This is a genomic window from Amycolatopsis sp. NPDC058986 (genome assembly GCF_042741125.1).
Taxonomy (GTDB): Bacteria; Actinomycetota; Actinomycetes; order Mycobacteriales; family Pseudonocardiaceae; genus Amycolatopsis.
The window spans coordinates 1-55,958 of record NZ_JBHYJW010000023.1; the positions used below are offsets into that span (position 1 = coordinate 1).

General features: G+C 69.9%; 56 protein-coding genes (1 of these 56 running past the window's edge). 27 read left to right on the top strand and 29 right to left on the bottom strand.

What is annotated here, in order from left to right; all coding sequences use genetic code 11:
• Window positions 1-326 precede the first annotated feature (326 nt).
• Both tyrS and ACFW0G_RS20920 read right to left on the bottom strand, forming a co-directional pair.
• Window positions 327-1,601 (bottom strand): tyrosine--tRNA ligase, encoded by a 1,275-nt coding sequence (gene tyrS, locus ACFW0G_RS20915; RefSeq protein WP_378327007.1) that lies wholly within the window; start codon window positions 1,599-1,601, stop codon window positions 327-329.
• Between the two features lie 56 nt (window positions 1,602-1,657).
• Window positions 1,658-2,296 (bottom strand): DNA-3-methyladenine glycosylase, encoded by a 639-nt coding sequence (locus ACFW0G_RS20920; protein ID WP_378327116.1) that lies wholly within the window; start codon window positions 2,294-2,296, stop codon window positions 1,658-1,660.
• A 113-nt stretch (window positions 2,297-2,409) separates the two neighbouring features.
• Between ACFW0G_RS20920 and ACFW0G_RS20925 the strand changes: the two genes are divergently transcribed.
• Window positions 2,410-3,069, top strand: coding sequence for a TetR/AcrR family transcriptional regulator (locus ACFW0G_RS20925; RefSeq protein ID WP_378327008.1), 660 nt, complete (start codon window positions 2,410-2,412; stop codon window positions 3,067-3,069).
• Window positions 3,070-3,089: 20 nt separating this feature from the next.
• Here the strand turns inward: ACFW0G_RS20925 and argH are convergent, their stop codons facing one another.
• The 8 genes from argH to argC all read right to left on the bottom strand — a co-directional run bounded on the left by argH (window position 3,090) and on the right by argC (window position 11,537).
• Entirely contained in the window at window positions 3,090-4,505 is a 1,416-nt protein-coding gene (gene argH, locus ACFW0G_RS20930) for an argininosuccinate lyase (RefSeq protein ID WP_378327009.1), read from the bottom strand.
• Between the two features lie 22 nt (window positions 4,506-4,527).
• Entirely contained in the window at window positions 4,528-5,727 is a 1,200-nt protein-coding gene (locus ACFW0G_RS20935) for an argininosuccinate synthase (RefSeq protein WP_378327010.1), read from the bottom strand.
• Window positions 5,724-6,242 carry an arginine repressor gene (locus tag ACFW0G_RS20940; protein ID WP_378327011.1) on the bottom strand — a complete coding sequence of 173 codons (519 nt, stop codon included), beginning with the start codon at window positions 6,240-6,242 and terminating at the stop codon, window positions 5,724-5,726. The genes ACFW0G_RS20935 and ACFW0G_RS20940 overlap by 4 nt, the downstream gene beginning before the upstream one ends.
• Before the next feature lie 73 nt (window positions 6,243-6,315).
• The gene (gene argF, locus ACFW0G_RS20945; protein ID WP_378327012.1) at window positions 6,316-7,242 is read right to left on the bottom strand and encodes an ornithine carbamoyltransferase; all 927 of its coding nucleotides are present in this window, start codon (window positions 7,240-7,242) and stop codon (window positions 6,316-6,318) included.
• Window positions 7,242-8,441 carry an acetylornithine transaminase gene (locus ACFW0G_RS20950; protein WP_378327013.1) on the bottom strand — a complete coding sequence of 400 codons (1,200 nt, stop codon included), beginning with the start codon at window positions 8,439-8,441 and terminating at the stop codon, window positions 7,242-7,244. Before ACFW0G_RS20950 ends, argF begins: the two co-directional genes overlap by 1 nt.
• The gene (gene argB, locus ACFW0G_RS20955; RefSeq protein ID WP_378327014.1) at window positions 8,438-9,355 is read right to left on the bottom strand and encodes an acetylglutamate kinase; all 918 of its coding nucleotides are present in this window, start codon (window positions 9,353-9,355) and stop codon (window positions 8,438-8,440) included. The genes ACFW0G_RS20950 and argB overlap by 4 nt, the downstream gene beginning before the upstream one ends.
• A complete protein-coding gene (argJ, locus tag ACFW0G_RS20960; protein WP_378327015.1) occupies window positions 9,352-10,512 on the bottom strand; it encodes a bifunctional glutamate N-acetyltransferase/amino-acid acetyltransferase ArgJ in 1,161 nt (386 codons plus the stop codon). The genes argB and argJ overlap by 4 nt, the downstream gene beginning before the upstream one ends.
• A complete protein-coding gene (gene argC / locus ACFW0G_RS20965; RefSeq protein ID WP_378327016.1) occupies window positions 10,509-11,537 on the bottom strand; it encodes an N-acetyl-gamma-glutamyl-phosphate reductase in 1,029 nt (342 codons plus the stop codon). The genes argJ and argC overlap by 4 nt, the downstream gene beginning before the upstream one ends.
• A gap of 62 nt (window positions 11,538-11,599) precedes the next feature.
• Here argC and ACFW0G_RS20970 point away from each other — a divergent pair, with 62 nt between their 5' ends.
• Window positions 11,600-12,580, top strand: a complete 981-nt coding sequence (locus tag ACFW0G_RS20970; RefSeq protein ID WP_378327017.1) for a helix-turn-helix transcriptional regulator — start codon at window positions 11,600-11,602, stop codon at window positions 12,578-12,580.
• Between the two features lie 119 nt (window positions 12,581-12,699).
• Here ACFW0G_RS20970 and ACFW0G_RS20975 read toward each other — a convergent pair whose 3' ends face one another.
• On the bottom strand, window positions 12,700-13,188 hold the full coding sequence (locus ACFW0G_RS20975; RefSeq protein ID WP_378327018.1) for a helix-turn-helix domain containing protein: 489 nt from the start codon (window positions 13,186-13,188) through the stop codon (window positions 12,700-12,702).
• A 133-nt stretch (window positions 13,189-13,321) separates the two neighbouring features.
• Here ACFW0G_RS20975 and ACFW0G_RS20980 point away from each other — a divergent pair, with 133 nt between their 5' ends.
• Window positions 13,322-14,038 (top strand): DNA alkylation repair protein, encoded by a 717-nt coding sequence (locus tag ACFW0G_RS20980; protein ID WP_378327019.1) that lies wholly within the window; start codon window positions 13,322-13,324, stop codon window positions 14,036-14,038.
• Window positions 14,039-14,354: 316 nt separating this feature from the next.
• A complete protein-coding gene (locus ACFW0G_RS20985) occupies window positions 14,355-15,467 on the top strand; it encodes a S1 family peptidase (protein WP_378327020.1) in 1,113 nt (370 codons plus the stop codon).
• A gap of 65 nt (window positions 15,468-15,532) precedes the next feature.
• Here ACFW0G_RS20985 and pheT read toward each other — a convergent pair whose 3' ends face one another.
• The 6 genes from pheT to infC form a co-directional block, all read right to left on the bottom strand.
• On the bottom strand, window positions 15,533-18,106 hold the full coding sequence (pheT, locus tag ACFW0G_RS20990; protein WP_378327021.1) for a phenylalanine--tRNA ligase subunit beta: 2,574 nt from the start codon (window positions 18,104-18,106) through the stop codon (window positions 15,533-15,535).
• On the bottom strand, window positions 18,107-19,174 hold the full coding sequence (pheS, locus tag ACFW0G_RS20995) for a phenylalanine--tRNA ligase subunit alpha (RefSeq protein WP_378327022.1): 1,068 nt from the start codon (window positions 19,172-19,174) through the stop codon (window positions 18,107-18,109).
• Window positions 19,175-19,363: 189 nt separating this feature from the next.
• Complete coding sequence (locus ACFW0G_RS21000) at window positions 19,364-20,203, bottom strand: TrmH family RNA methyltransferase (protein ID WP_378327117.1); 840 nt, start codon at window positions 20,201-20,203, stop codon at window positions 19,364-19,366.
• Window positions 20,200-20,577, bottom strand: a complete 378-nt coding sequence (gene rplT / locus ACFW0G_RS21005) for a 50S ribosomal protein L20 (RefSeq protein WP_009079612.1) — start codon at window positions 20,575-20,577, stop codon at window positions 20,200-20,202. Before rplT ends, ACFW0G_RS21000 begins: the two co-directional genes overlap by 4 nt.
• Window positions 20,578-20,644: 67 nt before the next feature.
• Window positions 20,645-20,839, bottom strand: coding sequence for a 50S ribosomal protein L35 (gene rpmI, locus ACFW0G_RS21010; RefSeq protein WP_378327023.1), 195 nt, complete (start codon window positions 20,837-20,839; stop codon window positions 20,645-20,647).
• Window positions 20,840-20,951: 112 nt separating this feature from the next.
• Window positions 20,952-21,506 carry a translation initiation factor IF-3 gene (gene infC / locus ACFW0G_RS21015; RefSeq protein ID WP_378327118.1) on the bottom strand — a complete coding sequence of 185 codons (555 nt, stop codon included), beginning with the start codon at window positions 21,504-21,506 and terminating at the stop codon, window positions 20,952-20,954.
• Window positions 21,507-21,763: 257 nt separating this feature from the next.
• Between infC and ACFW0G_RS21020 the strand changes: the two genes are divergently transcribed.
• The 5 genes from ACFW0G_RS21020 (at window position 21,764) to ACFW0G_RS21040 (ending at window position 25,881) form a co-directional block, all read left to right on the top strand.
• Entirely contained in the window at window positions 21,764-22,123 is a 360-nt protein-coding gene (locus tag ACFW0G_RS21020) for a DUF1844 domain-containing protein (protein ID WP_378327024.1), read from the top strand.
• Between the two features lie 122 nt (window positions 22,124-22,245).
• A complete protein-coding gene (locus tag ACFW0G_RS21025) occupies window positions 22,246-22,881 on the top strand; it encodes a GntR family transcriptional regulator (protein ID WP_378327119.1) in 636 nt (211 codons plus the stop codon).
• Complete coding sequence (locus ACFW0G_RS21030) at window positions 22,881-23,882, top strand: 1-aminocyclopropane-1-carboxylate deaminase (RefSeq protein WP_378327025.1); 1,002 nt, start codon at window positions 22,881-22,883, stop codon at window positions 23,880-23,882. Before ACFW0G_RS21025 ends, ACFW0G_RS21030 begins: the two co-directional genes overlap by 1 nt.
• A gap of 63 nt (window positions 23,883-23,945) precedes the next feature.
• The gene (locus tag ACFW0G_RS21035; protein WP_378327026.1) at window positions 23,946-25,307 is read left to right on the top strand and encodes a phenylacetate--CoA ligase family protein; all 1,362 of its coding nucleotides are present in this window, start codon (window positions 23,946-23,948) and stop codon (window positions 25,305-25,307) included.
• Window positions 25,297-25,881, top strand: coding sequence for a TetR/AcrR family transcriptional regulator (locus ACFW0G_RS21040; RefSeq protein WP_378327027.1), 585 nt, complete (start codon window positions 25,297-25,299; stop codon window positions 25,879-25,881). The genes ACFW0G_RS21035 and ACFW0G_RS21040 overlap by 11 nt, the downstream gene beginning before the upstream one ends.
• A 4-nt stretch (window positions 25,882-25,885) precedes the next feature.
• Here the strand turns inward: ACFW0G_RS21040 and ACFW0G_RS21045 are convergent, their stop codons facing one another.
• The 3 genes from ACFW0G_RS21045 to ACFW0G_RS21055 are packed head-to-tail and all read right to left on the bottom strand — an operon-like array spanning window position 25,886 to window position 27,965.
• Window positions 25,886-26,269, bottom strand: a complete 384-nt coding sequence (locus tag ACFW0G_RS21045; protein ID WP_345407859.1) for a RidA family protein — start codon at window positions 26,267-26,269, stop codon at window positions 25,886-25,888.
• Window positions 26,269-27,027, bottom strand: coding sequence for an IclR family transcriptional regulator (locus ACFW0G_RS21050; protein ID WP_378327028.1), 759 nt, complete (start codon window positions 27,025-27,027; stop codon window positions 26,269-26,271). The genes ACFW0G_RS21045 and ACFW0G_RS21050 overlap by 1 nt, the downstream gene beginning before the upstream one ends.
• Window positions 27,024-27,965 (bottom strand): sugar kinase, encoded by a 942-nt coding sequence (locus tag ACFW0G_RS21055; protein WP_378327120.1) that lies wholly within the window; start codon window positions 27,963-27,965, stop codon window positions 27,024-27,026. The genes ACFW0G_RS21050 and ACFW0G_RS21055 overlap by 4 nt, the downstream gene beginning before the upstream one ends.
• A gap of 165 nt (window positions 27,966-28,130) precedes the next feature.
• Between ACFW0G_RS21055 and ACFW0G_RS21060 the strand changes: the two genes are divergently transcribed.
• Genes ACFW0G_RS21060 through ACFW0G_RS21095 form a run of 8 tightly spaced genes read left to right on the top strand, consistent with a single transcriptional unit; the run spans window position 28,131 to window position 38,210 of the window.
• Window positions 28,131-29,447 (top strand): amino acid deaminase, encoded by a 1,317-nt coding sequence (locus tag ACFW0G_RS21060; protein WP_378327029.1) that lies wholly within the window; start codon window positions 28,131-28,133, stop codon window positions 29,445-29,447.
• A 9-nt stretch (window positions 29,448-29,456) separates the two neighbouring features.
• The gene (locus ACFW0G_RS21065) at window positions 29,457-31,052 is read left to right on the top strand and encodes an amidohydrolase family protein (protein ID WP_378327030.1); all 1,596 of its coding nucleotides are present in this window, start codon (window positions 29,457-29,459) and stop codon (window positions 31,050-31,052) included.
• A complete protein-coding gene (locus ACFW0G_RS21070; protein ID WP_378327031.1) occupies window positions 31,049-32,437 on the top strand; it encodes a GntP family permease in 1,389 nt (462 codons plus the stop codon). Before ACFW0G_RS21065 ends, ACFW0G_RS21070 begins: the two co-directional genes overlap by 4 nt.
• 43 nt (window positions 32,438-32,480) lie before the next feature.
• A complete protein-coding gene (locus tag ACFW0G_RS21075) occupies window positions 32,481-33,635 on the top strand; it encodes a lactonase family protein (RefSeq protein WP_378327032.1) in 1,155 nt (384 codons plus the stop codon).
• Between the two features lie 45 nt (window positions 33,636-33,680).
• A complete protein-coding gene (locus ACFW0G_RS21080) occupies window positions 33,681-34,964 on the top strand; it encodes an extracellular solute-binding protein (RefSeq protein ID WP_378327033.1) in 1,284 nt (427 codons plus the stop codon).
• 3 nt (window positions 34,965-34,967) lie between these two features.
• Window positions 34,968-35,930: a carbohydrate ABC transporter permease gene (locus ACFW0G_RS21085; protein WP_378327034.1), complete on the top strand. Its 963-nt coding sequence runs from the start codon at window positions 34,968-34,970 to the stop codon at window positions 35,928-35,930.
• Entirely contained in the window at window positions 35,921-36,817 is an 897-nt protein-coding gene (locus ACFW0G_RS21090) for a carbohydrate ABC transporter permease (protein ID WP_378327035.1), read from the top strand. Before ACFW0G_RS21085 ends, ACFW0G_RS21090 begins: the two co-directional genes overlap by 10 nt.
• Before the next feature lies 1 nt (window position 36,818).
• On the top strand, window positions 36,819-38,210 hold the full coding sequence (locus tag ACFW0G_RS21095) for a beta-N-acetylhexosaminidase (RefSeq protein ID WP_378327036.1): 1,392 nt from the start codon (window positions 36,819-36,821) through the stop codon (window positions 38,208-38,210).
• 70 nt (window positions 38,211-38,280) lie between these two features.
• On the opposite strand, the gene ACFW0G_RS21100 is transcribed toward ACFW0G_RS21095, so the two are convergent.
• Window positions 38,281-38,622: a hypothetical protein gene (locus tag ACFW0G_RS21100; RefSeq protein WP_378327037.1), complete on the bottom strand. Its 342-nt coding sequence runs from the start codon at window positions 38,620-38,622 to the stop codon at window positions 38,281-38,283.
• Between the two features lie 156 nt (window positions 38,623-38,778).
• Here ACFW0G_RS21100 and ACFW0G_RS21105 point away from each other — a divergent pair, with 156 nt between their 5' ends.
• From ACFW0G_RS21105 to ACFW0G_RS21115, 3 genes are read left to right on the top strand one after another with little or no spacing between them, the layout of a single operon-like run.
• Window positions 38,779-39,651: a helix-turn-helix transcriptional regulator gene (locus ACFW0G_RS21105; RefSeq protein WP_378327038.1), complete on the top strand. Its 873-nt coding sequence runs from the start codon at window positions 38,779-38,781 to the stop codon at window positions 39,649-39,651.
• A complete protein-coding gene (locus ACFW0G_RS21110; RefSeq protein WP_378327039.1) occupies window positions 39,648-39,860 on the top strand; it encodes a DUF397 domain-containing protein in 213 nt (70 codons plus the stop codon). The genes ACFW0G_RS21105 and ACFW0G_RS21110 overlap by 4 nt, the downstream gene beginning before the upstream one ends.
• 8 nt (window positions 39,861-39,868) lie before the next feature.
• On the top strand, window positions 39,869-40,162 hold the full coding sequence (locus tag ACFW0G_RS21115) for a barstar family protein (protein ID WP_378327040.1): 294 nt from the start codon (window positions 39,869-39,871) through the stop codon (window positions 40,160-40,162).
• Here the strand turns inward: ACFW0G_RS21115 and ACFW0G_RS21120 are convergent.
• Window positions 40,147-40,785 carry a PadR family transcriptional regulator gene (locus tag ACFW0G_RS21120; RefSeq protein ID WP_378327041.1) on the bottom strand — a complete coding sequence of 213 codons (639 nt, stop codon included), beginning with the start codon at window positions 40,783-40,785 and terminating at the stop codon, window positions 40,147-40,149. The two genes, ACFW0G_RS21115 and ACFW0G_RS21120, sit on opposite strands and share 16 nt — an antisense overlap.
• Window positions 40,786-40,895: 110 nt before the next feature.
• On the opposite strand from ACFW0G_RS21120, the gene ACFW0G_RS21125 reads away from it, so the two are divergent.
• From ACFW0G_RS21125 to ACFW0G_RS21135, 3 genes are all read left to right on the top strand, one after another.
• A complete protein-coding gene (locus ACFW0G_RS21125; RefSeq protein ID WP_378327042.1) occupies window positions 40,896-42,239 on the top strand; it encodes an FAD-dependent oxidoreductase in 1,344 nt (447 codons plus the stop codon).
• Between the two features lie 47 nt (window positions 42,240-42,286).
• Entirely contained in the window at window positions 42,287-43,114 is an 828-nt protein-coding gene (locus ACFW0G_RS21130; protein WP_378327043.1) for a hydrolase, read from the top strand.
• 229 nt (window positions 43,115-43,343) lie between these two features.
• Window positions 43,344-44,273, top strand: a complete 930-nt coding sequence (locus tag ACFW0G_RS21135; RefSeq protein WP_378327044.1) for an RICIN domain-containing protein — start codon at window positions 43,344-43,346, stop codon at window positions 44,271-44,273.
• A 41-nt stretch (window positions 44,274-44,314) separates the two neighbouring features.
• On the opposite strand, the gene ACFW0G_RS21140 is transcribed toward ACFW0G_RS21135, so the two are convergent.
• Window positions 44,315-44,977, bottom strand: coding sequence for a response regulator (locus ACFW0G_RS21140; protein ID WP_378327045.1), 663 nt, complete (start codon window positions 44,975-44,977; stop codon window positions 44,315-44,317).
• Window positions 44,974-46,542: an ATP-binding protein gene (locus ACFW0G_RS21145; RefSeq protein ID WP_378327046.1), complete on the bottom strand. Its 1,569-nt coding sequence runs from the start codon at window positions 46,540-46,542 to the stop codon at window positions 44,974-44,976. The genes ACFW0G_RS21140 and ACFW0G_RS21145 overlap by 4 nt, the downstream gene beginning before the upstream one ends.
• Before the next feature lie 228 nt (window positions 46,543-46,770).
• On the opposite strand from ACFW0G_RS21145, the gene ACFW0G_RS21150 reads away from it, so the two are divergent.
• Window positions 46,771-48,135 carry a cation:dicarboxylate symporter family transporter gene (locus tag ACFW0G_RS21150; RefSeq protein WP_378327047.1) on the top strand — a complete coding sequence of 455 codons (1,365 nt, stop codon included), beginning with the start codon at window positions 46,771-46,773 and terminating at the stop codon, window positions 48,133-48,135.
• Window positions 48,136-48,219: 84 nt separating this feature from the next.
• Here ACFW0G_RS21150 and ACFW0G_RS21155 read toward each other — a convergent pair whose 3' ends face one another.
• Entirely contained in the window at window positions 48,220-48,621 is a 402-nt protein-coding gene (locus ACFW0G_RS21155; RefSeq protein WP_378327048.1) for a winged helix-turn-helix transcriptional regulator, read from the bottom strand.
• 103 nt (window positions 48,622-48,724) lie between these two features.
• Here ACFW0G_RS21155 and ACFW0G_RS21160 point away from each other — a divergent pair, with 103 nt between their 5' ends.
• Window positions 48,725-50,173, top strand: a complete 1,449-nt coding sequence (locus tag ACFW0G_RS21160) for a DHA2 family efflux MFS transporter permease subunit (protein ID WP_378327049.1) — start codon at window positions 48,725-48,727, stop codon at window positions 50,171-50,173.
• On the opposite strand, the gene ACFW0G_RS21165 is transcribed toward ACFW0G_RS21160, so the two are convergent.
• From ACFW0G_RS21165 to ACFW0G_RS21175, 3 genes are read right to left on the bottom strand one after another with little or no spacing between them, the layout of a single operon-like run.
• Window positions 50,137-50,601 carry an SRPBCC family protein gene (locus ACFW0G_RS21165; RefSeq protein WP_378327050.1) on the bottom strand — a complete coding sequence of 155 codons (465 nt, stop codon included), beginning with the start codon at window positions 50,599-50,601 and terminating at the stop codon, window positions 50,137-50,139. The two genes, ACFW0G_RS21160 and ACFW0G_RS21165, sit on opposite strands and share 37 nt — an antisense overlap.
• Before the next feature lie 3 nt (window positions 50,602-50,604).
• Entirely contained in the window at window positions 50,605-51,348 is a 744-nt protein-coding gene (locus ACFW0G_RS21170; RefSeq protein WP_378327051.1) for an anti-sigma factor, read from the bottom strand.
• The gene (locus tag ACFW0G_RS21175; protein ID WP_378327121.1) at window positions 51,345-51,896 is read right to left on the bottom strand and encodes a sigma-70 family RNA polymerase sigma factor; all 552 of its coding nucleotides are present in this window, start codon (window positions 51,894-51,896) and stop codon (window positions 51,345-51,347) included. Before ACFW0G_RS21175 ends, ACFW0G_RS21170 begins: the two co-directional genes overlap by 4 nt.
• Window positions 51,897-52,545: 649 nt before the next feature.
• Between ACFW0G_RS21175 and ACFW0G_RS21180 the strand changes: the two genes are divergently transcribed.
• Both ACFW0G_RS21180 and ACFW0G_RS21185 read left to right on the top strand, forming a co-directional pair.
• On the top strand, window positions 52,546-53,865 hold the full coding sequence (locus ACFW0G_RS21180) for a hypothetical protein (RefSeq protein WP_378327052.1): 1,320 nt from the start codon (window positions 52,546-52,548) through the stop codon (window positions 53,863-53,865).
• A 216-nt stretch (window positions 53,866-54,081) separates the two neighbouring features.
• Complete coding sequence (locus ACFW0G_RS21185; RefSeq protein WP_378327053.1) at window positions 54,082-54,756, top strand: fibronectin type III domain-containing protein; 675 nt, start codon at window positions 54,082-54,084, stop codon at window positions 54,754-54,756.
• Window positions 54,757-54,772: 16 nt separating this feature from the next.
• Here the strand turns inward: ACFW0G_RS21185 and uvrA are convergent, their stop codons facing one another.
• On the bottom strand, window positions 54,773-55,958 hold the final stretch of the coding sequence (uvrA, locus tag ACFW0G_RS21190; RefSeq protein ID WP_378327054.1) for an excinuclease ABC subunit UvrA. Its footprint extends 1,670 nt past the window's final position; the window shows 1,186 of its 2,856 coding nt (coding positions 1,671-2,856); the start codon falls outside the window, past its right edge; its stop codon occupies window positions 54,773-54,775.

Here is a 55,958-nt window from a genome sequence, read left to right on the forward strand (position 1 = left end):
CATATCCTCAAAGGAACCCCCACGAGGAGGGGTTCAAACAATAAGCTCTACTGGCTTAGTTCACTAGCACACTGTTGAGTTCTCAAGCAACACACCACAACCCCAGCCACACAACACACGGCCGTCATCGAGGCGGTCATTCCTAGCAGTTTTTGGTGGAACACCCACTCAATCGCCCTAGGCGAGAGCTTGGTTCGTGTCCCGGTCGGCCGCCCGGTCTCCCTGGCGACTTGAAGAACTTTACACGCCTCCGAACGGCCCGAAACAGGGGGGTACCTTAACCGCGTTTCCGCAGGTCAAGCCCCTGTTTCGGGCCGAGCGGCCGATCAGCCGCCGAAGCTGACGCCCGCGACGTTCCGCTTGCCCTTCCGGACGACGAGCCAGCGGCCGTGCAAGGCGTCCTCGGTGGACGGCTTCCACTCCTCGTCGGAGACCTTCACGTTGTTGACGTACGCGCCGCCCTCCTTCACGGTGCGGCGGGCGGCGCCCTTGCTGTCCACCAGGCCGCCGGCGATCAGCAGGTCCACGATCGTGGCGTCCCCGGCGGGCTCGACCTTGCCGGTCGGAACCTCCGCCATCGCGGCGTCGAGCGTCCGCGCGTCGAGTTCTCGCAGCTCACCACGCCCGAACAGGGCCTGGCTCGCGGCGATCACCTGACGTGTCTGCTCTTCGCCGTGGACCAGGGTCGTGAACTCCTCGGCCAGCCGCCGCTGCGCCGCCCGCAGATGCGGGCGCTGCTCGGTGTCCTCGGCCAGCGCGGCGATCTCCTCCTGGCTCAGGAAGCTGAACATCCGCAGGTAGCCGACCACGTCCGCGTCACCCACATTGACGAAGTACTGGTACCACGCGTAGGGCGAGGTCATCTCCGGGTCGAGCCAGAGGTTCCCGCCTCCGGTGGACTTCCCGAACTTCCGCCCCTCCGAGTCGGTGACCAGCGGCGCGGTCAGCGCGTGCACGCCCGCCGACTCGGTGCGCCGGATCAGATCGACCCCGCCGACGAGGTTGCCCCACTGGTCGGAGCCGCCGACCTGCAGCTTGCAGCCGTGCCTGCGGTAGAGATGCAGGTAGTCCTGCGACTGGAGCAGCAGGTAGCTGAACTCGGTGTAGGACATGCCATCGGTCTCGAGGCGGCGCTTCACCGTCTCCCGGTTGAGCATGGTGTTGACCGGGAAGTGCTTGCCGACGTCACGCAGGAACTCCAGCACGTTCTGCTGCCCGGTCCAGTTCAGGTTGTTCTCCACGATCGCGCCGGTCGGCGAATCGTCGAAGTCGACGAACCGCTCCAGCTGCCCGCGGATCCGGCCCGCCCACTCGGCGACGACGTCGAGCGAGTTCAGCGTGCGCTCCCCCGTGTCACGGGGGTCGCCGATCATTCCGGTCGCGCCGCCCGCCAGCACGATCGGCCGGTGCCCGGCCCGCTGGAACCGCGACAGCATGAGCAGCGGGACGAGGTTGCCGGCATGCAGGCTCGGCGCGGTCGGGTCGAACCCGCAATACAGCGTGACTGGCCCCTGGTCGAGTTCTCGCCGCAACGCGCCGGCGTCGGTGGATTGCGCGATCAGGCCGCGCCAGGTCAACTCGTCAAGGATGTGCTCACTCACACCTGTAGATCTTCCCGCACCAGGTCAAGCCGTTTGGTACGGGGTCGCCCGTGGCGTCAGCGCGGGCGTTTGCGACCGCCCCTGCGATAGGTCGAGACGGCGGGTGAGCCGTCGATCCAGAACCGCCACGGAGTTTCCATGGCCATCGCGACGCCGACCCGCGGACCGGTGCGGATCAGCTCCGGCGGCACCCGCTCCCCGGTCAGCAACCGCACGGGCGAGTCCGGATCGGTCAGGTCGACGCCGTTCTGCTCGCGGTCGATCCCGAGCACCGACGTCAGGATCGCGGGCCCCTTCGCGAGTTCGCCGCTCCCGCGGGCCGCCGGCTTGCGGGCGCGGGCGATCTCGGTGCCGGACACGATCTCCCCCGCCCGCAACAGGACCGCGCCCGGCTGACCGTCTTCGGTGCCAACGACGTTCGCGCAGAAGTGCATGCCGTACACGAAGTACACGTACAGGTGACCGGCCGGGCCCCACATCACGGCGTTGCGCGGGGTGCGGCCGCGGTAGCAGTGCGACGCCGGATCGTCGAGCCCCCGGTACGCCTCGACCTCGACCAGCCGGACCGCGACCGTGCCGTCCGGGCCGGTGGATTCGATCACCGCGCCCAGCAGTAGTTCGGCGAGGTCGACCGGATCGAGTGCCAGCTCGGCGCGCGTGAAGATCCGGCCGTGCGTCGTCGTTTCCGCAGTGATGTCCCGCTCCCCTTCTCGCGCCCGCTCCCAGTACGCATCGTAGAGGCACCCGCGATCACGAACGCGGTGAGCTACAGTCTCGATTGAGCAGACGCTCAATCCCAGGGGAGCCGATGACCGCCCACCGGAAGACCACCGCCGAGCCGCCGAGCACCAAGCAGCGGCTGATCGACGGCGTGCTGACGACGATCCGGAACCACGGCATCACGGCGGTGTCCGCGCGCGCGGTCGCGACCGCGGCGAACGTGAACCAGGCACTGATCTTCTACCACTTCGGCAGCGTCGACGAACTCGTCGCGCAGGCGTGCATCGTGGCCACCGAGTCCCGCGTCGCGCTGTACCGCCCCCGTTTCGCCGAAGTCCGTACCGTCGGCGAACTGCTGGAACTCGGGCAGCGGATCCACGCCGAGGAGCGAGCCGAGGGCAATATGGCCGTGCTGGCCCAGACCCTCGCCGGGTCGCAGGGCGGCGGCAGGCTCGCCGAGGCGACCCGCGAAGCCCTCGACAAGTGGATCGCCGAGGTACGGACGACGTTGACCAGGGTGCTGGCCGATTCGCCGCTGACCGGGTTCGCGGATCCCTCGGGCCTCGCCCATGCGGTGTCCGCGGGTTTTCTGGGCCTGACACTGTTCGACTCGGTCGATCCCGACGGCGGCGAACAGGCGCTCGCGGCGCTGGCTCAGCTGGCGACGCTCGTGGACGTCGTGGAGGGCCTCGGCCCGGTGGCCAGCCGCGCTGTCAAGGCGCGGCTGCGCAAGAACGGCCACCGTTAACCGAAGGTTCGTCGGGTGAGCTACCGCAGCCACGCCCGGTGCTCGGCGACTCGCTCGACCAGGCGCTCCCGCTGTTCGGCGACCCGCTCGGGCGCGGTACCACCGCGCGCGTTCCGGGACCGCACGGAACCTTCGACGGTGAGGACCTCGCGGACGGCCGGGGTCAGCGCGGGGTCGATCTTCGCGAACTCCTCGTCGGTCAGCTCGTCGAGACCGACACCGCGGGCTTCCGCGACACGGACGCTCTCCCCCGCCGCCTCGTGCGCGACCCGGAACGGAACCCCTTGGCGCACAAGCCATTCCGCGATGTCGGTCGCGAGCGTGAAACCGGCAGGGGCGAGTTCGGCGAGACGCTCGGTGTGGAAGGTCAGGGTGCCGAGCATGCCCGCGATCGCCGGGAACAGCAGTTCCAGCTGCTCGACGGAGTCGAAGACCGGCTCCTTGTCCTCCTGCAGATCCCGGTTGTACGCCAGCGGCTGCGCCTTGAGCGTCGCCAGCAGCCCGGTGAGGTTGCCGATCAGCCGTCCCGCCTTGCCACGGGTCAGCTCGGCGACGTCGGGGTTCTTCTTCTGCGGCATGATCGAGCTGCCGGTGGCCCAGGCGTCGTCGAGGGTGACGTAGCCGAATTCGGCGGTGTTCCAGATGATCACCTCTTCGGCGATCCGGGACAGGTTGACCGCGAGCATCGCGACGGCGAACGCGAACTCGGCGACGAAGTCCCGCGAAGCCGTGCCGTCGATGGAATTCTCGACACTGGCATCGAAGCCGAGTTCGGCCGCGACCGCTTCGGGGTCGAGACCGAGCGACGAACCGGCGAGCGCGCCCGAACCGTACGGCGATTCGGCGGTGCGGGCGTCCCAGTCCCGCAACCGCGAGACGTCCCGCAGCAGCGACTGGCCGTGCGCGAGCAGGTGATGCGCCAGCAGCACCGGCTGGGCGTGCTGCAGATGCGTGCGGCCGGGCAGGATCGCGTCCGGATGCCGCCGCGCCTGCGAGACCAGCGCGTCGACGACGTCCAGCGTGCCGGCGACGACCCGGCGCCCGGCGTCGCGCAGCCACATGCGGAACAACGTCGCGACCTGGTCGTTGCGCGAGCGACCCGCCCGCAGTTTGCCGCCCAGCTCGGTGCCCGCGCGTTCCAGCAGACCGCGTTCGAGGGCGGTGTGCACGTCCTCGTCGGCGATCGTCGGGGTGAACGCGCCGGACGCGACGTCCTCGGCGAGCGTGTCGAGCGCGGAGAGCATCCCGGTGAGCTCGTCCTCGGTGAGCAGCCCGGCCTTGCGCAGCACGCGGGCATGCGCACGCGAGCCGGCGATGTCGTACGGCGCGAGGCGCCAGTCGAAATGGGTCGACGCGCTCAGCGCCGCCATCGCTTCCGCCGGTCCGCTGGCGAACCGGCCGCCCCACAACTGCACCGGTTGCTCGTTACTGCTCACGTTCTGCCTTTCCTGGGAGGTGTTACTTCTGGAGGTTCCGCTTGGCGGCGATCTTGCTGGGCAGGCCCCACAACTGCACGAAACCCTTGGCCAGCGACTGGTCGAAGGTGTCGCCCTCGTCGTAGGTGGCGAGATTGAAGTCGTACAACGACTCCTCGCTGCGCCTGCCGTTGACGACCGCGGCGCCGCCGTGCAGCACCATCCGGATTTCGCCGGAGACGTGCTCCTGCGACTTCTGGATGAAGGTGTCCAGCGCGTCCTTCAACGGCGAGAACCACAGGCCGTCGTACACCAGCTCGCCCCAGCGCTGCTCGACCTGCCGCTTGAACCGGGCGAGGTCCCGCTCGACGGTGACGTTCTCCAGCTCCTGGTGCGCGGTGATCAGCGCGATCGCGCCCGGCGCCTCGTAGATCTCACGGCTCTTGATGCCGACGAGCCGGTCCTCGACCATGTCCAGCCGGCCGACGCCGTGCGCGCCGGCCCGCCGGTTGAGCTGCTGGATGGCCTCCAGCACCGTCACGGTCTCGCCGTCGATCGCGACCGGGACACCCTTGTCGAAGGTGATCACCAGTTCGTCGGGCGCCTCGAAGTTGGCCGCCGGGTCCTCGGTGTAGGAGTAGACGTCCTGGGTCGGGGCGTTCCACAGGTCCTCGAGGTACCCGGTCTCCACCGCGCGGCCCCACACGTTCTGGTCGATCGAGAACGGCGATTTCTTGGTGACGTCGATCGGGAGGTCGCGTTCCTCGGCGTAGGCGATGGCCTTCTCGCGGGTCCACGCGAAATCACGGACCGGGGCGATCACCTTGAGGTCCGGCGCGAGCGCGCCGATGCCGACTTCGAAGCGGACCTGGTCGTTGCCCTTGCCGGTGCAGCCGTGCGCGACGGTGGTCGCGCCGTGGTACTTCGCCGCCTCCGCGAGGTGCTTGACGATCACCGGCCGGGAAAGCGCCGAGACCAGCGGGTAGCGGTCCATGTAGAGGGCGTTCGCCTGCAGCGCGGGCAGGCAGTACTCGTCCGCGAACTCCGCGCGGGCGTCGGCCACGACGGCCTCGACGGCACCGCAGTCGAGCGCGCGCTGCCGGATCGTTTCGAGGTCTTCGCCACCCTGGCCGAGATCGACGGCCACGGCCACGACCTCGGCGCCGGTTTCCTCGGCTATCCAGCCGATGCCCACCGACGTGTCCAGCCCGCCCGAATAGGCGAGCACGATCCGCTCGGTCACGATCCTCCTCCTTCGTCCTCCGCGTCCAAAGTAGACGATCGCCGCGCGAGCGCGGCGAACCGTTCGGCGAGATCCTTGCCGGACAGCGGTTCCCTGGCGATCACCGCCACCGTGTCGTCGCCCGCGATCGAACCGACGACCTCCTCCAGCGCCGACCGGTCGATCGCGCTGGCCAGGAACTGCGCCGCGCCCGGAGGCGTGCGCAGCACCGTGAGATTCCCCGACGAGTCCACCGAGACCAGCAGCTCGGCCAGCAGCCGGGACAGCCGTGAGGTACCACCCTGCACCCCGCGCACCGGACTGCCGTCCTCGGGGATGACGTACACCGGCGCCCCCGAGTCGGCGCCCCGCAGCTTGACCGCGCCCAGCTCGTCGAGATCCCGGGACAACGTGGCCTGGGTGACCTCGATGCCTTCGGCCGCGAGGAGCTTCGCGAGCTCGGTCTGGCTGCGGATGGCCATCGTGGACACCAGTTCGGTGATCCGCGCCTGGCGCCCGGCCCTGCTGCTGGTCACTTACGTCGCTCCTGTGTCCTGCGGGACACCCGCACCCGGTCGGCATTCGCGAGCGGGGCTCCGCCATTTTCACTCACGATGCCTCCTGGCCGAGCAGCCAGACGAGAAGCGCCTTCTGCGCGTGCAGCCGGTTTTCGGCCTCGTCCCACACCGCGCTGGCCGGGCCGTCGAGCACCTCGTCGGTGATCTCCCAGCCCCGGTGCGCGGGCAGGCAGTGCAGCACGATCGCCTCGTCGGCGGCGCGCTTCAGCAGCTCGGTGTTGACCTGCAACGCGCGGAACGGGCCGACCCTGTCGAGACCGTCGTTCTCCTGTCCCATCGACGTCCAGGTGTCGGTGACCAGGACGTCGGCGCCGTCGACCGCGGCGTACGGGTCGGCGAACACCGTGGCGCTGCCACCGGTTTCGGTCCCCCGGTGCTTGGCGTCGAGCATGACCTGCTGGTCGGGCTGGAAGCCCTCCGGGGAGACGACCCGCACGTGCATCCCGGCGGTGGTGCCACCGAGCAGCAGCGAATGGGCCATGTTGTTCGCGCCGTCGCCCAGGTACACCATGGTCAGCCCGGCGAGCTTGCCCTTGCGCTCCCGGATCGTCATCAGGTCGGTGAGCACCTGGCACGGGTGGAACTCGTCGGTCAGCGCGTTGATCACCGGGATCCGCGACACCGACGCCATCGCGTCGATGCGCTTCTGCGCGAACGTCCGCCACACCACGGCGTCGACGTAGCGGGACAGCACCCGCGAGGTGTCCTCGATGGTCTCCTCGCGACCGAGCTGCATCGAGCGTCCGTCCACTATCACCGAATGCCCGCCGAGCTGCGAGATCCCGACGTCGAAGGACAGGCGGGTCCGGGTGGAGTTCTTCTCGAAGATCGCGGCGACGGACTTGCCTGCCAGCGCCTTGCTGCCGAGCGGGTCGGCCTTGAGCGCGTCGGCGAGGTCCAGCAGCCCGGCCTGCTCGGCCGGGCTGACGTCGTCGTCGCGGAGGAAGTGGCGGGGCATCAGTCGTCCTTCGGGGTGATCGAATCGAGTGCCGCGGGAAGCGCGGCGACGAAACCTTCGGCCTGCTCGTCGGTGAGCACGAGCGGCGGCGCCAGCCGGACGGTGTCCGGCGCGACGGCGTTGACGAGATAGCCGGACTCTTGCGCCGCCTGTTGCAGCGCGGCGGAAACCGGCTTGCGCAGCGCGATCCCGAGCAGCAGGCCGCTGCCGCGCACACCGGCCACCAGCGGATGGTGCAGCGCCTCGACCCCGGCCGCGATGTCCTTGCCCAGCGCGGCGACATGGTCGAGCAGATCGTCCTCGATGAGGGTGCGCAGCACCGCGAGCCCGGCCGCGCAGCACACCGGGTTTCCCCCGAACGTGGTGCCGTGCTGGCCCGGCTTGAGCAGTTCGCCCGCCGCGCCGACGCCGATGACCGCGCCGAGCGGCAACCCGCCGCCGAGGCCCTTGGCCAGCGTGATGACGTCCGGCACGATCCCGGCCTGCTGGAAGGCGAACCAGGTGCCGAGCCTGCCGATGCCGGTCTGCACCTCGTCGAGGACGAGCAGCGCGCCGGTGGCCTTGGTGATCTCGCGCGCGGCGTGCAGGTAACCGGCGGGTGCCGGGACGACGCCGCCCTCGCCGAGGACCGGCTCGAGGAACACCGCCGCGGTCTCGCCGTCGACGGCCGCGCGCAGCGCTTCGACGTCGCCGAACGGGACGTGCGTGACACCGGGTACGAGCGGGGCGAACGGCTCGCGCTTCGCAGGCTGGCCGGTGAGCGTCAGCGAGCCCATGGTCCGGCCGTGGAACGCTCCCTCCGCGGCGACGATCTTCGTCCGGCCGGTGAGCCTGCTGATCTTGAGCGCGGCCTCGTTGGCCTCGGCGCCGGAGTTGACGAACAGCACCTTGCCGTTGCCGGCGAGACCGGCGACGTCGAGCAGCGCCTCGGCCAGTTCGACCGCGACCGGGTTGACGTAGAGGTTCGAGGTGTGGCCGATCTTCGCGATCTGCTCGCTGACCGCGCGCACCACCTCGGGATGGGCGTGGCCGAGCGCGTTGACCGCGATGCCGCCGACGAGGTCGACGTACTCGCGCCCGTCGGCGTCCCACACCGTGGCGCCCTCGCCGCGGACCAGGGTCAGCGCCGGGGTGCCGTAGTTGTCCATCAGCGCGGACTTCCAGTGCTCCTGGCCGTCTACATTGGACTGTAGGGTCACGGTTGCTCCGTTTCGGGGAAGACCATCGTGCCGATGCCGCGCGAGGTGAAGACCTCCAGCAGCACCGAGTGGGCTATTCGGCCGTCGATCACGTGGGCGCGGCGGACCCCGCCGCGGACCGCGCGGACACACGCCTCCATCTTGGGGATCATGCCGCTGGCCAGGCCGGGCAGCAGTTGTTCGAGGCGGCGGACGTCGAGGCGGTCGATCAGCGAGGACCGGTCCGGCCAGTTCGCGTACAGCCCCTCGACATCGGTCAGCACGACCAGTTTCTCCGCGCCGAGCGCCGCGGCGAGCGCGCCCGCGGCGGTGTCGGCGTTGACGTTGTGCACCACGCCGTCGATGTCCGGGGCCACCGTCGACACCACCGGGATGCGCCCGGCGTTGACGATGTCGAGCACCGCGTCCGGGTTGACCTCGGCGACCTCGCCGACCAGGCCGATATCGACCGGCTCACCGTCCACAGTGGCCTGTTTGCGCTCGGCGGTGAACAGCCGGGCGTCCTCGCCGGAGATACCGACCGCGTACGGCCCGTGCGCGTTGATCAGCCCGACCAGCTCGCGGCTGACCTGACCGACCAGCACCATCCGGACGACGTCCATCGTCTCCGGTGTGGTCACCCGGAGACCGCCCTTGAACTCCCCGGTCATGCCGAGCCTGCCCAGCATCGCGCTGATCTGCGGGCCGCCGCCGTGCACGACCACCGGGCGCAGCCCGGCCAGCCGCAGGAACACCATGTCCTCGGCGAACGCCTGCTTGAGCCGGTCGTCGACCATCGCGTTGCCGCCGTACTTCACCACCACCGTCGCCCCGTGGAACCGCTGCAGCCAGGGCAGCGCCTCGATGAGCACCCCGGCCTTCTCGGCCGCCGTCTCCAGCCTCTCGTCCGCGGAAATCAGAGCCTCCCTGTTCATGAGGAATAAGCACTGTTCTCTTCGACGTAACCATGGGAAAGGTCGGTGGTGAAGACGGTGACGGTGTGGTCACCGACACCGAGGTCGATGACGATTTCGATGGCGCGCCCGGACAGATCGGCCGCCGACCGGTCCTCGGCGGTGGTGCCGTGCGCGAACAGCGTGACGCCGTTGATCGCGATCGACACCTGTTCCGGCTCGATCCGGGCATGGGCACGGCCCAGCGCCATCGCGACGCGGCCCCAGTTCGGGTCCGAGCCGAACAACGCGGTCTTGACCAGGTTGTCCTCGGCGACGGTGCGGGCCACGGTGACGGCGTCCTCCTTGGTGGCGGCGCCCTTCACCACGACGTCGACGTCCTTCGTCGCGCCCTCGGAGTCCGCGCGCAGCTGGAGGACGAGGTCGAGCGCGACCGTGGTCAGCACCTCGGTCAGCTCGGCTTCGGACGGCTCGGACCCGCTCGCGCCCGAAGCGAGCACGAGCACGGTGTCGTTGGTGGACGTGCCGCCGTCGACGTCGAGCCTGTCGTAAGTGACCTCCGTGGCCGCGCGCAGCGCGCGGTCGAGGACGTCCGGGCTCACGACCGCGTCGGTGGTGAGCACCGAGAGCATCGTGGCCAGATTCGGCGCGAGCATCCCGGCGCCCTTGGCGAATCCGCCGACGCTCCAGCCGTTTTCGTGCTGTGCGTAGGCCTGCTTCGGCTTGGTGTCGGTGGTCATGACACCGGTGGCCGCGTTCAGGCTCGCCCTCGGGCTCGCTTCCAGCGCCTTGGCCGCGGTGTCCACTCCGGACAGTACTGCGTTCATCGGCAGCCGCTCGCCGATGAGTCCGGTCGAGCAGACCGCGACCTCGATCGCGCCGGTGCCGAGCACCTCCGCGACCTTTTCCGCGGTGGCGTGCGTGTCCTGGAACCCGCCGGGGCCGGTCGCCGCGTTCGCGCCGCCGGAGTTCAGCACGACGGCCTTGAGCCGCCGCCGCTTCAGGACTTCCTGCGACCAGAGCACCGGGGCGGCCTTGATCACGTTGCGGGTGAACACGCCCGCGGCCACGTCGAGCGGGCCGTCGTTGACGACCAGGGTGAGGTCGAGCGCGCCGGAGGCCTTGATCCCTGCGGCGACGCCCGCGGCACGGAAACCCTGCGGACCGGTGATCGTCACGGTGCTACTCCTACGGCGGAAAGTCCGGTGTGCTCGGGGAAGCCGAGCGCGAGGTTCATCGACTGGACGGCACCGCCCGCGGTGCCCTTGGTCAGGTTGTCGATCGCGGCCACGACGACCAGGCGCTTCGCGTCGGCGTCGACGGTGACCTGGAGCTGCACGTTGTTCGACCCGAGCGTCGAGGCCGTCGCCGGCCACCTGCCCGCCGGGAGCAACTGGACGAACGGCTCGGCGTCGTAGGCCTTTTCGTACGCGGCGCGCGCGGCGGCCTCGTCCGGCTCACCCGTCAGCGGCGCGCTCGCCGTGGTGAGGATGCCGCGGGACATCGGCGCCAGCACGGGCGTGAACGACACCGAGACACGAGTCCCCGCCACCGCGGAAAGGTTCTGGACGAACTCCGGCGTGTGCCGGTGCGCGCCGCCGACCCCGTACGGGCTGGCCGAGCCCATCACCTCGGAGCCGAGCAGATTCGGCTTGAGGCTCTTGCCCGCACCGGACGTCCCGGTCACCGACACGATCGTGACGTCGGGGACGATCAGCCCGGCGGCCAGCGCCGGGGCGAGCGCCAGCGAGCCCCCGGTCGGGAAGCAGCCGGGGACGGCGATCCGCTTGGTGCCGGTGAGCTTCTCTCGTGCCCCGGGCAGTTCGGGCAGGCCGTACGGCCACTGACCCGCGTGCTCACCGCCGTACCAGCGCTGCCAGTCGGCGGCGTCGGCGAGCCGGTGATCGGCGCCGAGGTCGACGACGAGCACGTCCGGCCCGAGCCGCGCGGCGATCTCGGCGGAGTGCCCGTGCGGCAGCGCCAGGAACACGACGTCGTGCCCGGCAAGGGTTTCCGGCGTCGTTTCAGCGAGCATGCGGTCCGCCAACGGGGCCAGATGCGGCTGGTGCGCGCCCAGCGGTGTCCCTGCGCTGCTGGCCGCCGTGAGTGCGCCGATCTCGACGTAGGGGTGGGTGAGCAGGAGGCGAAGGAGTTCTCCCCCGGCGTAGCCGCTCGCTCCGGCGACCGCGATCTTCACCGTCATACGAATGATTATGCACCATCTTGCAAATCCAATCAAACCGGGTTCGGTGGGATGCTGACTCGGTGACCGACACGCCTGCCCGCCTGCTCAATCTGCTGTCTCTGCTCCAGACACCCCGGGAGTGGCCGGGCAGCGAACTCGCCGAACGGCTCGACGTCAGCGCCCGCACCATCCGGCGGGACATCGACCGGCTCCGCGAACTCGGCTATCCCGTCGAGGCGACCCGAGGCGCGGCGGGCGGCTACCGGCTCGTCGCCGGCACCGCGATGCCCCCGCTGCTGCTCGACGACGAGGAGGCGGTCGCGATCGCCGTCGGCCTGCGCACCGCCGCGGCGCAGACCGTCGAAGGCATCGACGAGGCGTCCGTGCGGGCGCTCGCGAAACTCGAGCAGGTGCTTCCCTCCCGGCTGCGCTACCGCGTCGGGGCGCTCGGCAACGCGACGGTCACCGTGCCCGGTGGCGGCCCGGCCGTCGATCCGGCGCAGCTGACCGTGTTCGCCGCGGCGATCACGAACAACGAGACCGTCCGCTTCCGCTACCGCGCGGGCGACGATACGGAATCCCGCAGGTTCGTCGAACCGCACCGCCTCGTGGCGACCGGACGCCGCTGGTACCTCGTCGCCTACGACGTCGACCGGAAGGACTGGCGGACCTTCCGCGCGGACCGGGTCCGCGACGCGATCGCGACCGGCGGCCGCGTCACACCGCGGCAGCCACCGGCCGAGGACATGGCAGCCTGGGTGATCGAGCGGATGTACAGCCTCCTGCCCTCTTATCAAGCGACCATCACGCTGGCACTCCCGATCGAGCAGGCGCGGGCACGGCTCGGTGCGCAGTTCGGCGATCTCGAACCACTGGACGAGCGGAGCTGCCGGTTGCGCAGCACCGCCGACACGCTGGAGTGGCTCGCGTTCCGGCTGCTGAGCCTCGGCTGCGCGTTCACCGTGCACGAACCACCCGAGCTGAGCACCCACCTCCGTGACCTCGCCACCCGTGCGGCGTCCGCCATCCCGGCCGCACCGTCGGAGGAAACGGCGGTGTGAGGCGGTGATCGGCTACCGCTGACGGCAGGCGCGCCCAGCGCCTGGAGCCCGTGGGAGGGCAGCATCGGCGGGACGCCCGCGGATCGGGCTGGTACCGGCCCGATCCGCGGCGTCGCGCTCTAGTCCACAGCGCCTCCCTCGGACTCGCTACGGCGGCTGGGCGGAGCCGGGAGATATTCGCCAGGATGCTCCGGATCGCAGCCGACCCGGGGCAGCCGTGCGCGAATCCCGCCCGGCGTCCGCTCGAAGTGCCGGGCGATGTCTTCGACGCTTTCGCCCGCCAGCCACCGGTTTTCCAGTTCCGCGTCCTGCTCTTCGGTCCACGGCCTGCCCTGCCGGGCGGGCCGGTCCCGCACTCTTCGGCGCGGCGGACCGCCCGCCCCGCCGAAGGCATACAGGCTCGTGGCGAGGAGATCCGCCACCGCGGGCACGGCTTCGACGTCGAGCTCGAGCCGCCCGTCGGCGACCTGTTCTCCTTCCGGCCCCGTCGCGCCCACGGTGATCGTCACCCGGGGTTCGGCACGGTCGCCGCTACGCGTCGCGACCGCGATCTGATACGTGGTGTTGCCCTGCCGGACCTCGGTCCGGTGTTCGTCGATGATCGTCATGCCGTGAAGCTAGCGCGCACCCCCGACAATTTTCGCTCACCCTCGGCGCACACCCGACCGCGTTCCGAAATTGTCGGCCCCTTCGCCTACCGTCGCGGACGACGACCGGGCACCGGGTTCGAAAGGAGCACACATGGGCGCGGACCAGCGGCTGATCTCGGCCGTCCGGAACGGGCTGGCCGCGTTGGCCGATCCGGTGAAGGCACCCGCCATGCGGGCGTATATGAAGTCGGCGATGCCGTACCGCGGGGTGCCGAAGCCACCGCGCGCCGGTTTGCTGAAACGGATTCTCGCCGAGCACGTCCTTCCCGACCGGGAAACGTTCGCGGCGACGGTCCGCGCGTTGTGGCACGAGGCCGAATACCGCGAGGAGCGGTATGCCGCCATCGATCTCACCGGCCATCGCGCCTACCGGCACTGGCAGGGCCCGGAGCTGCTCGGGCTGTACGAGGAGATGATCGTGACCGGGGCGTGGTGGGACTACGTCGACGAACTGGCCGCCCGCCGCGTCGGCCCGATCCTGCGTGGCGCTCCCGCGGCGGTCACCCCGGTGCTGCGCGCCTGGGCGATCGATCCGGACCTGTGGCGCAGACGCACCGCGATCATCTGCCAGCTCGGCGCGAAGGAGGCCACCGACACCGAACTCCTCGCCCGCGCCGTCGAGGCCTCGATCGGCGAGAAGGAGTTCTTCCTCCGCAAGGGCATCGGCTGGGCACTGCGGGACTACGCGAAGACCGCGCCCGGCTGGGTACGATCCTTTGTGGACGATCATCCCGAGCTGTCCGGGCTGTCCCGCCGGGAAGCGCTCAAGCACCTCGGCACCGGCGAGGAGGCAGGCCGTGCCCGGTGAGCGTTGTTTCGCGAAGAGACTGCGCTGTCCGGGTTCCCTTACTTGCCCGATCCGGTGACAATTGCGGTGCGACGATCCAGCAGCACGGGGAAAATCCGGGGGCCGCACCACTGCCAGGCGCTGGAGCAAAAGAGGCCACGCGTCACTCCTGTGAGGGATCGAGCGGGCCGGTTATGACTTATCGACGCGGCATTCGAGGGGCCCGAATATGCTCAAACGGCGCTATTCGAGCGGAAGAGGACCGGCGTAACGTCGTTGAGCGCTCGCAGTTCTGCTCCGCCCGTTTTCTCGATTCCTGTTTCTCTCGGAGGATTTTGTGAATCGGTTTCCGCTTCGCACCGTTGCCGCACTGTTCGGCGCCGCGATCGCCGCGGCCGCCTTCGCGACACCGGCGGCCGCCACCGCTCCGGACCTGACCGAGACGTCCGGTCCGGCCGCGCTCGCCGCCGCGCAGACGTCGCTGCGCGCTTCGCTCGGCGCCGGTTTCGCCGGTTCCTGGCTGGATCCGGCGACCGGCGTCTTCGTCGTGGGCATCACCGACGCCACGCGCGCGGATCAGGTCCGCGCCGGTGGCGGGGTACCGAAAGTGGTACGGCACAGTGCCGCGGAACTGACGGACATTCAGTCCACATTGGATCGAAGAGCAGCGGACACCGCCACCGCGGTGCCCGCCTCGGTGACCGGATGGTACGTCGATGTTCCGCGCAACGAGGTGGTGGTCGACGTGCTGGACAACGATGCCGCGGGCTTGGCCTGGGTCGCCGCCGCCGGCGCGTCCTCGCTGCGTGTCCGGCCGGTCGCTCAGGCACCACGTCCCCTGTGGGCCGTCATCGGCGGCCAGGCGTTGTACTTCGCCAAGGGCCGGTGTTCGGTGGGCTTCACCGCCCACGACGCCCATGACGACCTGTTCGTGATCACCGCCGGGCACTGCACCAATCTCGGCGGCACGGTCAAGGGCACCGGCGGGACCATCGGCAAGGTCGCCAAGTCCTCCTTCCCCGGCAACGACTACGGCACCGTGAAGGTGACCGAGGACGACGTTTCGACCCCACCGCGAGTCGACCGCTACGGAGCAGGCTCGGACGTGCGGATCGACGGTAGCGCCGTGGTCGGCGTCGGCGGCCGGGTCTGCCGGTCCGGCTCCACCACCGGCTGGCACTGCGGCCACGTGGAAGCGACGGGCCAGACCGCGAACTACGGCCACGGCAACATCGTGTACGGCCTGACCCGGACGGACGTCTGCGCGGAGCCCGGTGACTCCGGCGGGTCGTTCGTCAGCCGGCCGTCCTCGGGTTCGGGCACGAAGCACGTGACAGCCCAGGGAATGCTCTCGGGCGGTTCCGGTAACTGCTCCGACGGCGGCGCCACGTACTTCCAGCCGGTCAGGGAAGTACTCGACCGGTACGACCTGACCCTCGAATCCGACTGAGGCCCGGGACGATCATCCCGCCCGTGGGGAGGACGACACGACCGTCCTCCCCACGGGCCGGGCACTCAGGCGCGGATGGTGGCGCCGAACCGCTCGCCCGCCGCGGCCACGGCGGCATCGCGCGCTTTGGTGGCCTCCTCGACGGTCAGCGTCCGGTCCGGTGCCCGGAACCTCAGGTTGTAGGCCAGCGAACGGTTTCCCTCGCCGACCTGCTCGCCGGTGTAGGCGTCGAACAGGGTGATGTCCTCGAGCAGTTCACCCGCCCCGGTGCGCAACGCCTCGGCGAGATCGGCCGAGGGCACGTCCTCGGCGGCGACCAGCGCGACGTCGAGCAGTACCGGCGGATAGCTCGACACGCTCGGCGCCGGGCGCGAGTCCGGCAGCGGGATCGCGTCGAGATCGAGTTCCATCGCGACGGTGCGCGGCGGCAGGCCCAGTGCCTCGACCACCTTCGGGTGCAGCTCGCCGGCGTGCCCGACGGGCCACTCCCCCACCTTCAGCTGAGCGCAGCGGCCGGGGTGGAACGGCGGCAGATCGGCGGCGGCCACGGTCAGCTCGACCCCGGCCGCCTCGGCGACCGTCCGCGCGGCCTGCACCGCGTCGGCCCAGTTCGCCTGCTCGCCCTTGCCCCACCAGCCCGCTCGCTGCCGCTGTCCGGCCAGCACCACGCCGACGTGCAGCGGCTGCATCGGCACCGCGGCTTCGAGCACAGCGAGTTCCTCGTCGGAGGGCCGCCGGTCGACACCCAGTTCCGGCACCTTCACCGGGTTCGGCGCCTGCAGCACGACTTGCCCGATGTGGAACAGCGCGACGTCCTTCATGCCGCGGGAAACGTTGCGCTGCAAGGTGTCCAGCAGGCCGGGCAGCAACGTCGTCGCCAGCTGGTCGCGGTCGGCCTCCAGCGGATTGCGCACCCGCACGGTCTTGCGGCGCACGTCCTCGGCGGACAGCCCGAACGCATCCCACACCGCCGCGCCGACGAACGGGAACGGCAGTACCTCGACGTACCCGGACTCGGCCAGCGCACGCGCCACACCACGGCGGCGACGCTGCCGTTCGGTGAGCCCGCGGCCTGCCGGCGCGGCGGGCAGCGTGGACGGGATGCTCTCGTAACCTTCCAGCCGCAGGACCTCTTCGACGAGGTCCGCGGGCTGCACGAGGTCACCGCGCCAGCTCGGCGGGATCGCGGTGACGAGCGCGACCCCGTCGTCACTGGTGCTGACGGCGACCTTGCAGCCGATCTGGGCCAGCCTGCGGACCGTCACGCCCCGGTCGTACCGGACCCCGGCCACCTGATCGGGCAAGTTGATCGGCATGGTCACCGGCGGGTTCGGCTCGACGCCGCCCTCATCGGTGCGACCCGGCTGAATCGAACCGTCGCCGTACTGGCGCAGAAGCTTCGCGGCCAGTTCGACCGCGACGGCGCACAGCTGCGGGTCGGTGAACCGCTCGAACCGCTTGGCGGCTTCGGAGAAGAGCTTGTGCCGCCGCGCGGTGCGGCTGATCGACGCGGGATCCCAGTGCGCCGCCTCGAGCAGCACGTCGGTGCTCTCCGGCGTGATCTCGGTGCTCGCCCCGCCCATGGTGCCCGCCAGCGAGATGACGCCGGAGTCGTCGGCGATCACCACGTCGTCGGCGTCGAGCACGCGCTCGGCATCGTCCAAAGTGGTCAGTTTCTCGCCCGGTTTCGCCTTGCGCACCACCAGTTCGCCCTGGACCGAACCGGTCGCGAACGCGTGCAGCGGATGCCCGAGCTCGAGCATGACGTAGTTGGTGACGTCGACCGCGAGCGAGATCGACCGGATCCCGGACAGCATCAGCCTGCGACGCATCCACCACGGGGTCGGGGCGGTGGCGTCGAGGTCCTTGACGCGGCGCAGGACGAACCGGCGGCAGCCCTCGGTGTCCTCGACGCGCACCGGCCAGGCGTCGCGGTCGGCCTCCGGGACCTCCCGCTGACCGGGGTCACCGAAGGGCACGTCCAGCGCGTTCGACAACTCCCTGGCCAACCCGCGAATCGACAGCGCGTAGCCGCGGTCCGGGGTCGGTGTCACCTCGATGACCGTGTCGTCCAGCCCGAGCAGCTCCCGCGCGTCGTCGCCGGGGCTCGCGGTCCCCGGCGGCAGCACGAGGATGCCGGCGTGGTCGTCGCCGATGCCGAGTTCACGCGCCGAGCAGATCATGCCGTCGCTGGTGCGGCCGTAGGTCTGCCGCGCGGTGATGGCGAAGTCGCCGGGCAGCACGGCACCGGGCAGCGCGACCACGACGAGGTCGCCCTCGTCGAAGTTGCTGGCGCCGCAAATGATCCCGCGGGTCTTCAGCCCGTGCGGGCCCTCGTGCTCGAAGGGGCCGTCCTCGTCGTCGTCCTCGTCTTCGGCGCCGAGCGCGGTCTCGTCGGCGGCGGTCTCGTCGGCGGATTCGCCGACCTCGACCCGGCAGAACCGGATCGGCTTCTTGAACTCGGTCAGCTCCTCGATCTCGGCCACCCGGCCGACCACCAGGGGGCCGGTCACCGGGCCGAGCCCGCTGACGTCGTCGACCTCGATGCCGATCCGCACGAACGCGTCGACCAGATCCTGGGGCGTCACTTCCTCGCTGACGTCGAGGTGCTCCGTCAGCCAGCTCACCGGAACTCGCACTTACGCCTCCGTTCCGAAGGGAAGGGTGAACCGAACGTCGCCCTCGACCATGTCCCGCATGTCGGGGATGCCGTTGCGGAACTGCAGGGTGCGCTCGATGCCCATGCCGAACGCGAAGCCCGAGTACACCTCGGGGTCGACCCCGCAGGCACGCAGGACGTTCGGGTTGACCATGCCGCAGCCACCCCATTCGACCCAGCCGGGCCCGCCCTTCTTCTCCTCGAACCAGACGTCCACCTCGGCCGAGGGCTCGGTGAACGGGAAGAAATGCGGCCGCAGCCGGGTCTTCGAGCTCTCGCCGAACATCGCGCGGGCGAAGGCGTCGAGGGTGCCCTTCAGATGGGCCATCGTGATGCCCTTGTCCACGGCGAGGCCCTCGACCTGGGTGAACACCGGGGTGTGCGTGGCGTCCAGTTCGTCGGTGCGGTAGGTGCGGCCAGGGCAGACGACGTACACCGGCAGATCGCGGTGCAGCAGCGTGCGGGCCTGCACCGGCGAGGTGTGCGTGCGCAGCACCAGCCCGGAGTCCTCGTCACCGACGTAGAACGTGTCCTGCAGCTGCCGTGCCGGGTGGTCCTTGCCGAAGTTCAACGCGTCGAAGTTGAACCACTCGGCCTCCAGTTCCGGGCCCTCGGCGACCTCGTAGCCCATCGCGACGAAGGCGTCGGCGACCCGCTCGGAGACGGTGCTGATGGGGTGCCGGGCACCGCGCGGGATCCGGTCCCACGGCAACGTGACGTCGACCGCTTCCTCGCGCAGCACGCGCTCGTCGCGCTCGGCCTGCAATTCGGCGCGGCGCTTGTCGAAGGCGGCCTGGATGGCCTGGCGCGCTTCGTTCACGCGCTTGCCCGCCTCGGCCTTCTCGGTCTTGGGCAGGGCGCCGATCTCCCGGCGGGCGAGCAGCAGCGGTGACTGGTCACCGAGGTGCGCAGGCTTCACGGCGGCCAGCTCGTCGAGCCCGGCCGCGGCCGCGAACTCCGTCTCGGCGCGCTCGACGGCCCCCCGCAAGGTCTCCGGGGCGAGCGCAGCCACGGGCTGGGCATCCTGCTTGTCGTTGGCTTCGGACATAACTCCTCGGCGTCCGGCTGGACTGGTCGGGCCGTGTGGCGACGGCCCCGCCGCACACGCTGAATCTTCAAGCGGGGGAATTCTATGGGATCCCATCGGTGACCGGCCCGTCGCCCTTGGCAGGCCCCTCGGTGGTCACCAAGGGATGAACACACCGGTCGGATAGCACCGGGGGCACACCGCCGGGTGCTACCCGTTCGGCTGACGCGAGGCCATCGCCGTGGTGTAGACGCACACCGCGGCCGCCGTCGCCAGATTCAGGCTCTCCGCCCGCCCGTACAACGGAATCCGCACGGCGAGATCGGTGGCACCGAGAACTTCGGCGGGCAGGCCGTGCGCCTCGTTGCCGAACACCCACGCGGTCGGCGGTGCGAGGTCGACGCGGTCCAGCTCGGTCTCGGCGTAGCCGTGCGCGGCGAGGGTGCGCAGCCCGGCTGACGAGCATGCCTCCAGCGCGGCGGAGACGTCGCGGACCCGCGCGATGGCCGGGTGGAAGAGGCTGCCCGCGGCGGCGCGGACGCATTTGCCGTTGTGCGGGTCGACGCTGTCGCCCGCGAGGACCACCGCGTCGGCACCGGCGGCGTCGGCGACGCGGATCACCGTGCCCGCGTTGCCGGGGTCGGCGACGTCGACGAGGACGACGACCAGCCGCGCACCGGCCGCCACGACCGTCTCGAGTGGACGGTCGACGAGGGCGCAGACGGCGACGATCCCTTGCGGGGTCACGGTTTCGGAGAGTCCGTCGGCGGCGCGGTCGGTGATCGGCGAGACCGGGACACCGGCCTCGTCCGCCACCGCGAGCAGGTTCCCGTGCTGCGCCGCCGCTCGTTCGGTGACGAACAGTTCGTGGACCGTGCCGCCACCGTCCCAGGCGTGTGCGAGCGCGGCTTCGACCGCGTTGGCGCCCTCGGCGAGGAACCGGCCGGTCTTGTCGCGTTCCGCGCGCCGGGTCAGCTTGCGCGCAGCAACGACCCGGGGGGTCCGTTCGGTGAACGGAGCCGCCCCGGGCCGGGAAAACGGGCTGCTCAGGCCGACTTCGCTTCGCCGGTCGTCACGTTCGCCTTGGCCAGCTCGGCCAGCGCGGTGAACGCGGCGGCGTCGTTGACCGCCAGGTCGGCGAGGATCTTGCGGTCCACCTCGACACCGGCGGCCTTGAGGCCCTGGATGAAGCGGTTGTAGGTCACGCCGTTGGCACGGGCCGCCGCGTTGATCCGGGTGATCCACAGCTGGCGGAAGTCACCCTTGCGGGCGCGGCGGTCCCGGTAGGCGTAGTTGAGCGAGTGGAGCGTCTGCTCCTTGGCCTTGCGGTACAGCCGCGAACGCTGGCCGCGGTAACCGCTGGCCAGTTCGAGAGTTGCGCGACGCTTCTTCTGGGCGTTGACCGCCCGCTTGACGCGTGCCACGGGTCCATCCTGTCAATCTCGGGGGGCGCACCCACGCCCCGGGGTGTTCAGAGCAAATGCATTGAGGTCAGCGGCCGAGCAGGCGCTTGACGCGGCCCACGTCGTTCTTCGCGACCTCGGTGGTGCCTTCGAGGCGCCGGGTGAGGCGGCTGGACTTCTTCTCCAGCAGGTGGCGACGGCCGGCCTTCTGGCGGCGCAGCTTGCCCGTGCCCGTGACGCGGACTCGCTTGGACGTCCCGCTGTGCGTCTTCATCTTCGGCATGTTCGTTGTGTCCTCTTCCGTGCGGCGGCACACCGGTTCGCCCGGTGTGCCGCTGACATGTGCTGGGCGGAGCCGTGAGACTCCTCCCGGTTTCAGACCGTGCCGGGCGGTGTCAGCCCTCAGGAGCCGGTTCGGCCTTCGCCGTCTTCGGCTTCACGTTCTTGTGCGGGGCCAGCACCATGATCATGTTGCGCCCGTCCTGCTTGGGCGACGACTCGACGAAACCCAGTTCGGTGACGTCGTCGGCGAGCTTCTGCAGCAGCCGGAACCCGAGCTCCGGGCGCGACTGCTCGCGACCGCGGAACATGATCGTGACTTTGACCTTGTTGCCCGCCGCGAGGAAGCGCGACACGTGACCCTTCTTGGTCTCGTAGTCGTGCTGGTCGATCTTGGGGCGCAGCTTCTGTTCCTTGATGACGGTCAGCTGCTGGTTGCGGCGTGACTCACGGGCCTTCTGCGCACTTTCGTACTTGAACTTGCCGAAGTCCATGAGCTTGCACACCGGCGGCCGTGCCTGTGGCGCGACCTCGACGAGGTCGAGATCGTTTTCCTGCGCGAGCCGCAACGCGTCCTCGATCCGGACGATGCCGACCTGCTCACCGGCCGGCCCGACGAGTCGGACCTCCGGCACCCGGATGCGGTCGTTGATGCGTGTCTCGGAGCTGATGGGGCCTCCTTGGTCAGGTGACTGTTCTCTCGTGCCGACCTGGTGCCCACATAGCGAAGGCCCCGACGCCGTTTTCGACGTGCGGGGCCCACTCTTTCCCGATCGCACCCGGCTGACGCCGGGCACTCCACTCGAACAGCAGCGCTGCCGAGCGGGACCGGACCCGGCCACCTGTACGGTGACACGGGTGGGAGCGGGGCTCCACTTGCTGGCCCCCGATCGCTCGGGGGCTGGTCGCTCGTGGAAGGGTACCAGACGTGTCGGAACAACCATCTCAGCAGCCCCCGTATTCCCCGGACGTCCGCGACCTGGAGGACATCCCGAGCGTCGAGGTGATCAGCAGGGCGGCCGTCATGCTGCTCTCGGCGGGCGCCGAACGCCTCGGCCTCGCCGACGCCGATCCGGCGAACTCGCCGCACCGCGACCTCGACGAAGCCCGCCGGCTGATCACCGCGCTCGCCGGGCTCGTCACCGCCTCGGCAGAGTACCTCGGCCTGCACGCCGGCCCGCTGCGCGATGGACTCCAATCCCTGCAGAAGGCGTTCCGCGAGGCCTCCGCGGTGCCCGACGCGCCCGGCCAGGGCCCCGGCGAAAAGTACACCGGCCCCGTCTACTGACACCTCAGGTCCGTGAAGGCCTCCTTACCGGCGTTGAGCGCCGTGAAGGAGGCCTTCACGGACCGAGTCGCTTCCGCAGGAGCCCTGTGGAAGCTAACATGTTAGATGTGAGTCCCCCGGGGTTGAGCAAGGTGTCGCGCTCCCTGCTGCGCGACGAGGCCTACGAACGCATCCGCAACGCGATCATCGACGGCAGCCTGCCGCCGGGTACCGCGTTGCGCGACGCCGACCTCGCCGAGCAGCTCGGCCTTTCCCGCGCGCCCGTCCGGCAGGCGCTCACCCGGCTCACCGAGGAAGGCCTCGTCGATTCGAAGCCGCAGAGTTACACCCGGGTCGCCGGCTTCGTGCCGGACGACGTCCGCGAGGCACTCGAACTGACCCGTGTGCTGCACGAACTGGCGGTGCGCCGGGCGATGCCGCGCCTCGGCGCGAGCGAGGTCGCCGAGATGCGCGCCGCGAACGACCGGTTCGCCGAGGCCATCGCGGCGGGCGACGTCGCGGCCGCCGTCGCCGCCGACGACGAACTGCACGACGTCGCGGTGCGTGCCTGCGGCAACCGCGCGGTCGCCGCGACGATCGACCGCTACACCCCGCTCCTGCGACGGCTGGAGTACGCGCGGTTCGCTTCCCTGCCCGCGCAGCGCTCCGTCCGCAGGCACACCGAACTCATCGACGCGATCGAAGCCGGTGACGTCGACCGCGCCGCCGCCATCGTCTCGACCATCTGGACCGACCTCGAACCACTCCTGGAGGACTGATGCCGTTCGCCAAGTTCCCGCGATTCCCGCTCCTGTTCGGCCCCTCCCCCGTCCATCCGCTCGAACGGCTCACCGCCCGGCTCGGCGGCGCGTCGATCTGGGCGAAGCGCGAGGACGTGAACTCCGGGATCGCGTTCGGCGGCAACAAGACCCGCAAGCTCGAGTTCCTCGTCGCCGACGCGCTGGCCGCCGGGGCCGACACGCTCATCTCGATCGGTGGCGTGCAGTCCAACCACACCCGGCAGGTCGCCGCCGCGGCCGCGCGAGCCGGGCTGAAAGCCGTGCTGGTACAGGAAAGCTGGGTCGACTGGCACGACCCGCTCTACGACAGGGTGGGCAACATCCAGCTGTCGCGGATCCTCGGTGCCGACGTGCGGCTGGTCGACGCGGAGTTCGGGATCGGCTTCAAGGAGAGCTGGGAGAACGCGGTCGCGGAGGTCGAGGCAGCGGGCGGACGGCCGTACCCGATCCCGGCGGGCGCGTCGGATCATCGGCTGGGCGGGCTCGGCTTCGCCAACTGGGTCGTCGAGTTGCAACGCCAGGAGGCCGAGCTCGGGATCTTCTTCGACACGATCGTCGTCGCGTCGGGCACCGGGAGCACGCAGGCCGGGATGATCGCCGGCGCCGCGCTGGACGACCGGCCGCGGCGGATCCTCGGCATCGACATCACCGCGAAACCGGCCGAAACCCGGGACGCGGTGACGCGGATCGCCCGGAACACCGCGGAGCTGATCGGGGCCCGGACGATCGAAGACGCCGACGTCCTGCTCGACGAGCGCTATCACGCCGGGGTGTACGGCATTCCCGACGAGTCCACCGTGGACGCCATCCGGACGCTGGCGCGGCTCGAAGGCGTCATCACCGACCCGGTGTACGAGGGCAAGTCGATGGCGGGACTCATCGATCTGGTCCGCACCGGCGAGATCCCGCGCGACGCGAACGTGCTCTACGCCCACCTCGGCGGCCAGCCCGCGCTCAGCGGCTACACCAGCGTCCTCTGACAGAATTTGACAGTTCACTTTCACTTGGGAGTAGGCTGTCAATATCCGAGCAAGGGGGGCGTGATGCACGAGAGCGTCGCTGGACGACTGTGGGAAGCGAACCGGATCCGCCGGGCGGGCCCGGCCGCGATGGCCGCGCGGCAACGCGAGCGGCTCGCGGCGCAGGTCGGGTTCGCGCGCCGGAATTCGCCGCTCTACCAACGGCTCTACCGTGATCTTCCGGACCGGGTCACCGATCCCGCGCTGCTGCCGGTGACGAGCAAGAAGACGCTCATGCCGGAGTTCGGCGACTGGGTCACCGACCGGGCGATCACGGCCGAACGAGCCAGGGCGTTCGCGGCGGACCCGGCCACCGCCGGGGAGAAGTTCGCGGACCGCTACACACTGGTGACCACCTCGGGCACCACCGGGACGCCAGGCATCTTCGTGGTGGACGAGCACGCGCTGGCGGTGAACGTCGCGCTGGCCGGGCGGATGCGCGCGTCCTGGCTCGGCGCCGCGGACGTGGCGAAGGTCCTCGCGCGGGGCGCGCGGATGGCGATGGTCGTCGCGACCGGCGGGCACTTCCTCGTCGCGGCGGGCTCCCAGCGCGTCTTCGACCACTCGTGGACGGCGAAGGCCGTGCGTACTTTCTCCGCCCACGCCCCGATCGACGAGCTGGTGGCCGGGCTGAACGCGTTCCGCCCGGCGATCCTGATCGGCTACGCGAGCGTGCTTTCGTTGCTCGCCAGGGAACAGGAGGCCGGGCGGCTGCGAATCGGCCCCGTCCTCGTCGAACCGGCGGGCGAAGCGCTGAGCCCTGCCGAACGCGCGCGGCTCGGCACGAGCTTCGCGGCGAAGGTCCGCGACACCTATGGCTCGACCGAATGCCCGTTCCTCACCGACGGCTGCGCGGCGGGCTGGTACCACGTCAACACCGACTGGGCGATCGCCGAGCCCGTCGACGCGGACCATCGGCCGGTGCCCCCGGGCGAGCTGTCGCACACCGTGCTGATCACCAACCTCGCCAACCGGGTGCAGCCGATCCTGCGCTACGACCTCGGTGATCGCGTCCGGCAGCGGCCGGACCCTTGCCCCTGCGGCAATCCACTGCCCGCGTTCCGCGTGCAGGGCCGTGTCGCCGACCTGCTCACCGTCGGGGGCGTGACGATCCCGCCGTTGCTGCTGAACACGGTGGTCGACCGGGTTCCCGGCGTCCGGCAGTTCCAGCTCGTGCAGACCGCCCCGGCGGAGCTGCGGGTCCGGCTCGCCTACGGCCCCGGAGCCGATATCGAGCGGGTCTGGCGGGAAGTGCAAGCGGGGCTGGCCAAGGCGCTCGGCCCGGACGTCGTGCTCGACCGGGCCCCCGAACCGCCCGAGCAGGGCGTGGGCGGGAAGTTCCGGCCCGTCATCCCGCTTGCCAAGGAGAAGGTCCATGACCACTGACGGACTGCGGGCCCGCAAAAAGGCGCGGACACGGGCGCTGATCCAGCGGCACGCGCTGCGGTTGTTCGCCGAGCAGGGCTACGAAGTGACCACAATGGACCAGATCGCGGCCGCCGCCGAGGTGTCGCCCAGCACCCTGTTCCGCTACTTCCCTGCCAAGGAACAGCTCGTCGTCTCCGACGGTGGCAGCCCGGAACTCGCCGCGGCGTTCCGGGCTCAGCCACTCCAGCTGAGCCCGCTGCGGGCGGTGCGGGGCGCGATCCGGCAGGCCTTCGCCGATCTCCCGGCCGCGGAAACCGCCGAGCGGCGGCAGCGGCAGACGCTCGTGCTCGCCGTGCCCGAACTCTGGACGGCGAGCCTCGGCCACATCCGCGCCACCCAGCGGCTGCTGGCCGAACTCGTCGCCGAACGCACCGGACGCGACCCCGGCGACGAGGAGATCCACAGCTTCGCCGGTGCCGTGTTCGGCGTCCTGCTGGAGGTCTGGCTCCGGTGGGCCGAGGACCCGGACCTCGACGCACTGGCCGCGCTCGACGCGGGTCTCGCCCACATCGAGCGCGGCTTGGCACTCTAGAGCGTCAGTCCAGTACGCAGAGCACGTCGATCTCGACGAGCAGTTCGCCCGGGAGTCCGACGTAGACAGTCGTGCGCGCCGGGTGCGGTCCTTCGCCGATGAGTTCGTTGTAGACCTCGTTGAACGGCGCGAAGTGCGCGGTGTCGGTGAGGTAGACACGCACCATCACCGCGTCGGCGAGGCTCGAACCGGCCGCCTCGAGCACGGCTTCGATGTTCTTGAACGTCTGCCGGGTCTGGCCGACGACGTCCTCACCGACGACCGCGCCGGTGGCGGGGTCGAACCCGACCTGGCCGGCGACCTGCAGGATGTTTCCCTTGCGGACGGCCTGCGAGAACTTCGCCGGCGGCTTCGGCGCGTTCTCCGTGGAAACTGCCGTCTTGCTCATCAGTGCCCCTTTCGGTTCCCCGTCCATCCACTGTGGACGGAAGCTTCTTCGGTGGCGGCCAGCAGTTCCGGCACGAGCGCGAGCAGGCCGTCGAAGTCGAGCAGCACCTTGGGCACCGACATCGACGCCGCGGCGAGCACTTCGCCGTCCGCTCCCCGGATCGGCGCGGCGACGCAGTGGATGAAGTCCTCGTGCTCGGCGTCGTCCACCGCGTACCCGCGCTCGGCGACGCGGGCCAGCTCGGCCAGGAACGCCTCGGGCGAGGCGATCGTGTTCGGCGTGAGCACGACGTAGTCGATCGACCGCGCGATCTCCTCCCGCCGCGCCGCGGGCATGGCCGCCACCAACACCTTACCCACGGCCGTGCAGTGCAGCGGCGCGCGCTTCCCGATCCGCGAATACATCCGGACCGAATGCCTGCCCTCGTACTTGTCGATGTAGACGACCTCGCCGTCCTCGTAGCTGGCGAGGTGCACGGTGTGCCCGGTGCGCTCGTTCAACGCCGCGAGCGCGGACTGCGCGCTGCGTCGCACGTCGTTGCTCTCCAGCGCCTGGTTCGCGAGGTCGAACAGCGCGCTGCCCAGCCGGTAGTGCCGCGCGCCCTCCCGCCGGACGAAGTGGTGCGACTCCAGCGTGCGCAGCAGCCGCAACACGGTCGACTTGTGCACGCCGATCTCCTCGGCGAGCTGATCGAGCGTCCTCGGTTCCTTCGTCAGCTCGCGCAACAACGTCAACGCCCTATCCAGACTCTGACTCACGCCATCACCCCCGTACCCGTCAGCCGCGCCGCGGCCCAGCTCTCGGCGTCGGCGGTGAGCAGACTGTCCACAACGGACGCTTCGAGCGGCGCGCCGACGTCGTCGTGTGTCAGCAAGGTAGCCGCCGCCTGCAGATGCCCGCGCCGCAACCGGGTCAGCGGATCGGCCCCGGCGAGTGTCGCGGCAAGGAATCCGGCGGCGAAGGCGTCACCCGCGCCGACCGGTTCGACTACGTCCACCCGCAACGCCGGGGAGAACAACGGCTCGGCGTCGCGCTCGACCAGTGTCGCGCCGCGCTCGCCGTGCTTGACGACCAGCGTGTCCGGCCCCGGCAGCAGGGCTCGCAGCTGGGCCGGATCGCCCGTGCCCCAGACCTTTCGTGCCTCGTCATCCCCGGTGAGCACGATGTCGGCGGAGCCTGCCAGCTCCGCGAGCAGCGACACGTCCCGGCCCGCCGCCCACAGCGCGGGCCGGTAGTTGACGTCGAAGGAAACGCGCGTGTCCCCGCGCGGCGCGGCAAGCAGCGCACGCACCAGTTCGAGGCAGGAGTCCGACAGCGCCGGGGTGATCCCGGACAGGTGCAGCACCCGGACGTCGGCGAGGTCGACGCGGTCGAGCACGTCGAGGCCCATCGCCGAGGCGGCCGAGCCCGCGCGGTAGTACCGCACCGGGCTGCCCTGCGCGCCGGATTCCTTGAGGTAGAGCCCGGTCGGGCGCGCCGGATCGACGGCGACGCCGCTGACGTCGACCCCCGCGGCCGCGATCTCCCGCACCATCGCGCGGCCGAACGGATCGTCACCGACCGCGCTCACCCAGCCACTGGACACGCCGAGGCCGGGCAGATGACAGGCCACATTGGACTCGGCGCCGCCGATCGTGCGCAGCCAGGTGCGCACGTCCTCGGGCGGCCCGGGTTCGGCGGGCACGAACAGCGCCATCGACTCGCCAATGCACAGCACGTCCGGCGCGCATGTCACGTCCTGATCTCCTGTCGTTCTTCCGCCGTTGACCTCTCGCGGGACGGATGCTACACCTAACCCACGCATTCTGCGCAACGCTCGTTGCAAGGTACGCAACGGCACGGACAACCGAGGTGGTCACTGATGTCCCCCGAGAACCCCGCCTGCACCATGGACGCCGCCGCGCTGGCGGCCGTGGCCGAGGAGCGGATCGACTGGCGGTTCCGCTCGGTGTCCCCCGCGCTCGCCGGACTCACTCTCGCCGAAGCGGCCCAACGCCGCGCGCGGTTGTTCGACGACGGCTTCTTCGGCCCGTTCGTGGTGCTCGGCGCCGAAGCGCTGGAACACAACCTCGCCACGATGGCGGACTGGTGCGCCGCACGCGGAGTCGTCCTGGCACCGCACGGGAAGACGACCATGGCGCCGCAGCTGTTCGCGCGTCAGATCGCGCACGGCGCCTGGGGCATCACCGCGGCGAACGCCGGGCACATCCGGATCTACCGCGCGTTCGGCGTGTCCCGCATCCTGCTGGCCAACCAGCTGCTCGACCCCGCCGGGCTCCGCTGGGTCGCCGCCGAGCTCGCCGCCGATCCGGCGTTCGAGTTCGTGTGCTGGGTCGATTCGGTGCGCGGCGTCGAGCTGATGACCGAGGCGCTCGCCGGGACGAAGCGTCCGGTGGACGTGCTGGTCGAGCTGGGCGCGGATGGCGGCAGGACCGGCGTGCGGGACCAGGAAACCGCACTCGCGGTGGCCGAAGCCGTGCACGCGAGCCCCGTGTTGCGGCTGCGCGGCACCGGTGGCTACGAGGGCGCGTTGTCGCACGGCACGGACGACGCGTCGCTGGCCAAGATCAGTTCCTATGTGGACACTCTCCGCGACGCGGTGATCTCCTTCGCGGACAAGGGTTTGCTCGACGGAGCCGGACAGGTGATCGTCACCGCCGGTGGGAGCGCGTACTTCGACAGGGTCGCCGACGAGCTGACGAAACCCTGGCCGGACGGGCTCGACGTGCTCCCGGTGTTGCGCAGCGGCGCGTACGTGACGCACGACGACGGGTTCTATCGCGAGATCTCCCCACTCGGCGGCCATCCGCGCATCGCGGACGTCCCGCCGTTCCGCCCCGCGCTGCGTGCCTGGGCGCAGGTGACGTCGAAGCCGTCGGACGAGCTGGCGCTGCTGACGATCGGCAAGCGCGACGCCTCCTTCGACGAGGGCATGCCCGAACCGCAGTTGCACCGGACTGCGGACGGCAAGATCGCCGAGCTGACCGGGCACACCGTCACCAAGCTCAACGACCAGCACGCGTTCCTCGCTCTGCCCGCGGGGTCCGGGATCGAGGTCGGCGACTGGGTCGCGCTGGGGCTTTCGCATCCGTGCACGGTGTTCGACAAGTGGCCGCTGCTTCCGGTGGTGGACACCGACGGCGAGACGGTCATCGACTTCGTCCGCACCCACTTCTGAGGCGGGGCAATGGACATCGTCATCCGCGGGGCGCTCGTCGCCGACGGCACCGGCGACCCGCTCACCCGCCACGACGTCGGCATCACCGGCGGCCGGATCGCGAGTGTCGCCGAGGCCGGGTCGCTGGCCGGGCGGCGGCACATCGACGCCGACGGGCTCGTCCTCGCGCCCGGGTTCATCGACATGCACTCGCACTCCGACCTGCAATTGCTGGCCAACCCGGATCATCTGGCGAAGCTGTCGCAAGGGGTGACCACCGAGGTCCTCGGCCAGGACGGGCTCTCCTACGCCCCGGTCGACGACGCGACGCTCGAAGCGCTGCGCCAGCAGCTCGCGGGCTGGAACGACGACCCGGCCGGGTTCGACTGGAACTGGCGATCGGTCGGCGAGTACCTCGACCGGCTCGACCAGGGCGTCGCCGTCAACGCCGCCTACCTGGTCCCCCAGGGCACGGTGCGGATGCTCGCGCTCGGCTGGGCGGACCGGCCCGCCACCGAGGCGGAGCTGAACCGGATGAAAGAACTGGTCGCGACCGGCCTCGACGAGGGCGCGGCCGGGATGTCCTCCGGGCTGACCTACACGCCGGGCATGTACGCGGACACGGAGGAACTGGTCGAACTGTGCCGTGTCGTCGGTGAGCTGGGCGGGTTCTACAGCCCGCACCACCGCAGCTACGGCCGGGGCGCGCTGGAGGCGTTCGCGGAGATGATCGACGTCTCGCGGCGGTCGGGGTGCCCACTGCACCTGGCGCACGCGACGATGAACTTCTCGGTGAACAAGGGCAAGGCGCCGCAGCTGCTGTCCCTTTTGGACGAAGCGCTCGACGACGGCTGCGACATCACCCTCGACACCTACCCGTATCTTCCTGGCGCCACCTACCTTTCCGCACTGCTGCCGAGCTGGGCCACCGAAGGCGGCTTGGACGCGACGATCGCTCGCCTGTCCGATGTGGACATCCGGGAGCGGATCCGCGCGGAGATCGAGGAGTCCGGTTCGGACGGTGCGCACGGCGTGCCGATCGACTGGGACAGCATCGAGATCAACGGCGTGCGACGCGCGGAAAACGCTTTCCTCGTCGGGCACAGTGTCGCCACTTCGGCTCGCGCCGCGGGAAAACCTCCGGCGGAGCTGTACTTCGACGTCCTGCTCGACGAACGGCTCGGCACGTCGTGCCTGATGCACGTCGGGCACGAGGAGAACGTCCAGGCGATCATGCGGCACCGCACGCACACCGGCGGAAGCGACGGCCTGCTCGTCGGCGCCCGGCCACACCCGCGTGCCTGGGGCACCTTCCCCCGTTACCTCGCCCGCTACGTCCGCGAACTGGGCGTGCTCGACCTCGCCGAGTGCGTGGCGCACCTGACCGGGCGCGCGGCGCAACGGCTGCGGCTGACCGATCGCGGGCTGGTCCGCGCCGGCTACGCCGCCGACCTGGTGCTGTTCGACCCCGAGTCCGTTCAGGACACCGCGACCTTCGACGACCCGCGGCAGCCCGCCGCCGGAATCCCCCACGTCTTCGTCAACGGCGTCGCCGCCATCGACGACGGTCACCCCACCGGCGCGCTCGCCGGTCATTCACTGCGCAATCCCGGGAGACGCCGATGATCCACTGGCTCCAAGCCACCACCCCCGGTCTGCTGACCCTGGCCGCCGCGTCCATCGCGGTCCTGCTCGTGCTCATCATCCGGTTCAAGGTGGAACCGTTCATCGCGCTGATCGTGGTCGGCCTGCTGACCGCGCTCGCCGCGGGCGTCCCGGTGGGGACACTGGTAGGTACCGCGCAGAAGACGTCGGATTCCTTGCTGGAGAAGGGTTTTGGCGGGATTCTCGGCCATATCACCGCGATCGTCGGGCTGGGCACATTGCTCGGCGCGATCCTGGAGAAATCCGGGGGCGCGCGGGTGCTGACCACCGCGCTGCTGCGGTCCTTCGGCGAGAAGCGGGCGCCGCTCGCGATGGGCATCGCCGGGCTCATCTTCGGTATCCCGGTCTTCTTCGACATCGGGATCTTCGTGCTGGCGCCGCTGGTCTACGCCGCCGCGAAGCAGGGCGGCCGCTCGATCGTGCTGTACTGCATGCCGCTGCTGGCCGGGCTTTCCATCACGCACGCTTTCCTGCCACCGCACCCCGGCCCGGTCGCGGCCGCCGGGCTGCTGCACGTCGATCTCGGCTGGGTCATCCTGATGGGCGCGGTCTGCGGGATCCCGGCATGGTTCATCGGCGGTGTCCTGTATTCGAGCTGGATCGGCAAGAAGGTCGACGTCCCGCTCGCGGAGGACTTCGCGAAGCTCGCGGGCGAGGGCGAGGAGGTCGAAAACCCGCCGTCGCTCGGGCTCGTCAGCTCCATCATCGCGGTGCCTATGGTGCTGATCCTGATCGGCACGTTCGGGAGCATCTGGCTGCCGAAGGGCTCTGTCGCGGCCGGGATCGCCGCGTTCGCCGGCACACCCGCTGTCGCGCTGACCATCGCGGTACTGCTGGCGTCGTGGCTTCTCGGGACGCGCCGCGGCATGACCGGCAAGGCGCTGGCCGAGCTGTCTTCGGCGTCCCTGCGGCCCGTCGCGATGATCCTGCTCGTGATCGGCGCCGGCGCGTTCTTCGGCGCGGTGCTGTCCGCGACGGGCATCGGCAAGGCCGTGGCCGGTTCGCTCGGCGACGCGGGGCTGCCGGTGATCCTGTCCGCGTACGTGATCAGCTGCGGCCTGCGGATCGCGCAGGGTTCCGCGACCGTCGCGATCGTGACGACCGGCGGGATCATCGCCCCGACGGTGGCCGAACTGCACTACTCCCAGGCCCAGCTCGCACTGCTCGTCGTCGCGATCTCGGCGGGGTCCATCATCGCCTCGCACGTCAACGATGGCGGTTTCTGGATCGTTTCGCGGTACTTCGGGCTGTCCGTGGCCGACACCCTCAAGACGTGGACGGCCTTGGAAACAGTCCTTTCCGTTTCGGGTTTCGGCGTGGCAGCATTGCTCATGGCCGTGGTCTAAACCACTCACGCCAGGTGCACACCTACCACTGGGAGACGACACGATGGCTGGGCTTTCTCGACGTACCTTCCTCGGCGGCGTCGGCGCCGCCGGACTCGGCACCGTCCTCGGCGCGCAGTTCGCGAACACGGCGAGCGCGACGACCACGACGGCCGACGCCTGCGTCGCCGACCCGACGGCGTATATCGGCAGCTACACCAGCGCTTCGCCGGCCGGGCACGGGCTCGACGTCTCGGGCCGCGCCGGCACCGCGCCCGCGCTCAAGCCGGTCAAGACCGTGCCGGGTGTCCCGGACGCGTCGTGGTTCGACCTGAGCAGGGACCGGCGCACGCTCTACGTGACCAACGAGGGCGAACCGAACGGCAAGGTCTCCGCGCTGAACGTCGACAACCCGGCGAAGCCCCGGTTGCTGGGCGCCGTGTCGTCGAAGGGCAGCGCGCCCACCCACCTTTCCGTGCACCCGAGCCAGAAGTACGTGCTGGCGGCCAACTACGGGACCGGAACCGTCGTGGTGCTGCCGATCCTCGCCGGAGGCAAGCTCGGCGAGGCGACCGATCTGGTGAAGCACGTCGGCGCGGAGCGGGAAGCGCACGCCCACCAGGTGATCAGCGATCCGACCGGGCGGTGGGTGCTCTCGGTGGACCTCGGCGCCGATTCGGTCTACGTCTACAAGCTGAACCTCGGCACCGGGAAGCTGACGCTGAACCAGCAGCTCAAGCTGCCCTCCGGGGCCGGGCCGCGGCATCTGGTGTTTCACCCGAACGGCCGCTACGCCTACATCGTCGGCGAGCTGCGTCCCGAGGCCACGGTCGCGAGCTGGGACGCCGCCGCGGGCAAGCTCACCGCGTTGTCGGTGGTCCCGGCCGTGCCGCCGGGCAGCACCGGCGACCTGTACCCCGGCGAGATCATCACCTCGCGGGACGGCCGGTTCGTCTACGCCACCGTCCGCGGGCCGAACACGCTCGCCACCTTCACCACCGCCGACGGCGGGAAGACCTTGAAGCTCGTGTCCACTGTGGTCAGTGGGGGCAACTGGCCACGCCACGTCGCACTCGACGCGACCGAAAAATGGTTCTACGTCTCGAACCAGCGCTCCGGCACCGTCACCTGGCTCCCCCGTGACCCGGCGACCGGCCTGCCGGGCGCGGTCGCCGGTTCACTGGCCGTTCCGTCGGTGAACTCGGTGTTCTTCGTCTGATCCGGCTTTCCGATCCAGCAACGCCGCTGATTTTCTGGAGGATTGATGAGATTCCGCCGTACCCTCACCGGGCTGGCCGCCGTCGGCCTGCTCGCCGGCTGCGCACCCGCGCAGTCCGGTCCCGCCGGTTCGGGCGGGGACGAGAAGACCGGCACCGTACGGGTCTGGCTCTTCGACGAGGCCAACCGGGCGCCCAAGGAGGCCGCGGTCAAGGAGGCGATCGCGGAGTTCAAGGCCGCGCACGCGAACGTCGAGGTCGACGTGCAGTGGGTCCCGGTCGAGGGACGGGCGGACAAGTTCTCCGGCGCGTTCAACGATCCGTCGAACGCGCCCGACGTCGCCGAGTTCGGCAACACCGACGTGGCCAGCTACGCGACCACGGGCGCGTTGTCGGACCTCGGCGCGGATCTCGCGTCGTGGCCGGAGGGCAAGGATCTCATCCCGTCCGTGCTGGACACCGCGAAATCCGGCGGGAAGACCTACGGCCTGCCGTGGTTCACCGGTATCCGCGCGCTGTACTACCGCACCGACGTCTTCACCGAACTCGGCATCCAGCCGCCCAAGACGCTCGCCGAGCTGACCGAGGCCGCGCGCAGGATCCGGAGCGCGAAACCGGATATGTACGGGATCTCGGTCGGTGGCAAGTACACCTACGCGATGCTCCCGTTCCTGTGGGCATCCGGTGGCGAGCTGGCCAAACAGGACGGTGCGAAGTGGACGTCCACTGTGAACTCCGAGCAGGCGAAGGCGGGCGTCACCACGTACGCGAACCTGCTCAAGGACGACATCTGCCCGCCGGCGCAGTGCGCGAACCTCACCGGCACGCAGAGCGTGCAGGCCTTCGCGGGCGGCAAGGCCGGGATGACCATCGGCGGTGACTTCAACCGCAAGGCCGTCGACCAGGGCGCGGTCAAGGGCAAGTACGCGGTCATCCCGATTCCCGGCACGCAGGCGGGGGCGACCGCGCCGGCGTTCGCGGGCGGCAACCTGCTCGGCGTGTTCGGCGCGAGCAAGCGTCACGGGCTAGCGGTCGACTTCGTGAAGCTGCTGGGCGGCGCGAAGTACCAGGAGAAGATGTACACCGCGATGGGGAACCTGCCGACGCTCAAGGGCGTGCAGGAGAAGCTCGCCGCGAACGACGCCTTCCTGAAGCCGTTCGTCGACAGCATCCAGGCGGGCACGAAGTTCGTGCCGAGCACCCCGGCGTGGTCCAAGATCGACAGCCAGAACGTGCTGCCCACCGCGGTCCAGCAGATCGCGACCGGGGCGAAGGATCCCGCGGCCGCGCTGGCCGGGGCGGCCGAGGCGATGAACAAGGCGTTCGGGTAGGCGATGGTCACCCAGCAACTGCCGGTCGCCGTCCCGGCACCGCCGCCCGCGTCCGCGAAACCGCGCGGGCGGCGCCGGGACGGCCGGGCCGCCGCGCTCTACCTCGCCCCGGCGGGGATCCTGCTCGCCGCGGTCCTCGTGTACCCGATCTACCAGCTGGTCGTGATCTCGTTCTACGACTACGGGCAGCCCCAGGCCGCGGGCACCGCCCCGCTGGTGTTCCTCGGCGTCGCCAACTACACCGAACTGCTGGCCAACCTGCAGTTCTGGAGCGTGCTCGGCAAGACCGTCGGATTCGGCGCGGTGTGCGTGGTGGGCGGGCTGGTGGTCGGCACCGGACTCGCCGTGCTCGCCAGCCGCGTCCGGGCGCTGCCCAGGATCCTGCTGTTCCTCGCGGCGCTCGGCGCGTGGGCGACGCCCGCGATGGCCGGATCGTATGTCTGGCTGTTCCTGTTCGACACCGATTTCGGGATCGTCAACGAGGTGCTCTCGGGCCTCGGCTTCAGCTCGATGGCCCACCACTCGTGGACCTTTGGCACGCTCGACGCCTTCGGGCTGGTAGCCGCCGAGGTGATCTGGTGCTCGTTCCCGTTCGTCATGGTGACGATGTACGCGGGCATCAAAGGCATTCCCGAGGAGGTGCTGGAGGCCGCGTCGCTGGACGGCGCGTCCTCCTGGCGGACGACCCGGTCGGTGATCCTGCCGATGGTGCGGCCGCTGCTGATGATCGCGACCATCCAGTCGATCATCTGGGACTTCAAGATCTTCACCCAGATCTACGTGATGACCAACGGCGGCGGCGTGGCCGGGCGCAACCTCGTGCTCAACGTCTACGCCTACCAGCAGGCCTTCGCCGGGCAGGAATACGGGCTCGGGTCGGCGATCGGAGTCGTGATGACGCTGTTGCTCCTGTCGATCACCGGGCTCTACGTCCGGTCGCAGCGCCGGAGCGCGGCATGGGTGTGATGCCACTGCGTTCGACAGCACTGCGTGCGGCGAAACCGCGCCGCGTCCGGCGTCCCGGCAGGCTGATCGCCGAGATCGTCACCGTGGTGATCGCCGGGATGATCGCGTTCCCGCTGTACTGGATGGTGCTCTCGGCATTCAAGCCGGCGGGCGAAATCCAGTCCGCGCACCCGAAACCGTGGACGTTCGCGCCCACATTCGACAGTTTCACCCGGGTGCTCACGGTGTCCGGCTTCGGGCGGTTCTTCCTCAACAGCCTGCTCGTCGCGGTCGTCGTGGTGGTGTTGTCGCTGCTGCTGTCGTTCCTGTCCGCGGTCGCGCTGACCCGGTTCCGTTTCAAGGGACGCACCGTGCTGCTGATCATGATCCTGGTGGCGCAGATGGTCCCGGTGGAAGCGCTGACGATCCCGCTGTTCTTCCTGATGCGCTCGATCGGCGGTGTCGTCCCGTCCTTCGGGCTCAACGAACTGGGCTCGCTGGTGCTGGTGCACCTGGCGTTCAGCCTGCCGCTGGCGATCTGGATGCTGCGCGGGTTCGTCGCGGCGGTGCCGGTCGAACTCGAAGAGGCCGCGAAGCTCGACGGCGCTTCGCGGATGCGGTTCACCTGGCAGATCCTGTTCCCGCTGGTGGCACCCGGGCTGGTCGCGGTCAGCGTGCTGGCATTCATCCACGCCTGGAACGACTTCCTGTTCGCGAAGACGTTCATCATCTCCAAGACCGAAAACCAGACGCTGCCGCAGGCGATCCTGGTGTTCTTCAAGCCGGAGGACACCGACTGGGGCGCGGTGATGGCGTCCTCGACCCTCATGACGATCCCGGTACTGGTCTTCTTCATCTTCGTCCAGCGACGCCTGGTCTCCGGACTGGGCGGCGCGGTGAAAGGCTGACATGCACGGATTCGAAACCCTGCTCCCCCGCCCGGTCTCGGTGACCCCGCTGCCCGGCGAATGCGCGTGGCCCGCCGAGGTCACCGTGCGATCCGGGGCGGATCTTCCCGCCGAGGGCTACCGGCTGGAAATCGACCCCGGCGGCGTCACGTTGCACACCGCCGACGCGGCGGGCGAAGTGTACGGGCGGCAGACGCTGCGCCAGCTCGCCGGGCCGGCCGCGTTCCGCGCCGCCGACATCCACAGTGGACCGTCCACTGTGCCCTGTGGAGTGATCGAGGACCATCCCCGCTACGGCTGGCGCGGCTGCCTGTTCGACGTCGCGCGGAACTTCCGGACCAAGGCGGAGGTGCTGCGGTTCATCGATCTCCTCGCCGCGCACAAGCTCAACGTGCTGCATTTCCACCTGACCGACGACCAGGGCTGGCGGATCGAGGTGCCGGAGTTCCCGCGGCTGACCGAGATCGCCTCCTGGCGGCGGTCGTCGATGGTCGGACGGCACGACGGCCCGGAGCGCGACGGCCGTCCGCACGGCGGCTTCTACACCACCGACGATCTGCGGGAGATCGTCGCCTACGCGGCGGCGCGCGCGATCACCGTCGTGCCCGAGATCGACGTCCCCGGCCACGCGCGGGCCGCGATCACCGCCTATCCGGAACTCGGGCCCGAATCGGCAACCCCTTGGGAGGTCTGGACTTCCTGGGGTGTCAGCACGTCGCTGCTCAACCCCGTCGAGTCTACTTTGGACTTCTTCCGCCGGGTTTTCGACCACGTACTGGACGTCTTCCCGTCCGAGGTGATCTGCGTCGGCGGTGACGAGGTCCCCGGCGCGACGGCGGCCCACGGCCGCTTCGTCGCAGACCTCGCGCGATACCTGACCTCACGCGGACGGCGCGCGCACGGCTGGGACGAAGTCCTCGACTCCGACGGGCTGCCGCCGATGGTGATCGGGGCGTGGCGGGAGGAAGCCGCGGGCATCAAGGCGGCCGAGGCGGGCCACGACGTCGTGCTGTGCCCCGAGGACCGGGTCTACCTCGACCACCGGCAGTCGGATCATCCGGACGAGCCGATCCCGGTCGGTTTCGTGCAGACGCTCGAGCACATGTACGGGTACGAGCCCGCACTGGACGGGCCGCGGATGCTCGGCGTGCAGGCGCAGCTGTGGAGCGAGCATCTGGACACCGTGCGACGGGCGGACTACGCCGCGTTCCCCCGGCTGTGCGCGATCGCCGAGGTCGCTTGGAGCCCGGCTGGACGGGACTTCGCCGAATTCCTGCCGCGCCTGCGGGATCACCACCTGCCACGGCTCGACGCGCTCGGTGTCGAGTACCGGCCGCTCGACGGGCCGCACCCGTGGCAGATGCGCCCTGGCGTCCCGGGCCGTCCGCGCTGATCCCGCAATAGGCCCGCGTGCTGGCCTTTGAAGGCCACCTTGAGGGACTCTAACGCCCTCAAGGTGGCCTTCAGAGGCCGTCGGGTGAGGCGGGTTCGACCCATTGCAGATGTGCGGTCACGTTCGCGGGCCTGCCGAACCAGCGCAGCGCACGTTCCGGCGCGCGGAGCGTCAGCCGGCGGCGACCGTCGAGCGCGACCACCTCGGCGCGGTTCTCGAACGCCATCCCCCACGCCCCGACCCTGGCGTCCACCCGATCGCCGTACACCTGCACCACCGCGAACAGCCGGGGCGCGTCCTCGGCCACCATCTCCGCCACCGCCTCGTCGAACTCCTCGGGCGTGTCGAGCGGATCGAACACCTCTCCCGGGATGTCCCCCGCTTGCCCGGAATCGGCCTGGTCCTCGATCATCGCTACCTCCTCCATCGCGACGCGCCCAGCACGCGTCCTCCCTGACCCGGCCCCGATCGCCGAGTAGTGTCCCGCACCACAGAGATCCGGGTCACAGTGACTGTACTACAATCTGAGCATGCTCAAACTGGGTCCACTAAAAATGGAGAGGCCGCGATGACGTCAGGACATAGCCCCACCGCGCTCAAGTGGTGGTTCGCCATGGAGATGCGGCGCATGCGCGACAGCGCGGGCCTCACGCGAGACGAGGTCGCGCGGGCGGTCAAGGGCAGCGTGCCCGCGGTCGGCCACATCGAGGCGGGACGTTCGCTGCCGAAACCGCTGGAACTGGACAAGATGCTGGAGATCTTCGGCCAGTCCGAGCGCGCGGACTTCTTCCATGATCTGCGGGCGCGGGCGAAGCGCGGCAAGGACTGGTGGATCGGCTTCGAGCCGTCGATCCGCGCCTACTTCAACCTGTTCCTCGGCCTGGAATCCTCGTCGCCGCAGATCGAGAGCTGGGACGCGCTCGTGCCGCCCGGCCTGTTCCAGACGCCGGAGTACGCCGAGGCAGTCATCCGCGCCGGACGCTCCGGCATGCCCGTCAAGGAGGTTCGGCGGCTGGTCGAACTACGGATGACCCGGCAACGCGAAGTCCTGGAGCGCGAGCAACCCGCGAAGGTCTGGAGCGTGATCGACGAAGCCGCGCTCCGGCGTGTCGTCGGCAGCCCCGAGGTGACGAAGGCCCAACTGGAGCGGCTCGCGACGCTAGCCGAACGCCCCGGCATCGACTTGCAGATCCTTCCGCTGGGTGCGGGCGCGCATAATGGCACCGAGGGCACCTTCACCATCCTGACGGCACCGCCGGAGCTGGCGAACTATCCGGGCTGCGTCTACGTGGAAACCCTTGTCAGGGGCTACTACTACGAGGAACTGGAGGAAATCACCCAGTACCGTAATGCCCTGACGCGCCTGCGCGTGCAGGCCACCAAACCGAAGGACTCCCCCACCCTCCTCCGCCGGATAGCAAAGGATCTGCGATCACCATGACCCACCAGGACCCGGCCACCGCTCTCACCGTCGCGACCGACTGGCACAAGGCCAGCTACAGCCAGGGGCAACAGAACGGCTGCGTCGAGGTCGGCACCGTCCCCGGCCTGGTCGGCGTCCGGGACACCAAACTCGGCACCGCCAGCCCCATCCTCGCCTTCGCCCCCGCCTCTTGGACCGCCTTCCTCACCGACATCCGCACCCGCTGACCCCGGCCATGAGCACCGTCGAACTGGACGGAACGCGCGTACACAACAACGCCGATTTTCATCGTGAGCTGTCCAGGCTGCTCGATTTCGGGCCGTACTACGGGCACAACCTCAGCGCGCTGTGGGATCGGCTCAGCAGGGACGTCGAACGTCCGGTGCACCTCGTGTGGCGGGACGCAGAAGCCAGCAAGGCCGCGCTCGGCGATTCACCCTTCGACGCCATCCTCCGGATACTGGAGGACGCCGCCGAAGAAGATCGCCACTCACCACACCCCGAGCGGTTCACCTACGAACTCGCCTGATCGGAGCCCCCGCGGCGATCGACGGCGGCCTGGAACTCTTCGAAATCCTTCCTGCGCCAGGACAGTGCGCCGGATTCGAGTTCGGCGACCACCGAGTCCACCCAGCGCAGCTCGGCGCCCGTGACCGCCCGGACGTATTCCGTCTCCAGCATCGACGCGCGGGGTACCGGCATGCCCGCGACCTCGGACTCGAGTGCGGCGTCCAGTTCGGCCAGCCGGTGGACGAGCTGCTCCCGGCGCCGGACGAGCTGCTCGCGGACGAACCGCGGGGTGAAGGCCGGGGCGAACGACAGCGCCGCCGGGAACTCCGGGAACTCGTTGCGCGGCAGGGAAAGTATCTCGCCCATCCACTGTTCGAGTGCCGCCCTCCCCGCTTCGGTCGTCCGATACGTGGTGCGCTCGGGGTACTGCTGATCCCGGCCGGTGCCCTCGACGGCGATCAGGCCCGCGTCGTGCAGCCTGGTGATCATCTTGTACAGGCTCGCCCGCTGGCCGACGTTGATGACCTCGTCCTTCCCCCACTGCTTGATGAGCTGCTGCATGCCGTACGGGTGCAGCGGCGTGGCTTCGAGCATCCCGAGGATGGCGAGCGCGAGCGGGGAGCGGCGGAACGTGGTCGGCATGCCGTACAACTTATACTAGTTGACAGTACACTAGTAGCTAAGTAACTATTGCCGAGGGTGTCCGCCAGGGGCTCCGCCCGACTTCACCACCACCTACAGGGGGAACAGCTGTGCACGTACTCGTCATCGGCGCAGGCACCGGGGGACTGTGCCTCGCGCAGAAACTCAAGCGCGCGGGCATCTCCGTCGCGGTCTACGAACGCGATCGCACCCGGACGGACGGCCTCTTCGGCTTCCGCGTCGGCATCTCCCCCGACGGCTCGCGTGCTCTGCGCGCCTGCCTTCCACCGGAGTTGCACGACACGTTCCGCGCCACCGCGGCGATCACGCCGCGCTACCTCAACATGCTCACCGAACAACGCCGTGAGCTGCTCAGCATCGACAACGCCGGGATGGGCACGGTCGAGGACGAGCACTCGGTGAGCCGGATGACCTTGCGTCAGCTCCTGCTCACCGGCGTCGAAGACGTCGTGCACTTCGACAAGAAGTTCACCCGCTACGAACGCAACGACGACGGCACCGTGACCGCCTGGTTCGCCGACGGAACTTCCGCGACGGGGGACGTCCTCGTCGGCGCGGACGGCACGGGCTCACCGGTACGACGCCAGTACCTGCCACACGCCACGCTGCGGGAAACCGGGCTGTTCGGCATCACCGGCAAACTGCCGCTGACCGAGCAGACCGCGAAGCTGCTCACCCCCAAGATCCACCGCGGCGTCTCCATGGTGTTCGGCCCGCGCGGGGACAGCGCGATCATCCACGTGATGGAGTTCAACTGGAACGAACGGGGAGAGGTCAAACACGGCATCGGCGGCAACGACGCGCAGCTGCTCGCCCGATGGCCGGGGCTGCAGTTCGACAACACCCGCGACTACATCATGCTCGGCTTCGGCTCGCACCGGCGCTATCTGCCGGAGAACTTCATGGACCTGGACGGGCCCGCGTTGCACCGGATCCTGCGGGAACGCACCGCGAGCTGGCATCGAGACCTCCGCACGCTCTTCGAACTCGTCGACACCACGACCTGCTTCCCGCTCAACATCCGCACCACCGAACCGGTCGCCCCATGGGAGACCACCAACGTCACCCTGATCGGCGACGCGATCCACACCATGACTCCCGGCTTGGGCGTCGGCGCGAACACCGCTCTGCGTGACGCCCGCATTCTCGGCGAAAACCTCGTCGCCGCAAGGGATTCCGGAAGGTCGGCGCTCGACGCGATCAGGGACTACGAAGAGCGGATGCACGGCTACGCGTGGGACGCGGTCAAGAAGTCGCTCGAACGCTTCGACGGCGAATCCGCGGTCTACAAACCGGGTATTGGCCGGCTCGCGCAGGCCGGGATGCGCACCGGGCTGCGCCTGGTCAACCACTTGCCACCGGTCAAGCGCCGGATGGCCGCGGCGCAGGGAGCCGAACGCGGCCACAACCGTGCCGGGGAGAGTACGCCCTGATCAGAGCGGGTTGACCTCCAGTGCGCTGGAGGTTCGATCATGGCCGGATGAGTACTTGGATCTGCGACGGCTGCGGCCTGGAACACCCGGAATCCCCGGAGCCGCCACCGCGCTGTGTTTTCGACCGGGGCGAGGTGACCATCGAGGAACGAGGCGACCTCGGCCCGCACGGGCAGCACTGGGTGACGCACGAGGAACTGGCCGCACAACCGCACGAAACCGTGCATCGCTCCCATGGCCGCGGCCTGCACAGCCTGCGGCGCGAACCGCGGTTCGCCATCGGTCACTGGTCCTTCCTCGTGCAGACCCCGCACGGCAATCTGCTCTGGGACCCGCCCGCGTACCTCGACGACCAGGTGCTCGGCCTGGTGCGCGAACTCGGCGGGGTCGCCGTGATCGCGACGAGTCATCCGCACATGTTCGCCGCGCAGGTCGCGTGGAGCCACGAGTTCGGGCGCGTGCCCGTACTGGTCAACGCCGACGACGAGGAATGGGTGCCCCGCCCCGACCCGGTGATCAAGTACTGGAAGGAGCACGCGGAACCGCTGCCCGGGCTCGAGCTGATCCAGGTCGGCGGGCATATGCGGGGCAGTTCGATCGCGCGCACGAGCGACGGCACGCTGCTGGTCGGCGACTCGATCAGCGGCGTCCCGAAGCATCCGGCGTGGGTCTCGTTCACCCGGAACTTCCCCAAGCTCGTGCCGCTCTCCCCCGCCGTGGTGCGCCGGATCGTCGATCGGCTCGACGCCTGGGAGTACGACCGGCTCTACACGCTCGGCGGCGACGGCATCGGCAGCGACGCCAAGCGGGTCGTGCACCGTGCCGCGGAAAGCCACATCCGGTGGGCGAGCGGGGAGTTCGACCACCTGACCTGAACGCGCGAGATCGAAGCCGCTGAAGGACGCCTTCAGAGCGTTCGGTGCACTGAAAGCGTCCTTCAGCACAGGTCGGCGCCGACGCCCCGAAATTCGGCCGTTCGGGCGGCAACCTCCCGGTCGTGGCGTGCGTTACCCCGATGTTCGACGCGTGGCGGGCGTGGGGTGCCCGGCCGGAACCCCTTGCCCGGACGCGTATTCCACCGCAACCGTATTCGGGGGTTCTTGCATGCTGCCCACAATTCCCTTACACACCAAGAGATCCAGCACGGGGCGAAGAACGGGACTGCTGCTCGCCGCGGCTGCGATCTTCGCTGCCACGGCGGCGGGCGCGGTTCCCGCGCAGGCCGCGCCCGCCGCCAATTCGGTACCGGATCCGGCGTCGGGACACAACATCTCCGACCGCGTCGACACCGACGGCGTGACCTACACCCGCACGCTGACCCCGACGCTGACGTTCCGACCGACCGATCCGGACGGCGGACCGCTCACCGCGGTCTTCTACGTCTACGACCGCGACACGATGATCGCGGACAACTGGGTATGGAATGTGCCGTCCGGTTCCATCGCGCAGTGGACGGTCCCCGCCGGACTGTTGCAGCAGGGTCACACCTATCGGTTCCGCGCCACCACGTTCGACGCGGAAAACGCGCTCGCCGACGACGCGTGGGTCAATCTGCAGTCGGTGTACAGCGGCCAGATGGCCGACGTCGCGGCCTGCGGCGTGGGCAACGGCACCCGGGTCCAGCAGTGGCCCGCGAACGGCGCGGACTGCCAGAAGTTCTTCCCCTGGGGCACCGGCGACGGCTATTACCAGTTCCAGGCCAAGCATTCCGGCCAGGTCCTGGACAACACCGGCTGCCGTGTCGACAACGGAAATCCGGTGACGATGTACGACAAGGTCAACGGTGACTGTCAGAAGTGGACGGTCGAACCGCAGGGCATGGGCAGCGGCGTCTACAAGTTCGCGGTGCGCAACCCCGGCAAGGTGCTGGACCAGGGCTGCTCGACGCGCGCGGGCACGATCCTGATGATCTGGGACCGGCTCGGCGGGGACACCTGCCAAGAGTGGCGGATGCCGACCGCACCCGCCAACGGGGCCACCGTGCAGTGGCTCCAGTTCACGGTGAATCTCAACCCACCGCTGCCGAAACGCTGACAGCGGTCCGTGGCCGCCGGAAGTCCTCCGGCGGCCACGCCCTATCTGAGGTGATACCAGACCTCGGGGCGGCCGACCTGGCCGTACCGGGGTTCGCGCGAGGCGAGCCCGTTGTCCGCCAGGTATTCCAGATAACGCCGCGCGGTGACGCGGGAGGCGCCGATGGCGCTCGCGGCGGCACCGGCGGAAAGCCCGTCGGAGGCCTGGCCGAGTGCCGAGGTGATCGCGTCCAGTGTCTGCGCGCTCATCCCCTTCGGCAGCGCGGGATGTTCGCTGGCGCGCAGGGAACCCAGCGCGCGGTCGATCTCCGCCTGACCGGTCACCTCGCCGGAGGCTTCGTGGAATTCGGCGTACCGTTCGAGCTTTTCCCGCAGTGAAGCGAAAGTGAACGGTTTGAGCAGATACTGCACCACACCGACGGACACCGCCGCCTTGACCAGCGCGAGGTCGCGGGCGGAGGTGACCGCGATGACGTCGATCGGCAGGCCTGCCGCGCGCAGCGACCGGCACACCGCGAGGCCGTGCGTGTCCGGCAGGTAGAAATCCAGCAGTACCAGGTCGACCGGCTCGCGCTCGCAGAAGCGCAGCGCGTCGCCGCCGGAATGCACGACGCCCGCGACGGTGAACCCGGCGAGCCGTTCGACGTACACCCGGTGCGCCTCGGCCGCGACCGGTTCGTCCTCGACCACGAGTACCCGGATCATGCCCCGCCCTCCTGCCGGGGCAGCCGCACGGTGAACGCCGCGCCGCCCTCCCGGCTGATCCCGACCGTCCCGCCGTAGCGGCGGATCGCCTGTCCCACCAGCGCGAGCCCGAGCCCGTGCCCCTCCCCCGCCTTCGTCGACCAGCCGCGCCGGAACATCTCCTCCGCGGCGTCCTCCGGGACCCCTGGACCATTGTCGACCACACGCAGCAGCATCCCCTCCGCCTCCGACCGCGCGGTGACGACCACCGCGGGACGTACTCCCGAAGCGTGGGTGGCGGCCGCTTCGATCCCGTTGTCGATCAGGTTCCCGAGGATGGTGACCAGGTCGCGGGGCGCGATCCCGGAATCCGTGTCGTCGATGACGGTGTCCGGCGTGATGGTGAACTCGACACCACGTTCGCTCGCCTCGGCGGCTTTTCCCAGCAGCAGGGCGGCAAGCACCGGCTCGGCCACCGCGCCCATCACGCGGTCCGTGAGTTCCTGCGCCAGCGCCAGTTCCGCGGTCGCGAACTCCACGGCCTGCTCGGGTTTCCCGATCTCGACCAGCGACACCACCGTGTGCAGCCGGTTCGCCGCCTCGTGGGCCTGCGAGCGCAACGCCTCGGTGAGTTCCCGGACCGCGGTGAGTTCGCCGGTAAGCGCTTGCAGTTCGGTGTGGTCGCGCAGCAACACGACAGTGCCCTGCGCCCGGCCGCTCGCGCTCACCGGCGTCGTGCTGACCACCAGCACCCGGGTATCGGTGACGTGGAGTTCGTCGGTGAGCGCCTCGACCGAGGTGAGGGCCGCCGTCAGGCTCGGGGACAACTCGAGCTCGTCCAGCCCGCGTCCGGTCGGATCGGCGGACAGGCCCAGCAGGGCACGCGCGCCGTCGTTGCACAGCCGGACCCGGCCGTCGCGGCCGACCAGCAGCACGCCCTCGCGCACAGCGTGGAGGACGGCCTCGTGGTACTCGAACAGGTTACTCAGCGCGTCCGGCGCGATCCCGCGCGTCTGACGCCGCAGCCGGGTGCTGATGAGCCACCCGCCGAGCGCGCCGACCGCCAGAACGGCACCGGCCACCGCGAACAGCGGCACCAGCCGCTCCCGCAGTTCGGCGGAGATCGCCGAGATGGTGATCCCGACCGCCACCAGCGCGACGACCCGGCGGCCCTGGTCGAACACCGGCACCACCGTGCGCACCGACGGTCCCAGCGAACCGGCGTAGACCTCCTGCACGACGCCGCCCTGGCGGGCCTGGTCGATGGAGCCGCGGAAGTGACCGCCGATGAGTTCGGGATTGGGATGCGTGTAGCGGATCCCGTCCGGGGTCATGATCGTGATGAAGTCGACCTGGGTGTCCCGCTGCACCTGGAGGGACAACGGTTCCAGCACCGCGCTCGGGTCCGGTGTGGACAGTGCGGAAAGGACACTCGTGGAGTCGGCCAGCGTGAACGCCACCGAGCTGGTCTGGTCCCGTGCCCGCTGCCGGGTGGCCCGCTGCGCGTCGAGGACCGCGAAGGTGATCCCGGTGGCGACCAGGACCAGCAGCACGGCCAGTTGCAGCACGAGCAGCTGGCGGGCCATGCTCCACCTGTTCGGCCGGGGTCGCGACGTCGAGGGCACGCGCACATCCCAGCACACGCCATCCCGGCAGGCCGTCCCGGCGGGCATCCGCGGTGCGGTGCTTACGTTACCGTCTCCCCGGGTCGGTCACCCGATCGTCGTACGAACTCAATGAACACAACCGTGACCCAGCTCATACGATCAACGCATAGTGACCGGCGATTCGAACACCATGAGCTGGAGGCAACGGTGCCGACACCACCGACCCCCGACGCGAAGCCGCGCGGCCGGGACAAGACGCATTACCTGTACCTGGCGGTCATCGTCGCGGTGCTCCTCGGCATCGCCGTCGGCTTCCTGTTCCCGGGTTTCGCCAAGGGGCTCAAGCCGCTGGGCACCGGGTTCGTGAACCTGATCAAGATGATGATCTCGCCGATCATCTTCTGCACCATCGTGCTCGGCATCGGCTCGGTCGCCAAGGCCGCGAAGGTCGGCAAGGTCGGCCTGATGGCGCTCGTCTACTTCGTGGTCATGTCGACGTTCGCGCTGGCCATCGGCCTGATCGTGGGCAACATGCTGCACCCGGGCACCGGGCTGCACCTCACTCCGGCCGCCGTCCAGAGCGCGCACAAACAGGCCACCGGCGGGGAGGGCGGCGTCGACTTCCTCCTCGGCATCATCCCGGCCAGTTTCGGCACGGCGTTCACCTCGGGACAGGTGCTGCAGACGCTGCTGGTCGCGCTACTGACCGGGTTCGCGGTCCAGAAGCTGGGCAGCAAGGGCGAGCCGATCCGGCGCGGGATCGAGCACATCCAGCGGCTGGTGTTCCGGATCCTGGCGATGATCATGTGGGCGGCCCCGATCGGCGCGTTCGGCGCGATCGCCGCGGTGGTCGGGGAAACCGGCTGGAGCGCGCTGCGCAGCCTGCTGGTGATCATGCTGGGCTTCTACCTGACCTGCCTGGTGTTCGTCTTCGGCGTGCTCGGCGCGGTGCTGTGGATCGGGGCGCGGGTCAACGTCTTCTCGCTGCTGCGGTACCTGGCGCGGGAGTTCCTGCTGATCCTGTCGACGTCGTCCTCGGAGTCGGCGCTGCCGAGGCTGATCGCGAAGATGGAACACCTCGGGGTCAGCAAGCCGGTCGTCGGCATCACGGTGCCCACCGGGTACTCGTTCAACCTCGACGGCACCGCGATCTACCTGACCATGGCGACGCTGTTCATCGCGACCGCGCAGGACAAACCCCTTGCCCTCGGCGAGCAGATCACCTTGCTGCTGTTCATGATCATCGCGTCGAAGGGCGCGGCGGGCGTCAGCGGCGCCGGCATCGCCACGCTCGCCGGCGGTCTCCAGTCGCACCGGCCGGAGCTGGTCGACGGCGTCGGGTTCATCCTCGGCATCGACCGCTTCATGTCCGAAGCCCGCGCGCTCACCAACTTCGCGGGCAACGCCGTCGCGACCGTCCTCATCGGATCGTGGACCAAGGAGTTCGACCGCGACCAGGCCCGGCGCGTGTTCACGGGCCAGGAACCGTTCGACGAAGCCACCCTGCTCGACGAGCACGAACCCGCACCGGGGAACGGCGGCGAGCAGGAGAAGAAGGCCGCGCTGACGTAACACCCGCGTGCGGCCGGAAATGTGCCGTGGTACGAGCGCCCCTCCCCCGTGCTCGCACCACGGCACATTTCTGCGCGTCCGGTGTCAGCAGCCCGCGTGACCGTCGTAGGTGACGCGGGCTTCGGCGATCGCCTCGCGGTACCGCTCGGCCCAGCCCACCAGCCCGCTCAAGCTCTCGTAGAGCTCCTTCGCCATCGGCGTCGCCTCGTACTCGACCTTCGGCGGGACCGTCGGATACACCGTGCGCGCGAGCAGGCCGTCCCGCTCCAGATTGCGCAGGGTCAGCGTCAGCATCCGGCGGCTGATCCCCTCGACGGACCGTTCCAGTTCGGTGAAGCGGACCGGACCGCGGGTCGCCTCCAGCAGGATGCCGATCGCCCACTTGCCACTGACCCGGTTGATGACCTCGAGCACAGTGCAGGCATCCATTTTCCCGGGGTCCAGCCCCGCTGCCTGGTCGGGTACAGCGATGTTCCTCTGGGACATGAAAGTGCCTCCTTACGGCGCCGCCCCATGGTCACACATGATGTGCACCGTAACAAGTCGTGCCCTGTGCACGACCTGGGGAAACGTACTGGAGGGACCAGAAATGTCCGAAGCCAACCGCTCTCGGGGGCTCGCGCTCGCCGTGCTGAGCGCCGCGTCGCTGATGGTGGTGCTCGACAGCAGCATCGTCGCCGTGGCACTCCCGGCCATCCAGGCCGAACTCGGCTTCGGCCCGGCCGGGCTGGCCTGGGTGGTCAACGCCTACCTCGTCGCGTTCGGCGGCCTGCTCCTGCTGTCCGGCAGGCTCGGCGACCTCGTCGGACGGCGCCGGGTGTTCCTCGGCGGACTGACGCTGTTCACCGTGGCCTCGCTGGCGGCGGGCGTCTCGGCCGACGCGTCCGTGCTCGTGGTGTCCCGGTTCGCGCAGGGAGTCGGCGGCGCACTCGCGTCCGCCGTGGTGCTGGGCATGATCGTGACGATGTACCCCGAGCCGCGGGCACGGGCGAAGGCGATCGGCGTCTACAGCTTCACGCAGGCGGCGGGCGCGTCGCTCGGCCTCATCGCGGGTGGCGCGCTCACCCAGGCGCTGAACTGGCACTGGACGTTCTACGTCAACCTGCCGATCGGGATCGCCGCGCTGGTGCTCGCGCTGTGGGTGATCGAACCGGACCGCGGCACCGGGCTGCGCGCCGGGATCGACGCGCTCGGCGCGGTGCTGGTGACCGGCGGCGTGATGCTGCTCGTGTTCGCGATCATCCAGGCGGGCGAACGCGGCATCGGCGACGTCCGCACGTCCGGCTCGTTCGCCGCGGCGGTGCTCCTGCTGGCCGGTTTCGTGCTGCGGCAAGCGAAAGCGCGTACTCCGCTGCTGCCGCTGCGGCTCTTCCGCGTCCGCGCCGTCACCGGCGCGAACCTCGTGATGGTCCTGATGGTGTCCGGGCTGCTCGGCTTCCAGTTCGTCACCGCGCTGTACCTGCAGAAGGTGCTCGGGCTCGACGCGCTCGGCACCGGGTTCGCCTTCCTGCCCGCGCCGGTGATGATCGCGATCGGCTCGCTCGGCTTCGCCGACCGGCTCAGCGCGCGCTTCGGCCCCCGCGCGATGCTGATCACCGGGATCGGCGTGATCATCGTGGCGATGCTCCTGCTGGCCAGGGTTCCCGCCGACGGCCACTACGTCGTCGACGTGCTGCCCGCGCTGGTCCTGATGGGCACCGGCGGCGGGGTCGCCATCCCGGCGCTGATGGGGCTCGCGATGTCCGGGGCCGCCCCGGAGGACTCCGGCGTCGCCTCCGGGCTGATCAACACGACCCAGCAGGTCGGGGCCGCCATCGGCACCGCCGTGCTGGCCACCGCCGCGGCGGCCCGCGCCGACGGGCTGGTCGCGGCGGGCGCGGAGATCCGCGAAGCGCTGGCGAGCGGGTACCGGCTGGCCTACGGGCTGAGCGCCGGGTTCCTCGCGGCGGCGGTGCTGGCCGCGGCACTCGTCCTGGCGACGCGGAAGCCGCGCCCGGTGGTTCAGCCGGAACTTTCGGCCGCCGGCGAGGCCAGGTAACCCAGCAGGCCGCGGTGGCCCCGCCGCATCATCAGCGCGTGGTTCACGCGGAAGACCGGCCGGGCCACCGTGTCCAGCTTGCGCAGCAACGGTTTGCGCGCCAGGACGTCCTGCGCGATCTCCAGGCGGGTGCCCTCGCGCACGGGACCGATCGTCCCGGTGAGGACACCCTCGAGGTCACCGCTGAGCCGGACCCGGACCCGGCCCGCCCGCTCGTCCTGCTGATCCCGGTGCATCCGGACGACGAGCCGGAACGGCAGCCGGGATCGGCAGACGAGTTCGGCGGTGTCCTCGTCGAGCTGCCGGACCGAGCGGACATCGGCCCACCATCGCGGGTAGGACTCCAGATCGACCACCGCGCCGAACACGCGCTCGGGCGCCACGGCCGGGAGGAGCCAGGTGCTGCGGAAGCGGTAGCGCGCGAACATCGGTCACGCCGTGGCCGGGGCCGAAACCAGCTTCCGCCCGTTCATCGTGACGATGTCCACCGAGGCCACGTCGTCCGGCGCGACCAGCGCGGAACCGTCGAGTGTGAAGCCTTCGTGCTCCCACTTCGCCGAAACCTGCCAGCTCCCCGCGGCGATACGACGGCCGTCCTTCGCCACCACCTGCAGCTGGCACCGCTCCCCCGCCGGGATGCCCTGGACCTGGACCTGCACCTTGACCCAGCCCGCGAACGGGAACACCTTCGCGTCGAGACTCGCCTTCGTGACCGGGTCGGTGGTGGGCGGCAGCTGGCGCGGTGCCGGTCCCTGGGGTGTGGAGGTCGGCGGCGTGGGCGTCGGTTCGGCTACCGGCGCCGCGGTCTGCCTGCCGATCACCCAACCGGCGCCGAGCGTGACCACGGCGAGCAGGACGACCGCGGCGGCGACCAGCACCCGAGGCTTGCGTCGCGGCTGGTAGGGCTGCGAAGCGGCATCGGCTTCTTCGGCCCGCGCCCGGTGCAGGGCACGTTGCAGCAGCAGGTCGCCTCCCTCGGGCGGGCCGTCGAGGAACGCTTCGGGTGGCACGTCATCGAGGACGCGACGAAGCGCTGTCAGCTCACCGAGTTCGTGCCGGCACTGCCCGCAGATCGCCAGATGCCGCCGTTCGAACTCGGCCGCCTCGGCCGGGTCCAGCGCGCCGAGGGAGTACGCGCCGAGCAGCGCGTGATCCTGTTCCATCGCGTTGTTCATCGCGCTGCCTCCCTTCCCCCGCTCGACATCGCGGCACGGAGGGCACGCAACGCGTAGTAGGACCTGGACTTGACGGTACCGGGCGCGATCCCGAGGACCTTCGCCGCTTCGGTCATCGTCCGGCCCCGGTAGTAGAGCTCGACGAGGACTTCCCGGTGTTCGGTGGTCAGCCCGTCCATCGCGCCGAGCACCGCCATCGAGTCGACGACCCCCTGCGCGTGGTCGCGTTCCACCGCGAGCAACGGAACACCCGAGGCCGGTTCGGCCACTTCCTGTGGCCGGGCCGCGCGCGCCCGCGCCCGGTCGGTGACCAGGTTGCGGGCCACCGTCAGCAACCAGCCGCGGACCGAGCCCTTGCCGTCGTTCTGCAGATCGTCGGCGTGTTTCCAGGCGCGGACCAGCGTCTCCTGGACGATGTCCTCGGCCGCGGCGCGATCGCCGGTCAGCCTCGTCGCGTACGCCAGCAGGCTCCGGCCGTGTTCGGCGTAGAGCTGCCGGATGAGGTCCTCACCCTTGGCCCTCTTGGGCCGCCAGCCTCCGATGGCCACCCTGGTCCTTCCGACGGCGTTCTGGGTCGGCGTGGACAGTACTGCAAGCCGCCCGCCCCGGGGTGAGTTCCTGGGCAGGCCCAGCACGGCCACGCTGCTCATCGGCTGACCGTCCTTCCTCACTGTGCTCGATACCCTGCACACGGCCGAGCGCGCCCAGCGGTTCAAAACGGCGCCGGATGTCGCCCATCCGTGGCCCGGCGTGACAGCGCGGTGAGTCGCGCCGACGTGACGCGATAGCAGTGCGGCCATCCCGAACACACAAATCACCTCGCCCCGGGAAATTGGCCGAATACATATTCACCGCACATTGTCCGAACATTCCATAAACAATCAGAAGTCGCCTCGTTGAGCCAGAAGGGTTAGCCGACAAGACATTCACTGTGATGTGCATCACAGTAGACGAGGACGAGATCTTTTCCTCCTAATATTTGCCGAGGGAGGGTGTGCTCACGATGGGGGATTTCCGTTGTCCCGGCTACCGGTAATAGGTACCCGCCGGGCAAACGCAGCCAATCCGAAAACCGCCCGCGGACCGGCGACGCCGAATCCGCGGCGCCGTCACGAGCCCGCCGGTACTCGTCTCCGAACCCACAACCTGAAAGGTTCCGCGATGCAGCACCGCAGAAGACCTGGAACAAGAGCAGCCGTGCCCGCCACGGTGGCACTGACCGCGCTCGGAACGCTCACTCTGGGCGCCCCGAGCGCCTACGCCGCCGACATCGACGTTCCCTGTGATCCGGCGGCATTGATCCGGGAGGTCATCGCGGCGAACGCCTCCGCCGACCCGGACACCTTGTCCCTGGCGCCGAACTGCGTCTACACCCTCACCACCCCCGCCGACGCCACGTGGGTTGCCGGGTTGCCCGCCATCCGGGGAAAGCTCACCATCAACGGCAACCACGCCACGATCGCCAGGGCGCAGGACGCGCCCCAGTTCCGGCTCATCTCCAACTGGGGCGACCTGACGCTCAACGAAATCACACTCACCGGCGGCCACGCCCCCGACGGCGTCGGCACCGACTCCTACGGGGAAGGAAAACCGGGCGGGAGCGGCGGCGGTATCGAGAACTGGGGCCCGTTGACACTCACCAACAGCGTGCTCACCGGCAACACCGCCGGGGCCGGCGCTCCCGGCGCCGACGCCACAGCCACCACCCACGCCGGGCGCGGTGGCCTGGGCGGATTCGGCGGTGGCGTCTCGTCCTACAGCAGCACCTCGGTGCCACTGACCGTCACCAACAGCCTGATCACCGGCAACATCACCGGCGCGGGCGGCAGGGGCGGCAACGGCACGGGCAAGGAGCCCGGTGGCCGGGGCGGCTCGGGTGGTTTCGGCGGCGGCGTCGAGGGCACCAGCGGCAGCGTCCTGCGCATCACCGGCAGCAGCATCACCGGCAACAGCGCCGCGGACGGTGCCAAGGGTGGTGCCGGAGGTCCCGACGGCGGTGGGGCCGGAGACGGCGGCAGCGGCGGTACGGGCGCCGGGGTGTTCATCTCCGCCAATCAGGGTCAGCCACTGAACCCGGCCATCACCGACACCAAGATCACCGCCAACCGCGCGGGCCGCGGCGGCGACGGCGGCGTTGCGGGGCCCGGTGGATACGCGGGCTGGGCAGGCTACGGCGGTAGCGGCGGCGGATTCGGCGTCTTCTACGACACCCTCACCCTCGACGGCGGCGCGGTCACCGACAACAGCGCGGGCGACCCCGGCGCGGGCGCCTACCCGCTCGCCGCCAGCGGCGGCGGTATCTACACGCTGAGCGCCCACGTCACGCTGGCCAACGGGGCGGTGGTGAGCGGCAACCGGCCCGACAACTGCTACGCCGTCGCCGATGTGCCCGGTTGCGTCAACACCCTGCGGGCCGCCGGGCTCCAGCGCACGGGCGACGCCACTGTCCGGGACCACCTGGCCGAGGACCTTGCGCTTCGGCAGCACGACGCCGCCTCGGCAGTGGCGGGTAAGTGACTCGCGGGGCTGGTCGGCCGACCAGCCGATGACGGTTCGTGCCCGGCCGGTTTTCCGGCCGGGCACGAGCTTTCCGGGCACCCGCGCCACACGACGCCGGGGCATCCCGATGATCGGGACGGAACCCTTGCCGATCTTCGCACCGCGTTCCTAAGCTGCCCCCGGCCGGCCCACCGCGGGCGGGCACCGCCGCCTTGGAGAAAGCCGAGGTCCGCTGTGCCCGAAAAACCCCGGCGCTTGCTCGTGCTGCTCGCCGCGTACCTGGCGGCGGCCGGGTGTGCGGCTCCCGCGCCCGCCCCTCGGCGGGAATCCGCGGCCGGGCTCACCGCGACGCTGACCACCCCGCTGGACATCGTGCTGCGCTGGCCGGACGATCCCGCCGCCGCGGGCACCATGCTCGAATTCGCCACGGACCCGAACGGGCCGTACACCACCCTGCAGTACCTGCCACCACACCTGACGACCTACACACACCCGGATCTGCTGCCGCAGACGTCGTTCTACTACCGGATACGGCCGTTCTTCGGCCCCGCCTCGGCTCCCCTGGCGGACGGCACGCAGCCTGCCGCCCCGCCACCCGCTGGTGCTCCGGTGCCGGTGCGCACTCCCGGCGACGCCGCGGCCCCGGTGGGCTTGCACTCGGCGCGCGAGGCCGACGGCACGCTCAAGTTCACCTGGGCCGACCGGACCACCGACGAGGAGGGTTTCCTTCTGGAGCAACGGAAACCGGGCACGGCGATGTTCGCGCCGGTCGAGGTGACCGGCGCGAACACGACGTCGTGCGAGCTGTCGACGTTGCCCGGCGAGGAAGGCGCCGCCTACCGCGTGCGTGCCTTCTTCACCGGACCGCCGTCACCGCTGGCCCATCAGACCACCGGCGCACAACGGTGACTACGCCAGACGGGGTCTACGCGAGAACGTGGCGAAGGAACTCGCCGGTGTAGCTCTCCTCGATGTCGGCGACCTGTTCCGGCGTCCCCTCTGCGACGACGGTGCCACCGCCGGACCCGCCCTCCGGGCCCATGTCGATGATCCAGTCCGAGGTCTTGATGACGTCGAGGTTGTGCTCGATGACGATCACCGTGTTCCCCTTGTCCACCAGCCCGTTGATCACGCCGATCAGCTTGCTGATGTCCTCGAAGTGCAGACCGGTGGTCGGCTCGTCGAGGATGTAGACCGTCTTGCCGGTGGACCGCTTCTGCAGCTCGCTGGCGAGCTTGACGCGCTGCGCCTCGCCGCCGGACAGCGTCGGCGCGGGCTGGCCCAGCCGGACGTAGCCGAGCCCGACGTCGACGAGCGTCTTCAGGTGCCGGTGGATCGCCTTGATCGGCTCGAAGAACTCGGCGGCCTCCTCGATCGGCATGTCCAGCACGTCCGAGACGGTCTTGCCCTTGTAGTGCACTTCCAGCGTCTCGCGGTTGTACCGCGCGCCCTTGCACACCTCGCACGGGACGTAGACGTCCGGCAGGAAGTTCATCTCGATCTTGATCGTGCCGTCACCGGCGCAGGCCTCGCACCGGCCGCCCTTGACGTTGAAGGAGAACCGGCCCTGCTGGTAGCCGCGCACCTTCGCCTCGGTGGTCGCGGCGAACAGCTTGCGCACGTGGTCCCAGACCCCGGTGTAGGTGGCAGGGTTGGACCGCGGCGTCCGCCCGATCGGCGACTGGTCCACCCGCACGAGCTTGTCCACATTGGCCAGTCCGTTGACCCGGGTGTGCCGCCCCGGCACCTGCCGCGCGCCGTTGAGCTTGTTGGCCAGCACGGTCGCGAGGATGTCGTTGACCAGCGTCGACTTCCCCGACCCGGACACCCCGGTGACCGAGACCAGGCAGCCGAGCGGGAACGACACGTCCAGCCCGCGCAGGTTGTGCTCGCGCGCGCCGACCACGGTCAGCTGGCGCTTCTTGTCGACCGGGCGCCGGATGCCCGGCACGTCGATCACCCTGCGGCCGGACAGGTAGTCCCCGGTGAGCGATCCCTTGGCCCGCAACAGCTTCTTGAACGGTCCACTGTGGACGATGTGACCGCCGTGCTCGCCGGCGCCGGGGCCGATGTCGACCACCCAGTCGCTGGCGCGGATGGTGTCCTCGTCG

Coding starts and splice junctions, on each gene's coding strand:
- ACFW0G_RS21055 (WP_378327120.1), bottom strand. CDS start 27,965: ATGGCGCTGTTCGTGCCCGCCGAACCCGGGCCGCCCGAGGACGTGCGC.
- ACFW0G_RS21100 (WP_378327037.1), bottom strand. CDS start 38,622: ATGATCGAGGACCAGGCCGATTCCGGGCAAGCGGGGGACATCCCGGGA.
- ACFW0G_RS21035 (WP_378327026.1), top strand. CDS start 23,946: ATGCACGAGAGCGTCGCTGGACGACTGTGGGAAGCGAACCGGATCCGC.
- ACFW0G_RS21060 (WP_378327029.1), top strand. CDS start 28,131: ATGTCCCCCGAGAACCCCGCCTGCACCATGGACGCCGCCGCGCTGGCG.
- argC (WP_378327016.1), bottom strand. CDS start 11,537: ATGACGGTGAAGATCGCGGTCGCCGGAGCGAGCGGCTACGCCGGGGGA.
- ACFW0G_RS21165 (WP_378327050.1), bottom strand. CDS start 50,601: ATGTTCGCGCGCTACCGCTTCCGCAGCACCTGGCTCCTCCCGGCCGTG.
- ACFW0G_RS21095 (WP_378327036.1), top strand. CDS start 36,819: ATGCACGGATTCGAAACCCTGCTCCCCCGCCCGGTCTCGGTGACCCCG.
- ACFW0G_RS21030 (WP_378327025.1), top strand. CDS start 22,881: ATGCCGTTCGCCAAGTTCCCGCGATTCCCGCTCCTGTTCGGCCCCTCC.
- argB (WP_378327014.1), bottom strand. CDS start 9,355: ATGAACAGGGAGGCTCTGATTTCCGCGGACGAGAGGCTGGAGACGGCG.
- ACFW0G_RS21160 (WP_378327049.1), top strand. CDS start 48,725: ATGTCCGAAGCCAACCGCTCTCGGGGGCTCGCGCTCGCCGTGCTGAGC.
- ACFW0G_RS20975 (WP_378327018.1), bottom strand. CDS start 13,188: ATGACGATCATCGACGAACACCGGACCGAGGTCCGGCAGGGCAACACC.
- ACFW0G_RS21110 (WP_378327039.1), top strand. CDS start 39,648: ATGACCCACCAGGACCCGGCCACCGCTCTCACCGTCGCGACCGACTGG.
- ACFW0G_RS21080 (WP_378327033.1), top strand. CDS start 33,681: ATGAGATTCCGCCGTACCCTCACCGGGCTGGCCGCCGTCGGCCTGCTC.
- ACFW0G_RS20925 (WP_378327008.1), top strand. CDS start 2,410: ATGACCGCCCACCGGAAGACCACCGCCGAGCCGCCGAGCACCAAGCAG.
- ACFW0G_RS21130 (WP_378327043.1), top strand. CDS start 42,287: ATGAGTACTTGGATCTGCGACGGCTGCGGCCTGGAACACCCGGAATCC.
- ACFW0G_RS21090 (WP_378327035.1), top strand. CDS start 35,921: ATGGGTGTGATGCCACTGCGTTCGACAGCACTGCGTGCGGCGAAACCG.
- ACFW0G_RS21135 (WP_378327044.1), top strand. CDS start 43,344: ATGCTGCCCACAATTCCCTTACACACCAAGAGATCCAGCACGGGGCGA.
- pheS (WP_378327022.1), bottom strand. CDS start 19,174: ATGTCCGAAGCCAACGACAAGCAGGATGCCCAGCCCGTGGCTGCGCTC.
- ACFW0G_RS21170 (WP_378327051.1), bottom strand. CDS start 51,348: ATGAACAACGCGATGGAACAGGATCACGCGCTGCTCGGCGCGTACTCC.
- ACFW0G_RS20980 (WP_378327019.1), top strand. CDS start 13,322: ATGGGCGCGGACCAGCGGCTGATCTCGGCCGTCCGGAACGGGCTGGCC.
- ACFW0G_RS21105 (WP_378327038.1), top strand. CDS start 38,779: ATGACGTCAGGACATAGCCCCACCGCGCTCAAGTGGTGGTTCGCCATG.
- ACFW0G_RS21115 (WP_378327040.1), top strand. CDS start 39,869: ATGAGCACCGTCGAACTGGACGGAACGCGCGTACACAACAACGCCGAT.
- ACFW0G_RS21155 (WP_378327048.1), bottom strand. CDS start 48,621: ATGTCCCAGAGGAACATCGCTGTACCCGACCAGGCAGCGGGGCTGGAC.
- ACFW0G_RS21040 (WP_378327027.1), top strand. CDS start 25,297: ATGACCACTGACGGACTGCGGGCCCGCAAAAAGGCGCGGACACGGGCG.
- ACFW0G_RS21075 (WP_378327032.1), top strand. CDS start 32,481: ATGGCTGGGCTTTCTCGACGTACCTTCCTCGGCGGCGTCGGCGCCGCC.
- ACFW0G_RS21065 (WP_378327030.1), top strand. CDS start 29,457: ATGGACATCGTCATCCGCGGGGCGCTCGTCGCCGACGGCACCGGCGAC.
- argF (WP_378327012.1), bottom strand. CDS start 7,242: ATGCCCCGCCACTTCCTCCGCGACGACGACGTCAGCCCGGCCGAGCAG.
- rpmI (WP_378327023.1), bottom strand. CDS start 20,839: ATGCCGAAGATGAAGACGCACAGCGGGACGTCCAAGCGAGTCCGCGTC.
- ACFW0G_RS21045 (WP_345407859.1), bottom strand. CDS start 26,269: ATGAGCAAGACGGCAGTTTCCACGGAGAACGCGCCGAAGCCGCCGGCG.
- ACFW0G_RS21085 (WP_378327034.1), top strand. CDS start 34,968: ATGGTCACCCAGCAACTGCCGGTCGCCGTCCCGGCACCGCCGCCCGCG.
- ACFW0G_RS21070 (WP_378327031.1), top strand. CDS start 31,049: ATGATCCACTGGCTCCAAGCCACCACCCCCGGTCTGCTGACCCTGGCC.
- ACFW0G_RS21120 (WP_378327041.1), bottom strand. CDS start 40,785: ATGCCGACCACGTTCCGCCGCTCCCCGCTCGCGCTCGCCATCCTCGGG.
- ACFW0G_RS21145 (WP_378327046.1), bottom strand. CDS start 46,542: ATGGCCCGCCAGCTGCTCGTGCTGCAACTGGCCGTGCTGCTGGTCCTG.
- ACFW0G_RS21140 (WP_378327045.1), bottom strand. CDS start 44,977: ATGATCCGGGTACTCGTGGTCGAGGACGAACCGGTCGCGGCCGAGGCG.